This is a genomic window from Catenibacterium sp. GCM10023432, from assembly GCF_042651925.1.
Lineage (GTDB): Bacteria > Bacillota_I > Bacilli_A > Erysipelotrichales > Coprobacillaceae > Catenibacterium > Catenibacterium mitsuoka.
Map to the genome: position 1 here is coordinate 1 of NZ_JBHSEB010000012.1, position 43908 is coordinate 43908.

Sequence of the window (43908 nt, forward strand, 5' to 3'; positions counted from 1 at the left end):
TTAGAGGTGCTGTTTCCAAGACCCCAAATATTTAGAGCGAAGCTCTGACCCCCACAAAAATTAAAGACCCTTAAATAATGGAAGATCCCTGTATAGGGATCTTTTCTTTTTGGTCAAGTTTCTACTCAAAACATCAATGTTATGATAAAATAATGAAACGAGGTGACTTGAACATGGAACTAAATAAAAGAAAGAAAAGTTTATTAATCAAATATATAGTGATAGGGGTGCTATGTTTAGCCCTTGGTTTTGGTAGTGGTTATATAGTATTCCATAATAGTAATGCAAATGCGAATGAGAAAACAAATCTCACATTAGTCGATGAAGTAGTAGATTTATTAAATAATAACTGGTTAGATACAACAGATTCTCAAACATCTATTCAAGATCGTATGATTCAAGGGTTAGTAAATGGTCTAGGAGACTCACATTCCTCTTTTATGTCTTCTCAGGAAAATAAAGAATTTAATAGTGATATAAATGGCAGCTATAGTGGTATTGGTGTTTATTTCTCTCCAGTTCATAGTGGTGCTTTATTGACTGGTATTATAGAAGGAAGCAGTGCTGAAAAGGCTGGACTTAAGGCAGGAGATATTATAACTGAAGCAGATAATAAATCACTCAATGGGTTGACAAGTACAGAAATGCAGGAACATATTAAAGGAAATGAAGGTACAGAAGTTTCTTTAAAGGTAAAAAGACTTAAACAGACTTTGAATGTGAAAGCAGTACGTAAGAACTTCAGTTCCGATGTCACTTATTATGTAGGAATTAAAAATAATAAAACATATGGTTATGTGAATATTTCTACTTTTGGAGATACAACTGCACAGCATGTAGAAAAAGCTTTAAAAGAGTTTAAGAAACAGAATGTCTCAGATATTATTCTAGACTTAAGAGGGAATGGTGGGGGTTATATTACTGCCGCTAGAGATCTACTTTCTTTATTTAATGAGAAGGGTGAAACACTTTTTACTGTTAAGAATAAAAAGGGTCAGACTGAAACATATAAGGATAATACAAAGACACATTATGCATTTTCTAATGGTTATATTTTAATGAATGGTGGAACAGCCAGTGCATCAGAATTATGTGCAGGTACATTTAAAGAAATACAGGGATATAAACTTATTGGGCAGCAATCTTATGGTAAAGGGACTATCCAGGCACAGACGAACTTAACTGATGGTTCTGTATTGAAATATACTTATGCAAAGTGGTATACACCTAAGGGTGTGAATATTAATAAGAAGGGATGGACTCCTGATGTGACAGTAGAGGATCAGTCTCTCTTATCAGCTTATTTCACTTATTATAGTGATAAGTATTATGTGGATAATGTGAATAATTCTATTATTGTTATGGAAAGATTATTAGAAGTACTTGGTTATAATCCAGGTCGTACAGATGGTTATTTCTCAAAGGGTGTAAGTGATGCACTTAAACGTTTTGAACAGGATCATGGTTTAACTGTAGATGGTGTATTAGAATATAGTGATCAGGAATGCATGGTTAGTGTACTTGCAGAAAGATTAAGTCATAAAGAATATGACAATACATTACAGAAAGTACTTACTTTAATATAGAAAGAAGGGATTATATGTCTTACAAGCTTGTATCAAAATTTGAACCAATGGGAGATCAGCCAGAAGCTATTAAAGAACTTGTGAAAGGAATTCGTGAAGGTAAAAAGACACAGGTCTTATTAGGTGGTACAGGGACTGGTAAGACATTTACCTTTGCGAATGTGATTGCACAGGTGAATAAACCTACTCTTGTACTATCACACAATAAAACATTAGCTGGACAGCTTTATAGCGAATTAAAGGAATTCTTTCCAGAAAATCGTGTAGAATACTTTATTTCAAACTTCGATTTCTATCAGCCAGAAGCCTATATTCCTAAGAGTGATACATATATTGATAAAGAATCACAAACAAATGAAGAAATAGAAATGTTAAGAGCTGCTGCTATGAATTCTTTATTAGAAAGAAAAGATACGATTGTTGTTGCATCTGTGGCCGCTATTTATGGTTTAGGTAATCCACAGAGTTATCAGGAAATGATTTTCTCTTTACGTGTGGGTCAGGAAATTGATCGACGTGAATTACTCACATTCTTAGTAGATAGACAATATACTAGAAATGATATGGACCAGGTCAAAGGTACTTTTAGAGTACGTGGTGATGTTATTGAAATAGTACCAGGTCATACTGAATCTTATATTATACGTATTGAATTATTTGGTGATGAAGTAGATCGTATTACAGAAGTTGATCCTTTGACTGGTCATGTTCAGGCTTCTTATAATACATATACGATTTATCCGGCTGAAGAATATATTACCAGCAGAGAAAAGATGCTTCATGCCTGTGATACGATTGAAGAAGAATTAAAAGACCGACTACAGTATTTCCAGGATGCCGCAAAACCACTTGAGTATGAAAGAATCGATAACCGTACAAGACATGATATTGAAATGTTGAGAGAAGTAGGTATCTGTCCAGGTATTGAAAACTATTCACGTCATATTGATGGAAGAAAGCCAGGAGAAAGACCTTATTGTTTAATAGATTATTTCCCAGATGATTTCTTGCTTATTGTCGATGAATCTCATGTTATGCTTCCGCAGATCAGAGGTATGTTTAATGGAGACAGAAGTCGTAAAGAAACATTAGTGGAATATGGTTTCCGTTTACCAAGTGCATTGGACAATAGACCGCTTCGTTTTGAAGAGTTTGAAAAACTTATTCCCCAGGCAATATTTGTGTCCGCTACACCAGGTGATTATGAGTTAGAAGGTGTACATGGTGAATATGTTGAACAGATTATTCGTCCTACAGGATTATTAGATCCTATTATTGAAGTACGTCCAATAGAAGATCAGATTGATGATATTATTAGTGAAATACAGTTACGTATAGAAAGAAATGAACGTGTACTTATTACGACTCTTACAAAGAGAATGGCTGAGGATTTAACTGATTATCTTAAGGAATTTGGTTTAAAGGTTGCTTATCTTCATTCAGAAACAAAAACATTAGAACGTACAGAAATATTAAGAGATTTACGTTTGGGTAAATATGATGTTTTGATTGGTATCAACTTATTAAGAGAAGGTTTAGACCTTCCAGAAGTTTCTCTTGTATGTATCTTAGATGCAGATAAGGAAGGTTTCTTGAGAAGTGAACGTTCGTTGATCCAGACAATTGGTCGTGCGGCAAGAAATGCGGATGGTCATGTTATTATGTATGCAGATCGTATCACTGATTCTATGCAGCGTGCCATTGATGAAACAAGTCGTCGTAGAGAAATACAGGAAGCTTATAATAAGGCTCATGGTATTACTCCAACAACAATTAAGAAAGAAATTAGAGAAGCTATCCATGGTCAGGAAGTCATTGATGAAGCACAGAAGCTTGTCAAGAAAGGCCGTAAAGCACCAAAGAAAGATAAGAAGGTTCTTCTTGAGGAATTAGAAAGACAGATGAAAGAAGCAGCGAAGGTGCTTGACTTTGAACGTGCTATGGAACTTCGAGATATGATAGAGGAGATTAAAGATGGAAAGTGAATTTAGTCTCACACCTCTCGCATTAGATGTCTTTGAGGCAATTAAACAGGCTGGAGGACATGTATATCTAGTAGGAGGATGTGTACGTGATTTTCTATTAAAAAGAAGATCTAAAGATATTGATGTAGAAGTACATCACCTCTCTTTTGCGGCTTTAAAGGAAGTATTGTCACCTTTTGGAACAGTACAGGTCATGGGTGCTGCATTTGCGGTGGTTCATTTGTCTACTCTTGAAGGCTATGAATTCGCCTTACCAAGAATAGAAGAAAAAACAGGACTCAAGCATCAGGACTTTAATGTTATTGTGGATCCTGATCTTCCTTTAGAAAAAGCCTGTGCAAGAAGAGATTTTACGATTAATAGTATGTTATATGATATAGAAACAGGAACAGTCATTGATTTCTATTCAGGGCAGAAGGATTTAAAGAATGGTATTCTTCGTGCAACGAATGTGGAGCATTTCTCAGAAGATCCATTACGAGTACTAAGAGGAGCGTCCTTCATGTCACGTTATGGCTTCAAGATGGATCCAGATACAAAAAATCTATGTCAATCTATCGTAGAAGAAGGGGGATTAGATACTCTCAGCATAGAACGTATTTATACAGAATACTGTAAGATATTGATGGGATTATATCCTTCACAGGGACTCAATTTCTTAAGAGACATTCATGGCCTTCCGTTCTACTTACAGGACTTAGATACAACCCATCAGAGAACAGACTATCATCCAGAAGGCAGTGTCTGGAATCATACAATGCTGGTAACTGATTTAGCAGCATTATGTAAACATCATACAAGTGAACCGTTATGGTTTATGTGGAGTGCCTTATTACATGATATAGGTAAACCACTTGTAACAACACCAGAAGGACATGCTTATGGTCATGCAGAAGAAGGTGCCGCCCTCTTTGATGAAAAGGTGAATCTGATTCTCTCTCATAAACAGAAAAGATATATTTATACCATGATTCAATATCATATGGTATTACCTACATTTTCTCGTAATCATGCAAGAAAGATTAAATTCTTACGCTTCTTAAAAGCAATAGATCAGAAGGCACCTTTAAAGGATCTTCTCTATCTTGCAAGATGTGATAAGTTAGGAAGAGGTATGGTTACAAGTGCTTCTATCAATGAATTGAATGCTTATGTAGAAGAAATGGTGTCTATGTGTGGAGACCATGCACCTGTTCCTATTGTGACAGGTAAAGATTTAATAAATGAAGGTTTTGAGAATCATCAGGATTATTCTAAAATACTTTCTCTAGCCTATGACTACCAATTACAGGGTTTAAATAAAGAAGTGATTATAAGGAGGTTGAAGAATGAAACAGGATGTCATTGCAGTGAGGGGTGCACGTGTCAATAACCTCAAAAATGTGAATATAGATATTCCTAAAAATAAACTTGTGATTATGACAGGTTTATCAGGAAGTGGGAAGACATCTCTTGCGTTTGATACAATCTATGCAGAAGGTCAAAGACGTTATGTAGAATCATTGAATTCTTATGCAAGACAGTTCTTAGGTGGAATGGAAAAACCTGATGTGGATTCAATAGAAGGGTTATCACCCGCTATTGCGATTGATCAGAAAACAACATCGAATAATCCACGTTCTACTGTTGGTACAGTAACAGAAATTTATGATTATTTACGTTTGTTATATGCTCGTGTAGGACATGCTTATTGTCCTCATCATGGGATTAAGATAGAAGCCCAGACATTAAAACAGATGGGTGATATTGTGGATACATATGATGATGGAGATAAGCTTCAGATTCTTGCACGTATGGCTATGAATCAAAAGGGAACACATAAAGACCTCTTTGATAAATTAAGAAAAGAAGGGTATGTCAGAGTCAAAGTAGATGGAAATATGTATACTCTTGATGAAGACATTACTCTAGAAAAAAATAAAAAGCATACCATCGATGTCATTGTCGATCGTATTAAGAAAAAAGAAGGCTATCGTACACGTCTCATTGAATCCTTAGAAACAGCTTTAAAATTAACAGATGGTGAAGCTATTGTAGAGAACCTTACACAGAGTACAGAAAAGCTTTTCTCTTCTAACTATGCCTGTCCTATTTGTGGTTTCTCTGTTCCTAAGCTAGAACCACGTTTATTCTCTTTTAATAACCCATTAGGTGCTTGTCCTGATTGTAAAGGTTTAGGTATTAAGGAAGAAGTGGATCTAGACTTATTAGTACCTGACTGGAACTTGAGTATTAATGAGGGTGGTATACGTTATTTCAAGACAGCAGTAGGGACTGATCGTATTGAATGGCAGCGTTTCTTAAAACTATGCGAATATTATCATATTGATTTAGATAAGCCTTTAAAGGACTTTGATGAAGAAGAAAGAGATATTATCTTTACTGGTTCTCATGAACCTATTACTTATACAATTGTTTCTTCTTCGGGTAATGTTTCTCGTACAACAAACTATATTGAAGGTGTCGTTACACTTATTCAAAGACGTTATGAAGAAACATCTTCTAAATGGTCTAAAGAATGGTATGCGTCATTTATGGCTGAACATACCTGTCCTACATGTCATGGTGCAAGACTGAATGAAATGGTTTTAAGTGTACAAGTTGGTGGGTTGAATATTATTGAATTCACTAATCTTTCTATTGAGAAAGCTTTAGAATTTGTGGAAAATCTTAAACTATCAGAAATGGAAGAAAAGATTGCCCATTTGATTTTAAAAGAAATTCATGACAGACTTACATTCTTGAATGAAGTAGGATTAGGCTATTTAACACTTTCTAGACGTGCAGGAGGCTTATCCGGTGGCGAAGCACAGCGCATTCGTCTAGCAACTCAAATTGGTTCACGCTTAACGGGAGTTCTTTATGTATTAGATGAACCTTCTATTGGACTTCATCAAAGAGACAATGAGAAACTCATTCATACACTACAGGAAATGCGTGATCTAGGAAATAGTGTGCTTGTCGTAGAACATGATGAAGACACAATGCGTGCTTCTGATTATATTGTGGATATTGGTCCTGGTGCAGGTATTCATGGTGGACAGGTGATTGCCTATGGCACACCTGAAGAAGTTGCCGCCAATGAAAACTCTATTACAGGTGATTATTTATCTGGCAGAAAGAAGATTGATGTACCAAAAACAAGACATAAAGGAAATGGTCTTTATTTAGAAGTACGCGGAGCCAAGGAACATAACCTAAAGAATATTAATGTGAAGTTTCCGCTTGGTAAGTTTATTGCGGTAACAGGTGTATCTGGTTCAGGTAAATCTACATTAGTGAATGATATTTTATGTAAAGCACTACGTGCTAAAATTTATTGTTCACGTGAATTACCAGGTAAACATAAAGAAATACGTGGTATAGAGAATATTGATAAAGTTATTGAAGTATCACAGGAACCAATTGGTCGTACACCACGTTCTAATCCTGTGACTTATACAGGTGTCTTTGATGATATTCGTGATTTATTTTCGAAAACACCAGAAGCTAAAATACGTGGATATGATAAAGGACGTTTCTCCTTTAATGTGAAGGGTGGACGTTGTGAAGCATGTCAAGGAGATGGGGTAAAACGTATCTCTATGAACTTCCTTCCAGATGTTTATGTACCTTGTGAAGAATGTCATGGACATCGTTATAATGAAGAAACATTACAGGTGACTTATAAGGATAAGAACATCTATGATGTATTAGAAATGACTGTAGAAGAATCACTTACTTTCTTTGAAAATCTTCCTCGTATTTATACTAAACTTAAAGCACTTTATGATGTGGGTCTTGGTTATATTAAACTTGGCCAAAGTGCGACAACACTTTCTGGTGGTGAAGCACAAAGAGTGAAGCTTGCATCTGAGTTACAAAAACGTTCAACAGGTAAAACACTCTATATTCTTGATGAACCAACAACAGGATTACATAGTGATGATGTGAATAGATTGATTGGTGTATTACAGAAGATTGTGGATAATGGTGATACAGTCTTAGTTATTGAACATAATTTAGATGTGATTAAGGTCGCAGATCACATCATCGATTTAGGATTGGAAGGTGGCGACAATGGTGGTACAATAGTTGTGGAAGGTACCCCTGAAAAGGTGGCAAAGTGTGAAAAGAGCCATACAGGACGCTTTCTTAAGAACCTATTGTAAGGAGGTATTTTATGGGAAAGTCCGTAAAACTAAAAGACTTGATGAATAATCCAGCCTATAAACGTGTATCTGGAGATGAAGAATCTTTAGAAAGAGAAGTATTTATCGCAGAAATCAACCGTCCTGGATTTGAGCTTGCAGGTTTCTTTAAACATAGTGATTTTAGAAGAATTATTCTATTAGGTGATAAAGAAAATATATTTATTAGAGAAATGACAAAAGAGAGTCAGCTAGCATGCTTCTCTAAACTTGTGAATGATGAAACACCTTGTATTATTATTGCAAAGGGATATGAAGCACCAGAGATTCTAAAAAATATTGCATGTAAGAGAAACTTCCCAATCTTTGAAACAGAAATGGCAACAGGAAGAGTATCTATTAACTTAATGGGTAAGTTAGACGAACTCTTAGCACCAGAAACACAGATCCATGGTGTATTCTTAAATATTTATGGTAAAGGTGTCATTATTAAAGGGGATAGTGGTATTGGTAAATCCGAAATCGCGCTTGAACTTATTAAGAGAGGACATCAGCTGATTGCGGATGATGCAGTAGAACTTTATCATATTGGTCAGTCTATTATTGGGAAAGCACCCACTGTCTTAAAGAATTTACTAGAAATCCGTGGTATTGGTGTTATTGATGCATCTAAGATGTTTGGGGCTGCCAGTGTTCTTCCAAAAGAAAAGGTAGACCTTATTATTCAGTTAGAAAGATGGTTACCATCTCGTGAATATAGACGTATTGGAGCAGAAGAAGATGATGTTACTGAAGATATTCTTTCAGTTCCTATTCCTAAGATTGTTGTACCAGTAACTGGCGGACGTTCTATGTCAGTTATTATTGAAGCAGCTGTTATGAATATGCAGCTTAAGGATTCTGGATTTGATTCAAGTAAAGAATTCGTGAATAGAATCCTTGAAAACATTAAAAGTAAGCAGGTGTAAGTTATGCAATTCTTTCCAGAATATAATATATTTCTTAAAATCGGTGCTCTGCAGATTCATATGTATGCAGTATGTATCATTATTGGTGCATTTATTGCCTATCTGCTAGGTCAGTATAATTTTAAGAAATTAGGCTATAGTTCTGAAATTTTATCAGATTACTTCTTTGGAGTACTCATGACAGGAATCATTGGTGCCCGTATCTGGTATGTTATCTTCATGTGGAAAGAACTCTATGCATCTCATCCTGAAGAAATTATTGCGATATGGCATGGTGGACTAGCAATACAGGGTGGAATCATAGCTGCACTCATTTATAGCTATTACTTCTTTAAAAAGAAGGATATTCCTTTCTTGGTGGCAGGAGATGCGATTATGCCAGGTGTACTCATTGCTCAGGCATGTGGTCGCTGGGGAAACTTCTTCAACCATGAAGCATTTGGTTCAGCTGTTTCATTAAATTTCCTCAAGTTATTACATCTTCCTCAATTTATCATCAACAATATGTATATTGAGGGAGCTTATCATCATCCTACATTCCTTTATGAATCAGTAGGGAACTTGATTGTCTTTCTTGTGATTATTCTTGTAGTTAAGAAGAAAGCACAATGTACAGGTGAACAGTTTTTCTCTTACTTTATCGGTTATGGTATTGTGAGAGTATTTGTGGAAGGATTACGTACGGACTCACTTATGTTAGGTCCTATCCGTATGGCCCAACTCACATCTATAGTATTTATTATTGTGGGTGTTGCTGGTATATATTACTTAAGAAACTATCAAAAGCGAAAGTCCTAAAGTGAAAAGTTAATAAGATAATTGTAATCAATAACGTCGGAATGGGATTTTGATATCCAGTTCTGGCGTTTTTTGATTTAATAGGGGGTTGTGAGTGCAGCATGTTTCAGCGTATTACATAAAAATGTGCATTTGCACAAAAAATAGGAATGAATATTGGACGATTATATACAGGCAGAAAAAATTAACTAATGAATATGTGTAAGACTAACCATCAAAAGCGAAAGAATTAATCTTTCGATTTTTCTTCACATTAAGTTAATGTATCATATGTATGATAGTTAAGAGGTGTAAAAGATGGATAAAAGAATTGAAAATCATATCATCCAACAATATTATGACAATCAGAGTCTCTATCGTTCATTAAAACATGATATTACAGATATTATTGAAAATATCATTACAAAGAATAATATAAAGATTTCTAATTTTGCGATACGTATTAAAACAGAAGATGCATTAAGACGTAAAATCTGTTTAAAACATAAGTACAAGGATGTTAATGATATTACAGATATCGTTGCATGCCGTATTATTACATTATTCGAATCAGATATTGATGTCATTTATAAGTTGATTAAACAGAACTTTGATATTGTGGAATACAATGATAAGAGAAAGAAGAACTACGATGACCGTATTGATTTCGGTTATAATTCTCTTCATTTATTAGTAAAATATAATGAAGCAAGACTGAATATGATAGAGTATTCAGATTATCGTCATATTGTCTTTGAAATACAGATTAGAACTATTCTCCAGCATTCTTGGGCTGAAGTAGAACATGGTCTAGGTTATAAGTCACAATATGAAATACCTAAGGATATTCGTAGAAGACTCACAAGACTCAGTGCGACTCTAGAAATACTAGATGAAGAATTTGTGAATATAAGAGATGATATAGAAGAATACAATAAGGGTATTGATCATATAGAGAAGGTATTAAAGACAGACCTGAACTATAATTCTCTCATGACTTATTATCATGATTCTCCTATTATGAGTGAATTAACACAGATCATCTGTGAACAGTTCAATGTATCAATTAAAGAAGAGCCTTATATTATATCTGAATTAAGAGTTGTAAAAAGATTCCATAATCTTGGCTATATGTATGTTCATGAACTCGATGAATTTATTATAGAAAATAGAGATAACATCGTAAACTTTGCGCAGTCAAAGCTCCGTTTTCTAGAAAAAAATAAGTATTTCAACCCTTATGATATCTTTGTCTGGGTATCACTGATCATGTTATTGAATCAAGGTGTGGATGATCCTGAAAATATCATCAGTAATGAAATGTTCAGCATTCCTAATAAGAATGAAGTAGACAAAGGAATTAATTAATAAATACCATATTCTTACACTTTTAAGATTTTATTATGTATAATTATTGTAATGCTTTTAAATTAAAAAGAAAGAAGGTAAATAATATGGGTTTTTAGAAGGTAAGACTGTCATTGTGACTGGTGGTTGACGTGCAGTACTTGGAGATGGTACATGTGGTTCAATTGGTTATGGTATCGTAACAGCATTTGCGAAAGAAGGCGCAAATATTGTGATTACTGGACGTAACTTAAAGAAACTAGAAGATGCAAAAGAAGAAATTGAAAGACTTTATAATATAGAAGTTCTTTCAGTGCAGGCTGATGTGAATGCAGATGCTGATAATGAAGCAGTAGTAAAACCAGTTGTAGAAAGGCAATTGAAAAGTTTGGTCATATTGATGCATTAGTCAATAGTGCACAGGCAAGTGCATCTGGTGTATCTCTTGTAAAACATACTACAGAACAGTTTGATTTAGCTATGTATTCAGGATTATATGCAGCATTCTATTATATGAAAGCATGTTATCCATACTTAAAAGAAACAAAAGGTTCAGTCATCAACTTCGCATCTGGTGCTGGATTATTCGGAAACAAAGGTCAGTGCTCTTACGCTGGTGCAAAAGAAGGTATCCGTGGTTTAACACGTGTTGCTGCAACTGAATGGGCTGCAGTTGCTATCAACGTAAATGTTGTATGTCCACTTGCTTGGACTGCACAGCTTGAAAAGTTTGAAAAAACCTATCCAGAAGCTTTCAAGGCGAATGTTCATACACCACCTATGGGACATTTTGGTGACAATGAAAAAGAAATCGGACGTGTTGTTGTACAATTAACTTCTCCAGACTTCAAATATATGACTGGTGAAACAATCACTCTTGAAGGTGGATTAGGAATGAGACCATAAGGAAACGCAATGCGTTTCCTCTTTTAAAAGGAGTAATACAATGATTTATTATTTTAGTGGAACAGGAAATAGTCGCTATGTAGCAGAAGTACTTTCAAAGTCCTTACAGGATACTATGCAATCTATTGAATCAGCTCAAAGCATTAAACAGGATGAAATGATTGGTATAGTCACACCTGTTTATTTCTTTGGTTTACCTTATATAGTGAAGGATTTCTTAGAAAGATTGTCTGTCTCTTCTAAGTCTTATTTTTATCTTGTCGTGACTTATGGTGGTAAACCAGGGAATATAGGTAAAGAAGCGAATAGTATTATGCAGAAGAAAGGCACAGGCTTTTATGCTATGTATGGTGTGAAAATGGTGGATACGTATATTCCTATGTATGATGCATCTAAAAATGAAAAGGTAGAATCTCAAATAGATCCTCAAATAGAAGAAATCATTACTACAATCAAAGAAAGAAGAATAGGGGACTACTTGAAAGGAACAGTACCAGTTCTTATTAATAAGGCCTGTTCGTTTCAATATAAACAGGTAAGAAAAACAGATAACTTAACCATTGATGAATCTTGTATTCATTGTGGCTTATGTGTGAAAGAATGTCCTGAACAGGCGATAGAAATCAAAGACCATGTGACATTTAGAAAAGAACAGTGTATGATGTGTTTAAGATGTTTACATCATTGTCCTGTGAATGCAATCAGATTTAAAAATAAGGACAAAGGACAATACAGGGGGTTACTATGGTCAAAGAAGATATTTTAATCAAGAATACAACAAGAGAACAAAGAGAACAAATTGTGAATGATGCATTAGGTATAGTAGATGGTTTATGTGATGGTTGTTCACAGGGAATCATTTCTATGTATGATGCGTATATTGATGGTTTAAAAGAATTAGATGAAATCAACAGAGAATTCAATGCCCACTATGAAGTAGATGATAAACGTGGTGGCAATAGAGGCGGCTGTTCAATGATGTAAGAAGTAAGAGTGATCTTACTTCTTTTTTTACACTAAAAAAGAACTTCTTTCGAAGTTCTTATCCCCATACCTCTTCTGCAATTTCTCTGACTAATTTTAATTTAGCCCACTGCTGTTCTTCAGTGAGTTTATTACCAATCGCACATGATGCGAATCCACATTGTGGACTTAAATAGAGTCTATCTAGTGGAATAAACTTAGCTGCTTCATGAATTCTCTTAATCACTGTTTCTTTATCTTCTAATTCAGGTGTTTTAGTTGTAATCAAACCTAATACAACCTTCTTATCTTCTGATACTTTTGTAAGAGGTGCAAATCCTCCAGATCTTTCATCATCATATTCTAGATATAAAGCATCGACATTTTCTTTCGCAAATACATAATCAGCGACAGAATTATATGGACCTTTCGCAAAGAATGTAGAATGGTAATTACCACGGCATATATGTGATGTAATCACCATGTCTTCTGGTTTATTTTCTAATGCAAGGTTATTGACTGCAAGTAATTCAGCTTTTACTTCTTCTAAATCAAGTCCTAAAGATTCATATCTCTGTTTTGCAGCATCTCCTACAATCGCACCCCAAGTACAGTCATCTAACTGTAGATTACGGCATCCTGCATCATAGAACTGTTTAATGATGTCCTGATAAGCCACACCAATATCATGAATCAATTCTTCATTTGTAGCATAGAACTTTCTTGTGGTTTCAAAGTTAGCAGGTACAATCATCTGCTGGAAAGTCTGTGCAGGGGCTGGAATAGTATACTTAGCCACTGTATTCTCATCTTCGAACTGTTTTAAGAACTTAAAGTATTCCACAAAAGGATGTGCTTTTGCCTTAATCTTACCTACAAGATAAGTATCATCCAATACTGCAAGTTCTGTATTAAATCTCACACCATTACCGGTATTCTTATGTTCAACACCCTCAAATCCCCACATGAAATCTAAATGCCAGAATGTTCTTCTGAATTCTCCATCAGTGATCACATGGTATCCTAATTCCTTCTGTTTCTTAACTACTTTTACAACTTCTTCATCTACAATATGATCATAATCTTCCTGAGATAACTTTCCGTTATCCAATGCTTCCTTAGCATCCTTGAGTGCCTGTGGTCTTAAAAAACTTCCTACAAAATCATATCTAAAAGGTACATTTCCCATTTCTTATTCCTCCTTGGTTAGTGATTGTATTATAACAACCACTCTCATCATTGAGAAATACATATAATATGCAGTTATATATAGTCTAAAACTATATTAATCTTCGTACTCCACTATCAGCTTATCTTTATTATTCTTAATAGTCTTATATAAGTCAGAAGGAATCTTCCATATTCCATTATAAGGTTCTTCTATATAAGTCTTTCCATTTCTTTCATAGACATAATATGTTTTTGTATCCATCTTTACCTTGATATAATCAACATTATTAGGGTTATCGTTTACTGACTCTTTTGAATAAGATGACTTTTCTTCTATATCTTTAATCAAAGAAGAAATCGTAGTTTGATTTAATTTATAGACAGTAGTCATAGCGCCTCCATGTACATGTGCAAATTCTACCTTAGATGCATCAGGCAGATCTAATGTCTTTTTATTTGAATTAAAACAATACAGACCAAATAATATCAATATAATAACTAATACACCCATCTTTTTCATGATATCCACCATGTATCGTTATGCCTCTGTAGACATCCTTTTTCTTCTGATATTTTATGTCCTTTAAAATCTCTTACAACAACCTTTTCATAATATTCATAGTTTTCTGATGCACAGTCATTGAAATCATCCCATCCATTCTCTATCCACTTAGATAGGTACACCTTATTGTCATCAATAGTGAGTACATTCTCCTGTGGATCCATCTTAAAATGAAACCTTCTAGGATAATAACAAACCAACTCTTCATCCTGACTTATAATATGCACATTTTCACCTATGATACATAAGTTATATGTGTTTATTTTCTTTATATTAAGCTCTGTGACAGTTTCTAATAATTTATCTGGTAAATACTTATAGAGAGTCATGATTCCTTTGTTGTAGTCTCCTTGTAAGAAATAGAAGTAGTTGTTTAGGAATACAGGCTTTCCATATAATACATTCTTCTGGCATTTAAAAGGCTGAATAACCTTACCGTTCTCATAATCATAGAAAGATATCATAGAACCCTTATGGCTCTTATGGAATTCATAGAATTCAACATAATCACTTATTGCATATCCAAAACGCGTTTGTCCTTCTATTTTATTGATAGTTGTACCATTAACTTGATTAAATTGAATAATATTCATAGGGTACCTTCTACCTCAATTATGACAAAAAGAACTCGTACTTGATTTAGTTATTATAGATCTCTCATAATTTTGATGGATATAGGAAATCATTTGTTTCTCTTGGTTATAAGTAACAGAGATTTCTAATTAATGATCATATAATAAAAAAGAGGGAGAGTAATATAAACTCTCCCCCGCCTGTAGGCTTCGCAAGTTTCTACAGAACGATCACTAGAATTAATATATGTTATTCTGATTGTGTTTTCAATAATCTAAAACGATTTTGTCTTTCTATGATTGATTTGCTCTTACTATGTCCATTTCTCAGCTAAAAGGAAATCACGAATATTTTGATGTTTAATACCATTTCGGCTCATATCAAATTCATCAAGAGAAACTACATACTTAGGGAAATTGTCTCGGATATTATCATATGCACCAAATTCACGTTTAATTGTATCTTCTGATGCTAAGAGATATGTTACCTGAACATACAACTTTTCACCATGTTTATCACATACAAAATCAATTTCTTTTTCTCCTGTTTTACCAACAGTCACTTTATAGCCTCGACGTAATAATTCAAGATAGACAATATTTTCTAGAATGAGATTTATATCTCGCATATTGCCTCCAAAAATAGTTTCACGGATACCATGATCTGCAATATAATACTTTTCATTTGAAGAAAGTATCTGTTTGCCTTGTAGATCAACTCGTTTCACTTGATAGAACAGATAAGCATCGCAACAATATTTGATATAGTTTAGGATTGTTTCTGGCGCAACAGTACGTTGTTCACTTTTGAGAAACTTCGCAAGAGAATTTGCAGAGAAAGTTGTACCTACATTCGCAATCACATATGCAATAATACGTTCTAGTAAATCTACATCACGTATTTTATTGCGTTTCACAATATCTTTAAGCTGGACGGAGTTAAATAAGTCGTGAAGATATTGTTTAGAAGGTTTATCCACATAACGAATATTCGCAAGATAGGGCATACCTCCAGTAATGAGATACTTTTGAAAACATTGTTGGATTGAATTATTAGGGTAAATTGGACGATATAATTCGATGAATTCTCCAAAAGAAAATGGATAGATGACAAACTCTACATATCTTCCGCCTAAATAAGTGGCAAGTTCACCAGATAATAGTTTTGCGTTTGATCCAGTGATATAGATGTCACAGTCCAATGAAACACGAAAAGAATTAATACACTTCTCCCAATCTTTCACTTCTTGAATTTCATCGAAAAAAAGATAAACTTTACCACCGATTTCCTTGGCACGATTGGTAATTTCATCATGAAGAGATTTGGCTGTCTGTAAATGAGAATAGCTTAAGTCTTCAAAGTTGATGGAGATAAACTGTGTTGGATTAACACCTGATTCTATAAGTTCCTGTTTAATCAACTCTAACATAACAGATTTCCCACAACGATGAATTCCGGTTATTACCTTAATAAGGTCTAATCCAATGAACGGACGGATGCGTTTCATATAGAGTTCACGTTTAATCATTCATCTCAGCCCCTTCCTTATAACTATTTATGTTATATCACATATATAACTGAAAAGATGATGGCTCGTGTCGAGTCATCATCTTTTCTTACTTTTCATCAACCACCTGGAAGATATAGAACTTTAAGTAATAGCTATTCTCATCACCATTCCACAAAATAGGATGATCTGCAGCTTGTGTTCTAAATTCTACCTGTCTTAATCTCTTATGTACAAGCTTTGCAGCCTGTCCAATAGTTTTAGTAAATGTATCATAGTCCATAAAATGAGAACATGAACATGTAGCCAGATATCCACCATCTTTTACTAATTTCATACCTCTCATATTAATCTCACGATAGCCTTTAATCGCATTCTTAATAGATGCACGAGACTTTGTGAAAGCAGGGGGATCTAATATCACCATATCAAATAACTCTCCTTGAGCCTCTAATTCTGGTAAGAAATCAAATACATCATGACACTCAAACTTAACAGTATCTTCTAAACCATTAAACTTAGAATTCTCATTCGCAAGATTTACCGCAAACTGAGATGCATCCACACCTAAAACACTTTGAGCTCCTGCAATACCTGCATTCAATGCAAAAGTACCAATATAAGTAAAACAGTCTAATACTTTTGCATCTTTACATAATTTCTGTATTGCAAGTCTATTATATTTCTGATCAAGGAAGAAACCAGTCTTCTGTCCTTCTGCAACATCTATATGATACTTAACACCATTCTCTACAATATCAATATGAGGATCAAAAGGTTCACCAATAAACCCTTTGACTCTTTCCATACCTTCCTTAGTACGTTCCTTGGCATCACTACGTTCATAGACACCTCTAATAGTAATGCCATCCTGTAGTAGAATATCCTTCATAAGTTCTACAATCTCTTCCTTAAAGGCATCAATACCTAATGCGAGAGACTGTACAACTAATATATCCTCAAACTTATCAATCACTAGACCTGGTAAGAAATCAGCATCTCCAAACACAATACGACAGCTAGAAGTATCCACTGTCTTCTTACGATAATCCCAGGCATTCTGTAATCTCATACGTAAGAAATCAGAATCAATCTCCTGATCAATATTTCTAGTCATTAAACGAATTCTAATCTTAGAATTCTGGTTAATATAACCTCTACCTAATGGATACTCATTATGGGCATATACATCTACAATATCACCATTCTTGAAATGTCCATGTATCTCTTTTATTTCATTGTCATAAATCCATAAACCGCCTGCATTAATAGTACGGCCTTCACCCTTTTTTAAAAGTACTTTTGTTTTCATATTCGAACCTCTCTTGGTCATTATTATACATTTGATAGGACAGTTGTGCTACAATATTAACGATTCAAGGAGGAAAAAATAATATGAGTTTTAAGGATTCTAAAGTAGTTATTGTTGGTTTAGGTAATGTAGGTGCTACAACTGCCTACTCAATTATTAACCAGGGACTTTGTGAAGAAATTGTATTAATTGATATTAATAAAGAAAAAGCATATGGTGAAGCATTAGATATGCAGCAGTCAGTTTACTTCATGAATAGAAATATTAAAGTAAAAGCAGGGGACTATTCTGATTGTAAGGATGCAGATGTAGTCATCATTACAGCATCAGCACCAATGCCTAAAGATTCTCATGACCGCTTACAGATGTTAGCACCAAGTGTTAAGATTATTAAGTCTATTGTAAATTCTACAATGGCGTCTGGCTTTAATGGTATCTTTATTGTCGTATCTAACCCAGTAGATATTATGAGTTATATTACTTGGAAGGAATCAGGCTTACCAAAGAACCAGGTTATTGGTAGTGGTACAACTCTTGATAGTGCAAGATTATCTTGTCGTTTAGCTGATATGTATCATTTAGATGCAAAGAGTGTATCAGCATATGTATGTGGTGAACATGGTGATTCAGAAATGGTGACATGGTCTAGTGCAACTATTGGTGGTAAGAGTGTAGAAGATGTATTAAAAGATAATGCGGAACGTACTAAGGATGCCACTAAGGAAACATTAAGACATGCTGTTATTGAAGATGGATGGCAGATCTTTAACCGTAAAGGTAATACATGTTATGGTATTGCGGCAGCAACTACCGCAATTTTGAAATCTATTCTCTTTAATGAAAATAGAATTTATCCAGTATCTGTTCATTTAGATGGTCAGTATGGTATGAATGATATCTTCTTAAGTGTTCCTACTATTATTGATAAGACAGGAGCTAAAGAAATAGTAGAAATAAATATGAAAGAAGATGAGCAGAAAGCACTCGAGGAATCATATAAAGTTCTGAAAGATTTCTGTCAACAGTTAGACTAAGAGAGGGTAAACCTCTCTTTTTATGTTAGAATGGATACATGGAGGATTTGGTATGATTAAGATTGCATTTTTTGATATTGATGGAACTTTAAGCAATATGGAAACACGCAGTGTTTCTGATATTACTATAGAAACATTACAGAGATTACAGGCTAATAATATAAAGGTATGTATTGCGACAGGAAGACATCCTTTAAGTGTACCTGCTTTTGAAGGAGTGACTTTTGATGCCATACTTTCTTTTAATGGGTCTTATTGTTTTGATAAGGAAGGACACGTTTTATATAGTCATCCGATTCCACATGAGGATGTATTAAGAATTATAGAGAATGCTTCTTCTATTAATAGATTTGTTTCACTTGCAAGTAAAGATGATAGTAAAGCCAATGGAACAGATCAAGACTTAGATGATTATTATGCATTCTCTAAACAGAAAGTGAATGTAGCAGAAGACTTTGATAGTTTTGTGAATGAAGATATTTATCAAATCATGTGTGGTGGATATGAGAATGAATATGATGCATTAATGAAGGATGTAGAAGGAGCACAAATTACAGCATGGTGGAATAGGGCGGTAGATATTATTCCAGCAGGTGGTGGAAAGGGTAATGGTATACATAAGGTATTAGAGTATTATCATTTTACACCAGAGGAAGCTATCGCTTTTGGAGATGGTACAAATGATATTGAAATGTTGGAAGCAGTGGGTACAGGAGTCGCAATGGGTAATGCGACTGATAATGTGAAGGCTATTGCGGATGATATCTGCTTATCTGTATCAGAAGATGGGGTCTATCACTACTGTTTAGATCATAAGCTTATTTAAAGATGGGAGACCATCTTTTTTTAGTATAAAAAAACACAGAACGGATGTTCTGTGTTGAAAGTCTTATGAGTGGTTGCTTGAGTTACCAGTTGACTGAATAACTCCCTGATGATGTTGATTCAGTTGTCCAATAAATCACCTCACCAGCTACAAAACCAATATTAGTAGCTTTGGTTTCGTATGTGCCATCTGTATACATAGTACAATTTAAATCATTACTTCCAACTTGGTTGTTGATTTCTTTCATTCCAATTACTTCACCATTCTGTACAATAAGTGCGTTATTAGTAGCAGTCCCACATCCTTTTTCACTATGGAATACGTATCCTTCAAAGTTATTGTTGTAACCACCATTTTCACCCCATAGACCTATACTTTTTTCATAATCATTGGCTGCATCTATTTTACATGCGATTGCAATACAAGGACCATTTCTAACACTCTGATTTACTAAATAATTTTCTGCAGCTGGTGCAGGTCTAATCCATGAGTATTTATGCTTGAAAATGTCTTTTTGTGAAAATTCATAAATAAACTCTGAGTAAACACATGAATATTATGTATTTACTTTAAATGTATATTTGTGTATACCTAATTAAAAGTATATATGTAATGAATTGCAAGCTCATAAAAAAACACAGGACAAATTGTTCTGTGTTGAGAGCCATTATGAATGGTTAGGTCTGTTTGTATCAATCTGAGTGATTTTTAATCTACCTTTATGAATATATTCGATTCCTTTACTTAGATCCTTACTCTTCCAGGTAACATAGTAATAAGTTCCTACTGCGGGAGTATATCCTGAAATACTATAAATAGGACGGCTTGTATCAGTTATGCCATTATTTTGTTCATAACCTGAACCTGTTGCACCAGCAAATGAAATATCTGCATCATTACCACAAATACCATGTTTTTCACCTTCACTGTCTGTATACCATTCAGATTGTTCTCCATTATAATCATCAAATACATCTTGACCATTTGTCGAACCATTACCAGGATATTGACATTGAATCTTACCTACAATGCAGGCACTCACTGCTACATTTTGATTTTAAGCTAAGTTTTCTTCATAAACTGAAGGTTTTACCCATTTTCTCATAATAAATTTCTCCTTCGGACATAATAACTAATATCTATAATGCGATTATGCTAAATATAGATTCAAAATATAACTTTATGTCCTTTGGTCGATTTATATTCTGTATTTGAATTATCCGTAACCACTTTAATCATAAATATAGTAAATCTTTTAAAAAGGTTGTATAATAATGCATAACATGAATTGTAAAGGAGAAATGAAACATGCCATATTTAGCATTACGTACAAACAAGACATTGACTCTTTCTCAGGAAGTTGAATTAAAAACTACTGTAGGAAAGTTAATTACAATGTTTCCTGGTGAATCAGTAGATACATTCATGATTCATATTGAAGATAATCAGCTCATTTATTTTAAAGGCCAGGAAACAAATTGTATGATGATCACATTATACTTAAAAGGTCATTATACAGATGAACAGAAGGAACAGTTTGTAGCTGAACTTACTAAAGCATTAGTAAAAATCACTAAGATTCCAGCTTCTAATCAGTATGTTACTATATCTGAATTTGAAAAATGGGGTCATGGTGGTGTATACGAATAAGATTTTGCATTGCAAAATCTTATTTTTTTTGTTTGAAAACAGGTGGTTAGAATAAGAAATACGAAAAAATGCATTTTTTTCAAAAAAAGGGTTGCAAAAGGTGTATCTGCATGGTAATATAAACAAGCATTCTGAAGTGCTTGAATAGCTCAGCGGTAGAGCAATCGGCTGTTAACCGATCGGTCGGGGGTTCAAATCCCTCTTCAAGCGCCAGTGGCCGGTTGGAGAAACGGTTAACTCACATGCCTTTCACGCATGCATTCACGGGTTCGAATCCCGTACCGGTCACCATATACGGAGGTTTAGCTCAGTTGGGAGAGCATCTGCCTTACAAGCAGAGGGTCAGCGGTTCGAGCCCGTTAACCTCCACCATTTTTTTGCCGACTTAGCTCAATTGGTAGAGCAACTGACTTGTAATCAGTAGGTTGGGGGTTCAATTCCTCTAGTCGGCACCATTAGTGACTCGCTAGCTCAGATGGCAGAGCATCTGACTTTTAATCAGAGGGTCAGGGGTTCAAATCCCCTGCGAGTCACCATCTTGATGCGGGTGTGGTGAAATTGGCAGACACGCTAGACTTAGGATCTAGTGCTTCGGCGTGCAGGTTCAAGTCCTGTCACCCGCACCATTCTGAATGCAGACACCGATATATTCGGTGTTTTTTTTATGCCTTAAAATAAAAAAATCTACCATTACTGGTAGATTGCATCCTGTTATAGAAGAGATGTTTAATGAGGGGAAGCTCATTAATAGAGATATCTCAGATATTTGGGAAGCTATAACAGAATGCGTAATCTATTATAATACTATAATAAGATATACACAATACGTAAACATATAATGTCACAAAGATGATACACTATGTTATCCTCAATTATGAAATCACTTGTATTTTGTAACTGATTGTTTTACCATATTATTATAATTGAAATGGGAGCTAATTTGCTGAGAGTAGACATAAGTCTTGACCATGAAACCTGATTTGGATAATGCCAACGTAGGAATTTATGAGCACCCTCTTTCAGCGTGCTCTTTTTTATGGAGGAAAAGAATATGAATTACATTAAGAAGTTAAGAAAAGTAAAACCATTAGTACACAACATTACAAACTATGTAACAGTGAATGATGTTGCCAATGCGATTTTAGCTATTGGTGGCAGTCCTATTATGTCAGATGAGATTACAGAAGTGGCTCAGATGACTTCTATCAGTAATGCATTAAATATTAATATTGGTACTCTCAATCAGGTTAAGATTGCTTCTATGTTTGAAGCAGGTAAAGCATCTAATGCATGTCAGCATATTACTGTATTAGATCCAGTAGGTGCAGGAGCTACTGATTTACGTACTAATACATGTAAGGATCTACTCGCTCAGATTCATTTTGATGCCATCAAAGGGAATATTTCAGAAATCAAGACTTTAATGGCTGGTTCAGGTCATACTAAAGGTGTTGATGCATCTGCAGAAGATCAGAAGAACTCACATGATCTCATTGATGATATCAAAGCATTCGCAAAAGAATTGAATACTATTATTATTGTGACTGGTCCTGTAGATTATGTCACTGATGGTAATAAGTGCTATATGATCAATAATGGATGTAAGGAAATGAGTGCTATTACTGGTACTGGATGTATGTTATCAGGTATCTTAGGCTGTTTCTTAACAGTAGAAAATAGTGTAGATAGTGCAGCGGCTGCTGTTATGGCCATGGGTATTGCAGGTGAAATTGGTGCATCTAAATTAAAAGAAGGTGAAGGTAATGCAACACTTCGTACTTATTTAATTGATGCATTATTCAATATGACTGATGAAGAATTAGAAAAGAGTGGTAAATATGAAGTTCAATAATGACATGTTAAGACTCTATGCTGTCACTGATCGCCATTGGACAGGAGAACAGACTCTCTATGAGCAAGTAAGAGATGTTTTAATGGGTGGTGCTACTTGTCTTCAGCTAAGAGAAAAAGACCTGGATGAAGCCTCTTTCTATGAAGAAGCAAAGAATATTAAAGAACTATGTCGTTTATTTGATGTACCATTTATTATTAATGATAATGTCATGCTTGCTAAGGAAATAGATGCAGATGGTGTTCATGTAGGTCAGGATGATATGGCGTGCATAAAGGCAAGAGAAATACTTGGTCCAGATAAGATCATTGGTGTAAGTGCACATACTATAGAAGAAGCAAGAATTGCGAAAGAACAAGGTGCAGACTATTTAGGTGTAGGGGCTATTTTCCCTACATCTTCTAAAGATGATGCAGAAGTATTAGGTATCAAGCGTTTAAAAGAAATGACTGAAACAGTGGATCTACCAATGGTTGCGATTGGTGGAATCAGTTATGATAATTGCTTATTACTTAAAGATACAGGTATTGATGGTATTGCGGTTATTAGTGCTTTATTTGGTCAGAAGCATATCAAACAGGCAACTATTGATTTGAAGAAGCGTGTAGATGCACTTTATGAAACAATGCATACATGTTTAACTATTGCCGGTAGTGACTCAAGTGGCGGTGCAGGAATACAAGCAGACTTAAAGACAATGCTTGCCAATAAAGTATTTGGTATGAGCGCTATTACAGCCCTCACAGCCCAGAATACAACGGGTGTGACAGATATTATGGATGTGACTCCTAAGTTCTTAGAAAGCCAGATTAGAGCTGTATTTGATGATATCTATCCAGAAGCTGTTAAGATTGGTATGGTGTCTTCTAAAGCACTGATTCATACTATTGTAGAAATGTTGAAACATTATGATGCAAAGCATATTGTAGTAGATCCAGTCATGGTGGCTACAAGTGGTGCAAAGCTTATTAGTGATGAAGCTATCTCTACATTAAAAGAAGAACTACTTCCTATCGCAGAAGTCATTACACCTAATATTCCAGAAACAGAAGTACTCACTGATATGGAAGTGAAGACTGTAGAAGATATGGAAATAGCGGCTAAGAAGATCTATGACACATATCATTGTGCTGTATTAGTCAAAGGTGGACATCAATTAAATGACGCCAATGACTACTTATACAATGGTGAAAAAGGTACTTGGTTTAAAGGACATAGAATATACAACAGTAATACACATGGTACGGGATGTACTTTATCAAGTGCGATTGCATCTAACTTAGCGAAGGGCTATACACTAGAAGAATCAGTCAGACTTGCTAAAACATATCTTTCTGGTGCAATAGGTGCTATGTTAGATTTAGGTCAGGGAAGTGGGCCTATGGATCATGGCTACAATATTTAAAAATACTGATAAATACACAACAATTCCATAACTGCCTGGTATAATCTTCTTTAAGAGGTTAAGGGCATGAAAGAATTCAAAGCGTGGTTTATACTTATTTTATTTATTTTGCTTCTTCGAGTAATATATCTATTACTTGAAGGTGGGCACATCTTATGAATATCCTCTAGATATATCATCTGGAGGATATTTTTATTTAACACGCCGTGAGCAAGAATTTCCCCACCTAATAGGTGGTGGGATGAATTGCGGTAAACACGGCGTTTCGTTTTGCTTTTATTGTCAGGTAGTAGTATAATATATATGTAATCAGGAATAAATAGAAAAAAGGTCATAAATACTATGAAATTAGATAATAATAACCATTCAGTGTTCTTGCTGAATTATCAGCTTATAATGTGCACTAAACATCGTAATAAGGTGATAGATGATGTGATTTCAAATCGTCTCAGGGAGATGTTTGAGAATCTATCTATCAAATATAATATCTCATTGGATGAATGGAATCACGATGCCGATCATGTTCATATTCTCTTTCGAGGACAGCCTAATTCAGAGATAAGCAAGTTCATCAATGCTTATAAATCTGCAAGCAGCAGGCTCATCAAAAAAGAGTTTCCAGAGATTCGCAAATCCCTCTGGAAGGAGATGTTCTGGTCACCAAGCTTTTGTCTACTGACTACAGGTAATGCAACAGTAGAAATCATCCAGCAGTTCATACAATCCCAGGGAGGTAAGGATGGCAAACAAAGCAATAAGGTACAGACTGTATCCAAACGCTGATCAGAGAATTATGTTTGCAAAGACCTTCGGCTGTTGCCGTAAGGTCTATAATCTCATGCTTAATGACAAGATTGAAAGCTACAAGAAGACTGGCAAGTTTGTCGCTGTGACACCTGCCATGTATAAGAAAGATTATCCCTTTCTTAAGGAAGTGGATAGTCTTGCACTTGCCAATGTTCAATTGAATCTGCAGGCTGCATTTAGAAATCATTTTGATAAGCTGCGTAAGAAGCAGACTGGATTCCCAAAATTCAAGTCTGCAAAGCGCAGTAGAAAATCATATACTACAAATAATCAGAAGGGTACTGTCGCTATCATTGGTAAAAGTATAAAACTTCCTAAGATAGGAAGAGTGAAGGCAGTCATCCATAGACAGCCTGAGGCTGACTGGGTTATCAAGTCTGTTACGATATCCCAGGAAGGTGATGGCACATACTATGCTTCTGTATTATTCGAGTATGAGAAGAATGTTGTAAAGGTTAGGAAGTCTGATAATGCCATTGGTCTTGACTATGCCTCTAACGGACTCTATGTAGACGATAAAGGCAATATCGGCAATAACCATAATTATTATCGTGAAAGCCAGAAGAAGCTTGCAAAGGCGCAGAGAAAACTTTCACGTATGCAGGGTGCTAAGAAAGGTGAGAAGAAATCCAACAACTATCTTAAGCAGCTCCGCAAGGTGAACAAGATTCATAGACATATAGCCAACCAGAGACTTGACAAGCTACACAAGTTATCTACTGAGATCGCCAATCAGTATGATGTCGTATGTGTTGAAAGTCTTGATATGAAGGCTATGTCTAACAGGGGCTTTGGAAATGGCAAGGCTACTATGGACAATGGCTATGGATTATTCATAAACATGCTGGCCTATAAGCTTGATGATAGAGGGAAATATCTTGTCAATGTAGATAAGTGGTTTCCATCAAGTCAGATCTGTCACTGCTGTGGCAAAGTCCACAGAGAGATGAAGAATCTGCGCATCAGAACGATGAGCTGTGATTGTGGTCTTACAATGAGCAGAGACCAGAATGCAGCCATCAACATAAAGCTTGAAGGCTTACGTATACTGAAATCAGTATAAAACATATAGGCTAGGAATTAGCCGAATATAACGCTTGTGGACATCATGTAGTTCTGACAGTACCGTAAGGTTACCAGCCAGGCAGTGGTGGTTGAAGCAAGAAGCCCTGACTTCTAAGCGAAGCGTAAGTCGGGGTAGTTCACCTTAAAAACTCGCATATTAACATTCCTAAAGTTAAAATGAAATAAACTGAGTTAAAAGTATCTGACAAATTAATGGTCAATGGAATTGCTAAGTTTAAAGAGTACTTTAAAGCTATTGGTGTATAAGCAACAAATAAGGATGAATTAATTTCTCTTTTACATCAGTGCTATGGTTTAAGAAAATAAGTGTAAAAAACCCCTATAGAAGAATCACACCTTCTATAGGGGTTTATATTATTTATTAAGTTTTTTCTGGTATTCTTTTAAGTCTTCTATGACGTTCTCTATTGTATCATATACCCAGCCAATCATTTCATCAGGAATATGCTGACTATAAAGTTCAGATAAATCCCTATGAAACTGATTATGAACCTCTAATGCCTGATATCCTTTATCAGTAATACGTAGATATGTGACACGATGATCTGCCGAAGAACGTTCTCTTGTAAGAAAACCTTTATTCACAATAGTCTTTACATTAGTCGTTAATGTTCCTATAGTTACCTTCAATGTCTTTGCAACATTTGTCATAGTAGGAAACTGCTGCTTACTTACAGCCTCTATAATATGCATTTCATTCATTGATAACTCAGGAAAAGGACTATATTTAATATAATCTTCCTGTACTTTAATGGCGAGTTTAAAAACTGTATTAATAGAATCCATTAAATTATTCTTTTTTGCGTCCATAATTCCACTCCTTGACTCTATTCTACAATTTTATCACATATTTGAGAAGATTAATTATATACGACCTAATGATAATTCATTTAAGAGAATCGTATGTTTTTTCTTGTTTTCATCCTCTATCACAAGATGACAATTTTCATCTAGATATAAGAATTTCACTAAACCATATTCTTTATAGGGAATTGTCTTACCTCTTAAATAAGAATGACGATTCATGCCATCTAATAAAGATGTAAAAGGCATATGAAGCATATTCTTAAATGTATCAATAATATTCAACATCAGCTTTTCTTTATCAATAGGATGATCTATCACATCAGATAGAGAATAGTAAGAACCCTTACTTATATTTAAACCTATCCCAATGATAATACCCTGTAAAGTATTCTCATAAATCGTCTCTACAAGAATACCTGCAATCTTCTGATTATTTACATATATATCATTGGGCCACTTAATGAATGCATTGATCTGTTTCATTCTTAGAACTGTTACAATCGCATAAGCCATAATGGCAGATACCTTTAAAGGATCCACGTTCTGTTTCATATAATAACTAAAGAGAAGCTGTTCATTCTTATCTGCCTCCCAGATATGATTAGAACGTCCTCGGCCATGAGTTTGATAATGTGCACGGACAATTGTATCATCATCTAATTCTTGATAATGATCATGAATATACGTATTAGTAGAATCAATTTCTTCAAATTCTATATATTTCATTATTCACCAATCGCAAAAGTGAGTTCAGCCTGTACAACAGTTTTACCATTGACTGTTGCTTTTGCTTCACCAATACCAATCTTATCTCTCATTCTTGTGAGTGTGCATTCTAATTCCATCACATCTCCAGGAATGACCTGTCCTTTAAACTTACATTTATTGATTCCTGCAAAGAAGACAATCTTACCCTGATGTTCTTCCTGGCTTAATATCGCAATACATCCAGTCTGTGCTAAAGCTTCTACAATCAATACACCTGGCATCACATGATGCTCAGGGAAATGCCCCATAAACTGCATTTCATTCACACTCACACACTTAATACCCTTCGCATACTCTCCTGGCTTATAATCAGTAATACGATCTACAAGCGCAAATGGATAACGATGAGGATTAATCTTCGCAATTTCATTACTATTTAGTTCCATTGTCATACTCCTTGAATATAATACTTGCATTATGTCCACCAAAACCTAATGAATTACTCATCACATAATGAAGATCTTTCTTAACACCAATATTTGGTACTACATTTAAATCACATTCTTCATCCTTTACCTGATAATTCAAAGTAGGAGGAATAAAGTCATGCTTTAAGGCTAATACTGATAGTACTGCTTCAATACCCCCTGCAGCCCCTAAACAATGTCCTGTATGACCTTTAGTAGAACTTACTGCAAGTTTATATGCATGTTCCTTAAATACTGATTTAATCGCTTCAGTTTCACATAAATCATTTAAATGAGTAGAAGTACCATGCGCATTAATATAATCAATCACATCATAACTGATACCTGCATCATCTAATGCATTCTGCATGGCATAGGCACCACCTTCACCATTAGGAAGTGGAGCAGTAATATGATGGGCATCACAGCTTACACCATAACCAATCATTTCACCATAGATATGTGCGCCTCTCTTTAAGGCATGTTCTAATTCTTCAAGAATAAGAATACCTGCTCCTTCACCCATGACAAATCCATTTCTTTCTTTATCAAAAGGAATAGAAGCACGATCAGGATCAGTGGCATCACTTAAAGCCTTCATAGAAGTAAATCCACCAATACCTAAAGGAGTTACTGAAGCTTCACATCCACCCGCAATCATGATATCCTGATATCCATCACGAATATTTCTAAATGCATCACCAATCGCATTTGTACCACCTGCACAGGCAGTCACTGGACAGGTACATAACCCTTGTGCATGATAAGCAATCGCAATATGACCCGCTGCTAAGTTAGAAATAGTCATAGGAATAAAGAAAGGAGACACTCTATCAAAACCTCTCTTTTCTCCTGTCTGATAGTTCTTTTCAATAGAACCTAAACCACCAATACCACTTGATACAATCACTCCAAAACGATGAGAATCAATGTTGTTGATATCAAGACCACTATCAAGCATTGCTTCGTGAGATGCAATCATCCCCATCTGAATAAAGCGGTCCATCTTCTTTGCTTCTTTCTTATCAATATACTTTGTAACATCAAAGTCTTTGACTTCACCAGCAAGAGTGACCTTCATATCTTTTGTATCAAATAAAGAAATAGGCGCAATACCGCACTTACCTTCTTCAATAGATTTCCATGTTTCTTCTACATTATGTCCAATAGGATTAATAGTTCCTATACCTGTTACTACTACTCTACGTTTTGTCATAAGCTCCTCCTTACATAGCCATTCCACCATCTACATGAATGGTCTGTCCTGTAATATACTTTGCATCATCACTTGCTAAAAATGCGATTGTCTTTGCGACATCCTCTACATGTCCAAGTGTTCCTAAAGGAATAGATGCCTTTAAACCTTCTTTTACCTCATCACTTAATACTTCTGTCATATCAGTTTCAATAAATCCAGGAGCCACTGCATTCACAGTCACACCTTTAGGACCTAATTCTCTTGCAAGAGACATTGTCATGCCAATGACACCTGCTTTACTTGCTGCATAGTTGACCTGTCCGGCATTACCTATCACACCTACGACAGAAGATAAAGAAATAATATGACCAGACTTCTGCTTCATCATTAAACGGCTTGCCTGCTTCATACATAAGTAAGTTCCCTTAAGATTTGTATTAATAACGGCATCAAAATCTTCGGTCTTCATTCTTAAAATTAACTGGTCTCTCGTAATACCTGCATTATTCACAAGAATATCAAGATGTCCAAAATACTTCTTAATACTTTTGAAGATGTTTTCTACATCCTCTTCATGAGAAATATCACCTTCAACACATAATACATCTCTACCAAGATCTTTAAGTTCTTTCACTAATTCTTCAGCTAACACTTTATTCTTTTCACTTGCACGATAATTTAATGCAATATCTGCACCTTGAGTTGCAAGTTCCATCACTGTTGCACGTCCAATACCTTTTAAACCCCCAGTGACAAGGGCTACCTTATTACTTAGTTTCATTGAATGCCTCCACACACTTCTGTAAAGAAGCCATATCTTCTACCTGATATGTCTTGATTTTTCTATCAATCTTACGGACAAAACCGCTTAATACCTTACCAGGTCCAATCTCTATAATTGTATCCACACCATTATTGATCATCGTACGAATACTATCTTCAAAATAGACAGGACTCATGACCTGTTTCTCTAACATCTCCTGCACGCTGCAATCTTCTAATTCCTTACCAGTACAATTGAAAATAACAGGGACATTCATTTCATGGAATGTAACATCTTTAAATACTTCATGAAGTCTTGTACTTGCATCCTTTAATAATTTTGTATGGAAAGGACCACTTGTATTTAAAGGTACAGCTCTTCTTGCACCATGATCCAATGCCTTCTGACCTGCTTCTTCTACTGCTTTCTTTTCTCCTGCAATAACTAACTGTCCAGGACAGTTATAGTTCGCAATAGAAACATACCCATCACAGCCAGCACATATATCAAGTAATGGCTCACGTTCAAGTCCAAGAATAGCCATCATGGCACTCTCAACACCTTCAGCGGCCTTTTCCATTGCGAGACCTCTTTCTCTTACAACCTGAATTGCGGTTTCAGGATCAAATACACCAGAAGCACTTAAGGCACTGTATTCACCTAAAGATAAACCACATACATAATCAGGTGTAATCCCATTCTTCTTTAAAAGAAGAGTAGCCATATTCGCAACGGCTACCATCGCTGGCTGAGTAAAACGTGTAGTACTAATAGTCTTTTCTTCACTATTAAACATGATATCCTTTAAATCAAAATCTAATTTCACATTATCTAATAGGTTCTTACAGTCTTCATCATTTTCATAAAAAGACTGTCCCATACCTACATATTGTGTTCCTTGTCCTGCATAGATAAAACCGAGTTTCATACAATACCCTCCATTAATTCATCAATCAGATCACTTACATGTACAAGCTTGTTAATGCGATATCCATTCGTACCAGTAAATACAAGACCATTCTCACAATCACCATTCACCGCATTAATTAGAGCCTGAGTAATACAATAAGGAATAGACTTCATATTACAGCTCGCAATACATCTAAAACATTTCTTAATAGGATGTGTCTTTTCCATAAAAGGTGTCATAAAAGCACGTCCTGGCATACCTACAGGAGACTGTACAATCTTGATATCTTCCTTCTTGCCATTAATAAAATAATTCTTATACTCCATTGAAGCATCACATTCATAAGTACCAATAAAACGTGTACCCATCTGAACACCATCCGCACCTGCTTCTAACATCTCTTTAATGTCATCATTGGTATAAATACCACCTGCGACAAACACAGGAATCGCATGATTAAATAACTCTTCAAAGCCTTTCACAACTTCTTTAACATCTTTTAGAATATCCTTTAAAGAAGCACATGTATTCTCTAATAGTTCATTCTTCTTAAATCCAAGATGTCCACCAGCTTTATATCCTTCAATCACAATAAAGTCAGCTGTACGATCATACTGACGTTTCCACTTGTTTAATATCAAACGTGCTGCCTTACCAGAAGATACAATAGGCGCAATCGCTGTCTTTTCATCCACATATTCAGGAAGTTTTAAAGGAAGACCAGCCCCAGAAATGATTGCATCTACACCACTTTTTACAGCTTGTCTCACATGCTGTTCATAATCACTTAAGGCAACCATGACATTGACTGCTACCATACCGTTATTATTTGAAATCTCTTTAGCACGTTTGATTTCTTCATCAATCGCTTCTAGATTCGCTTTCTTTGTATCTTTAAGAAAAGTAGGCTTTTTAAAACCAATCTGGGCTGTTGAAATAACACCCATTGCCCCTTTCTTAGCCACATTTCCCGCTAAAGAACTTAGAGAAACACCAACACCCATTCCTCCCTGAATTAAAGGGAGGGATAAAGTATGTGATCCTATTTTCATAGATGAACCTCCATCACGCGCTTCTTTTCTTCTTCATATTCTTTAAATAAACCTTCGATGATTTCTTTAAGACTTCTTTCTTCATGCACCATACCAGCAACCTGACCACTCATTAAAGAACCAGTCTCTACATCACCTTCAAATACAGCACGCTTTAAAGACCCTAATGTATACTTTTCTAGTTCCATCATTTCGGCCCCTTCTTTTTCTTTCTTAATATAAGTACGTGCCATCTTATTCTTTAAGATACGTACAGGAGTTCCGGCAATACGTCCAGTCACTGTTGTATCAGTATCCTTTGCCTTAATAATCGCATTCTTATAGTTCTGGTGAATAGGACATTCTGTACTTGCAAGAAGAATAGTACCAACCTGTACACCATCAGCACCAAGTGCCACTGCCGCAAGAAGCTGTTTACCACTCGCAATCCCACCTGCAACAATCACAGGAATATTCACTGCAGCCTTTACCTGTGGTACTAAAGCCATAGTAGTCAATTCTCCCACATGACCACCAGATTCCGTACCTTCCGCAATAACGGCATCCACACCTGCTTTTTCCATACGTCTTGCAAGGGCAACACTAGGGACTACAGGCATCACAATAATACCTGCTTCCTTCCATTTCTTAATATAAATCCCAGGATTACCAGCACCTGTTGTGACAACAGGGACCTTTTCTTCCACCACAATATCAGCCATTTCTCCTGCTTGTGGATGTAATAACATCAAATTAACACCAAAAGGTTTATCCGTAAGTTTTTTTGCCTCACGGATATTTTCTCTTAACATCTCAGGAGACATACCACCTCCTGCAATAAGTCCTAAACCACCTGCATTAGACACAGCTGCTGCAAAAGCACCTGTCGCAATATTAGCCATACCACCCTGAATAAGAGGGTATTTAATCTTTAATGTTTCATTTAACCACATAGTCTTCTCCTTACCACTCTATCAGATTGGCACCATAAGTCAGTCCTGCACCAAAACCAACACAGAGTATCTTCATACCTCTTTTTAATAACTTCTTTTCATTCATCTCTCCAAGTACAAGAGGAATACTTGCAGCAGATGTATTGCCATATTCATCGACATTCAGATAAAACTTATCGGATGTTACTTTCATTTTCTTATAAACATGACGAATAATTCTTTCATTCGCCTGATGCACCACAAAGTAATCAATATCATCTTTAGTAAGTGATGCTTTCTCTAATACTTTCTCTATACACATAGGAAGAACCCTTGTCGCAAACTTAAAGACTTCTTTACCTTCCATATGTAAATAATCATTTTTTAAACCATAAAGCACTTCTTCATTGCCTTCTGATCCTTGATAATCACAAAATAATTTATTTTCTTTCTCTACGACAACAGCACCAGCCCCATCACCAAACAAGATGCATGTTGTGCGATCTTTCCAATCAATGAGATTTGAAAGCTGTTCAGCACCAATAATTAAGGCATAACGCTTATCACTTGTATAAAGTAATGAACGTGCTACTGATAATGCATAGACAAACCCACTACATGCCCCGTTTAAATCAAACGCAAAAACATTATTATTTAAACCTAAACGTTCCTGTAAGAGACAGGCAATAGAAGGGGTATTATAGGGAGAAGACATTGTTGCCACAATAATGATTCCAATATCTTCTTTGTTGATGTTGTTTAATCCCTTTAAAGATGCCTTATATGCCATATCTATAAGTGTTTCATCTTTACATATATGACGTTTCTTGATACCAGTGCGGGGATAAATCCATTCATCACTCGTATCAACTAGCTTTGATAGATCATCATTAGTCAGTACATTCTCAGGTACATAATATCCTGTATCGATGATAGAAATACCTTTATCCATTCTTCCATTCTCCAATCTTACGATATCTGTTATATCTCTTACGTATTAAAGTATTGACATCCATTGGGACGAGAATATCTAACTGCTCTCTAATCACCTTACGTATATTTCTATATACACCTACAGGATTTGTAGTCATACCACCTAGAGGTTCCTTGATGATTTCATCAATAATCCCATAATGATATAAATCTTCTGCTGTCATCTTCATCACTTCACATGCTTCCTCAATACGTTCTCCTTTCACATCCTTCCAAAGAATAGAGGCAAAACCTTCAGGAGACAAAACAGAATAAACCGCATTCTCTAACATAGCTAAATGATCACCGATACTTAGGGCTAAAGCACCACCGCTTCCCCCTTCACCAGTAATAATCACAATAATAGGAACCTTTAAATCACTCATTATCATCAGACTCTGACCAATCGCTTCACCAATACCATTCTCTTCAGAACTAATACCAGGATAAGCACCCGGAGTATCAATAAAAGTAATAATAGGACGATGGAACTTCTCTGCCTGTTTCATTAAACGCATTCCTTTGCGATACCCTTCAGGACTTGCCATACCAAACTGGCACTTTAAATTTTCATCAATACTTCTCCCTTTTTGATGTCCAATAATTGTGACGGGCATGTTATTAAACATCCCAATACCACCGACTATTGCCTGATCATCCTTGAAATAGCGATCACCACGCATTTCTACAAACTCATCAAACACATGATCAATAAACTCATGTATATGAGAACGTTCAGGCTTTCTTGCAAGATAAACACGATCATATGCACAAAGATGTGAATATGTCTCTTTCTTATAATCGTTGATTGTTTCTTCAATCTTACTGGAATCTATTTCTCTATCATTCTTAATGACTGCAAGTTTCTTTTCTAGCTCCGCAATCTTTTCTTCCTTTTCCTTTAAAGACATAATTCCTCCTTATGCATGCATACGTAATAATAAAGCCAATGTGTCACGCATCTTCTCACGTTCCACAATCATATCTACAAAGCCATGATCCTCTAAGAATTCAGCACGCTGGAATCCAGCAGGTAGCTTTGTCTTCATAGTACTTTCAATAACTCTAGGTCCTGCAAAACCGACTAAAGCTTCTGGTTCTGCAATATTAATATCACCAAGCATTGCGAATGATGCAGTGACACCACCTGTTGTAGGGTGTGTTAAATAAGAAATATAAAGAAGTCCAGCATCTAAATGACGTTTTAATGCAGCACATGTCTTACCCATCTGCATTAAAGAGAAGATGCCTTCCTGCATTCTTGCACCACCACTTGATGTAAAAATAATTAAAGGTAATTTCTTTCTTGTTGCCATTTCAATTGCACGTGTAATCTTTTCACCAGCTACACTACCCATAGAAGCCATCATAAAACGATGATCCATCACAACTATAATTGTACGCATATGATCAATACGACCACCTGCGACAACAACACCATCATGTAACCCTGTCTTATATTCATACTTCTCTAACTTTTCTTCATAACCAGGGAATCCTAATGGATTTCCTGATTTCATAGACGTGTAGTATTCCTTATACTTACCATGATCAAATAATGCATCTAGACGTGCATACGCATCAATAAAGAGGTGATGACCACATTGTGGACATACCTGTAAATGATTCTTTAAATCAAGTGTACGAATTGTACTATTACAATTAGGACACGCCTGATATAACCCATCAGGCACTTCCTGTTTCTTGACTTTGTTGTCTTTGTTTAAATAACGACGAAAGTCCTGTAATTGTTGTTTTCTTTTCTTCCAGATACTATCCATTTTCACTCACCATCTCATCTAAATGTGTTTCAATAAAGCTTGTATTAAAATGTCCTTTAATATAATCAGGCTGATGTAGGATATAGAACTGTAGTGTCTGGTTAGTCGTAATACCTTCAATCACAAGTTCACTTAAAGCACGTCTCATACGCTTGATTGCTTCTAATCGAGTAGGGGCATGGACAATCACTTTTGCGACCATTGAATCATATTGAGTAGGGAGCGTATAACCTGTATATAACATCGTATCCACTCTTACACCTGGTCCTCCAGGTAAATGCATGAAGTTCACCTGACCAGGACATGGTCTAAAGTTATGGAAGGGATCTTCCGCATTAATACGACATTCAATAGAATGACCCTGTAAAGTAATATCTTCCTGTTTAAAGCTTAAAGGTAAACCTGATGCAATACGAATCTGCTGCTTAATGAGATCAATACCAGTGACCATTTCAGTAATAGGATGTTCAACCTGAATACGCGTATTCATCTCAATAAAGTAATAGTTGTTGTGTTCATCTAAAACAAACTCAACAGTCCCGGCATTGGTATAACCAGCACCCTGTGCAGCTTTAACTGCAGATTCACCCATTTTTAAACGTAGAGATGCATCAAGTGCCTTACATGGTGCTTCTTCTATCATTTTCTGATTACGTCTTTGAATAGAACAGTCTCTCTCACCTAAATGAATCACATTGCCATGCTCATCCGCTAAAATCTGGAACTCAATATGCTTAGGATTCAATACAAGCTTTTCTACATACATATCATCATCCCCAAAGCATGCTTTGGCTTCTGCCTTGGCAGTCATAAAGGCATTCTCTAGTTCATCTTCACTAAAGGCCTTACGCATACCACGTCCTCCACCACCAGCACTCGCTTTAATAAGCACAGGATAACCAATCTCATTGACAACTTCTTTTAATTCTTCATATGTATTGACTGAACCATTAGAGCCTGGAACGACAGGAACCCCCGCTTCAATCATCATTTCTCTTGCCTTGGACTTATTACCTAATGCATCAATAACATCACCCTTAGGACCAATAAACTTCAGTCCACATGTTTCTACAAGTTTTGCAAAATCACTATTTTCAGATAAAAAACCAAAACCTGGATGAATCGCCTGGCATCCTGTCTCAACAGCTGCAGTAATAATCGCTTCCTTATTTAAATAACTATCAGCACTCTTGGGACCACCCACACATACTGCTTCATCCGCTAACTGTACATGTAATGCATTCTGATCAGCCGTAGAATAAATGGCTACCGTTAAAATATCCATCTCTTTACATGCACGAATAATACGAACAGCGATTTCTCCACGATTCGCAATTAAAATCTTCTTAAACATACTATTCCTCGATGATCATTAAAGTCTGATCAAAGCTGACTAAATCTTCATCCTTCACTAATAGAGAACGGACAGTACCATCTACAGGTGCTTTGATTTCATTCATGACCTTCATGGCTTCAATAATACATAATGTCTGTCCCTTAGTGACTTTTGACCCTTCCTTGACAAAAGGCTGATCATCTGGGGAAGGAGAAGAATAATAAACTCCTACTAGAGGGGCCTTTACTTCTATACCACTAATAACTGGTTTTTCTTCCTTTACTTCTTGTACAACAACAGGCGCACTTTCACTAGATACAGTGACAGGTGCAGTTACCTGCACCTGTTGACTCTTTTCAAGTTCAAGTTTCACGCCTTCCATTTCAATTTTCATCTTATCGATATCAGCTTTTTCAAAAGCTTCCATCAACTCTCTGACTAAATCCATAGAAAACCTTCTTTCTTTGAAATTCAAACTATTTATTTAAAAAATTAAGCATTTACTTCTAAGTAATCAACAATGTCCTTTACGGTAGCCATTTTGTTGGCTTCTTCATCAGGAATCTGTACATCGAATTCATCTTCTACAGCCATAATTAATTCAACGGCATCTAATGAATCAGCATCAAGATCATCCTTTAAAGATGCTTCTAATGTCACCTGTTCTTCATCACAGCTAAGTGAATCTACAATAATATCTTTTACCTTATCAAATGTTGTCATGTTTATATCCTCCTTATGACAATACTGTCTTTTTTAATACAATCTTTTCTAATTTAAATGCGATCATGCAGCTCACTGCAATCTTTAATGCATCACCAAGTAAGAATGGTAATACACAAGTCATTAATGTACTTAGAAGTGCTGCTTTCATTGTATACATGAAGTAAATACTTCCAAGTCCATAAGTAATAGCTGTTCCAATAATCATGGCAAGAATATGGCCCTTAGCTGAACGGTCATGAGTAATAATAGTACTCATCACTAATGCCATAATAGGAAAACTGAATAAGAAGCCTCCTGTTGGACCTATAAGAGCACCCATACCACTACTAAAATGACTAAATATTGGAAGACCAATCGCTCCCATAATCAAATAACAAAGCACTGTATAGAATGCATGGTTTGGTGTCATAAGACACGCAATGAGATAGATGGCCAGGGTCTGCAATGTGATAGGAACTGCTGTAGGCAATGCCACAGAAATCTGTGATAAACAGATCAGTACTCCTAACATCAATGCGTCTCTGACTAGATTTGAAACATTAGATTTCATATCATTCTCCTTTCCACTACTTGGAATATCAAACTATTCCTTGACTTGCATTATAGACCCTTGTTGAAAAAAATCAAATATATCGGCAATAAATATGACAAAAAAGCCATAATTGTATAACAAATATACTAGTTTGAAATTAAAACTAATAGAACAAGCACTTACATTTAAATCAAATATGTTGATAAATGGCATAAAAAAGAGAATAATAGAGATAAGAAAGTGAGGGATATATATGAAAAAGATCACAATGTTTTATTTAGAAGAATGTCCATTTTGTCAGAAGGCAAAAAAAGCGATGGATGAACTTATGACAGAAAATAAAGCATATCAATCATTGGATATAGAAAAAATTGAAGAAAGTGAAAATGTCGCTTTAGCTGAAAATTATGATTATTATGCAGTTCCTTCTTTATTTATTGGAAAAGAGAAGTACTTTGAATGTACAATCCAGGATGATTATGATTCAATCAAGGCAAACTTCAAACGTGTATTTGATGAGGCTTTAAAATAATGGGGCATTTCTATTTTACACGCCATGGTCAGACAATCTGGAATGTAGAAAATAAGATATGTGGGGCAACGGACATTGCCTTAACAGATTTAGGACATAAGCAGGCTATAGAGCTTGGACATTATATTAAGGAACATCATATCCATATAGATCAAATTCTCTATTCACCCCTAAGCCGTGCAAAGGATACTGCCTTACATATATCTGAAGTAACAGGTATACCAGCAAGAGAAGAGCTAAGACTTAAGGAACAGAACTTTGGAAAATATGAATCGACACCTAGAGATGGAGAAGAATTCAAACAGGCAAAGAAATGTTTTGTGAACTCTTTTGAAGGAGGAGAAACAATGTTGCATCTTGCGCATCGTATCTATAGCTTATTAGATGATGTGAAGAAGGATGATGAATATGTTTATCTCTTAGTTGCCCATAATGGTATTTCACGTATTATTGAATCTTATTTTCATGATATGACTAATGATGAATTTTCTGCCTTTGGTATAAAAAACTGCGAATTAAAGAAGTATAATTACTGAGAAGTACATCGTGTACTTCTTTTTATGATTGAATATGTGACCGATATCAGTATAATGAATAGTGAGATGGAGGAATACAATAATGAGACCAGAATTACACTTTACAGCACCTAGAAACTGGATCAATGATCCAAATGGCCTGACTTATTTTAATGGAGAATATCATATCTTCTACCAGCATTTTCCATATGATACATCATGGGGCACAATGCATTGGGGGCATGCAGTCACTAAGGATTTCCAGACATTTAAGCATCTTCCAATCGCTTTATATCCTTCTAAGGATTATGACAGAAACGGAATCTTCTCAGGTTCCGCATTAAACTACAATGGCAAGATGTACCTTTATTACACAGCTATCAAGTATCGTATTGAAAACCCTGAATATATCCATAAGCCACTTATTAAGGATGACTTAATTGCATCACAGGCATTACTTATTAGTGATGATGGATATCACTTCAATAATAAAGACGCAAAATATAAGGTTGTCGATGTAATTACTGATCCTTCTTTAGGACATGATCAGCATACAAGAGATCCAAAAGTCTGGTTAGGTAAGAATGGTCATGTTTATATGATCCTAGGAAGTAAGGTTCCAAATGGGGATGATTTTGATGGAGAAGTATTATTCTATGAAAGTGAAGATGGAATGACATTTACTTATAAGAATAGATTCATCGATTCTTCAATTGGTAATATGTGGGAATGTCCAGATTTATTTGAATTAGATGGACAGTACTTCTTAGTCTTCTCACCTGAAAATTTAGATGGTTATCCACGTCCTAATAGTAATGCAGCTATTATGCCAGTTAACTTTGATGAAGAAACATGTACAATGTCTAAGGTAGGAGACCTTATGTTTATTGACTATGGCTTTGATTTCTATGCCCCTCAGACATTCTTAGATGAAAACAATAAACGTACTATTCTCGGATGGATGAGAATGAAGGAAGTCTTAGAAGGTGAAGAATGGATTGGTTTATTCACAATGCCACGTCATCTTTCTTATAAAGACGGACATGTCTATCAGGATGTACATCCATTAATTAAGAATACATTTGTGCATACAACAGAGACTATTGACTTTGATGCACCTTTCTTGATGAAAACAACTCTTGAAGATAATGAAACAATCACATTAGGTGGTGTTAAGATTTCTTATGTTGATGATCAGCTAGTCGTAGATCGTACAGCTGTATCTGTGAATAATGATGAACTATACAATATTCATAAAACACCTGTATTAAATGGTCAGTGTGATTTAGAAATCTATTATGATGAAGGTATCATCGAAATCTTTGTGAATAATGGTTATTATGTAGTGAGTCAGATTATCTATCATTTAAAAGAAGAAGAGACACATATCTCAGACTGCACAATCTATACAAGATAAATCATTTGCATATTTCTCTTAAATTGTATATAGTTAGTATGTACTAACTAGGAGGTATACATATGATGAGAGATATACTTGTGACTTTGTGTTCACTTGGATTTGTATGTATCAGTCATAAAGTGAAGACACAATTAAAATATTATGCATATAGAAATCAGAAGGGACATTAATCTCTTCTGATTTTTTTGATAGAATAGATACAAGGGAGGACTATATGATGAGAAAAGTATTATTTTTTGATATCGATGGTACATTGGCTATTCATGGACATATTCCAGAATCTAATAAGAAAGCGTTAGAAGCATTGAAAGAGAAGGGGTATGATACATTTATCTGCACAGGACGTGCACCTTATTATGCAGAGAATCTTTTTGGAAAACTGGTTTCAGGTATTATTTCATGTAACGGGCGTTATATCAGTTATAGGGGTGAAAAACTTCATGGTGTGCCTTTTATACCTGTTGAAGTAGAAGAACTAAAAAAGAAACTAGATAATCTAGGCTGTGGAGGACTCTTTGTCTCTGATACATTCTCTAGTCCTTATCATCTAGAAGGAGATGTACTCACACATGTAAAGAAAGAATATGGTGAAGAACATATTAAAAATGAAGAAGGAACTTATTATACATGTGACTTCTTCTATGATACGTTAGAAAAGAGAGATGCGATGATAGAAGCCTTTAAAGGAGAATGTGTGATTAATGATCATGGTGGTAGTGGTTCATGTGATACTTCTACTCTTGTTTTTGATAAAGGACATGCAATCAAGCATATTATTGATTATTTCTCACTCACTAAAGAGGATGCCTATGCATTTGGTGATGGCTATAATGATCAAGCCATGTTTAGAGAAGTAGGACAACGCATAGCGATGGGAAATGGTGTAGATGTCTTAAAAGAAAAAGCAACTTATATCACTGATACAGTAGATAATGAAGGAATCTATAAAGCTTTGAAACATTATGAGTTACTTTAATCTTGAAATATGGCATAATAATCCGAGGGAGGATCACTATGAAACAAAAAACGGATTTTCAAACATTTATATCTTACTTTAAACCACATCGTCGTCTATTCTTTTTAGACCTTGCATGTGCGTTAATGATTTCTTTAATTGATCTCGCTTTTCCATTTGTCTCTAGATGGTGTATGTATACATTACTACCAAATAGTATCTATAAGACATTCTGGATGGTTATGATCATCTTCTTATTTGCTTATTTAGTTCGTTCATTCTTTACTTATATAATTTGTTATTATGGGCATACGTTTGGTATTCTTGTAGAAGCAGATATGCGTAAAGACTTATTTGAACATATGCAGTCATTAAGCTATGGTTATTTTGATAATAATCGTATTGGACAATTAATGAGCCGTTTAACGACTGATTTATTTGATATCACTGAACTAGCTCATCATGGACCAGAAGACTTATTTATCTCTACTGTGACTATTATTGGTTCTATTATTATCATGTTCACAATTGAATGGCGTTTAGCTTTGGTTATTGCGATTATGATACCTGTTTTCATACTTGTTGTATGGAAATCACGTCATTCTATGAGTGAAGCTTCAATTCGTGTTAAACAGAAGGTTGCAGTCATCAATACTGATATCGAATCAGGACTCACTGGTATGAAAACAGCCAAGGCCTTTGCGAATGAAACAATTGAACAACAGAAGTTCAATACATCCAATGATACATATAAAACATCTAAGAAACAGTTCCATAAAGCTATGGGTCGCTTTAATGCGATTATGGAATTCTTTATGTGTACATTATCACTGATCGTTATTGCGGTAGGTGGAGCTCTTATTATGCAGGGGAAGATGGATACAATTGATCTCATTACCTTTAGCTTATATGTATCCACATTTGTGAATCCAGTGCGTAAATTATCTAACTTTGCGGAATTATTTGCGAATGGAACTGCAGGTCTCCATCGTTTTGTAGAACTACTTAATACAAAACCTCAATTAGAAGATCGTTCGGATGCAAAAGAACTCACACATGTATCTGGACAGATTGATATTGATCATGTCAGCTTTGCGTATGAAGAAGATAGAAATATCTTAACAGATATTGATTTACATATTCATCCAGGTGAAACACTTGCGTTAGTAGGGTCTTCAGGAGGAGGTAAAACAACTTTATCTCAGTTGATTCCTAGATTCTATGATGTCACAAAAGGGGCTATCTTAGTAGATGGTCAGGATGTCAGAGATGTGACTCAAACATCATTGCACAACAATATTGGTGTCGTTTCTCAGGATGTCTTCTTATTTGCGGATAGTATTGCGGAAAATATCCGTTATGGTAAATTAGATGCGACAATGGAAGATATTATTGAAGCAGCTAAACTAGCGGAAATCTATGATGATATCATGGAAATGCCTGATGGCTTTGAAACTAATGTAGGAGAACGCGGTGTCTTATTATCAGGTGGACAGAAACAACGTATTTCTATCGCAAGAATATTCTTAAAGAATCCACCAGTACTTATTCTAGATGAAGCCACAAGTGCATTAGATAGTGTCACTGAAGCAAAGATTCAGGAAACATTTGATAAGTTATCACAGGGACGTACTACTATTGTGATTGCGCATCGTTTATCTACAGTCAAGAATGCAGATCGTATTGCGGTTATTGATGAAGGAAGAATCATTGAACTAGGAACGCATCATGAATTATTAGAAAATAATGGTGCTTATGCACAATTAGTACATACACAGGAATTGATGAAATAAGAAAACGACCTCGCGGCAATGTCATTAAGTTAAGAATTGACAGCTATCAAGGCATACAAACAAAATGTATGCCTTTTTTATTTT

45 protein-coding genes, 6 tRNA genes, 1 pseudogene and 1 riboswitch are annotated in these 43908 nt (G+C 35.3%); of the genes and pseudogenes, 30 read left to right on the top strand and 22 right to left on the bottom strand.

Annotated features, from left to right (window positions below):
- Positions 1-173: 173 nt before the first annotated feature.
- The 11 genes from ACFOZZ_RS02855 (at position 174) to ACFOZZ_RS02905 (ending at position 12683) form a co-directional block, all read left to right on the top strand.
- A complete protein-coding gene (locus ACFOZZ_RS02855) occupies positions 174-1586 on the top strand; it encodes a S41 family peptidase (protein WP_376814663.1) in 1413 nt (470 codons plus the stop codon).
- 14 nt (positions 1587-1600) lie between these two features.
- Entirely contained in the window at positions 1601-3571 is a 1971-nt protein-coding gene (gene uvrB / locus ACFOZZ_RS02860) for an excinuclease ABC subunit UvrB (protein ID WP_278780653.1), read from the top strand.
- On the top strand, positions 3561-4943 hold the full coding sequence (locus ACFOZZ_RS02865; protein ID WP_376814664.1) for a CCA tRNA nucleotidyltransferase: 1383 nt from the start codon (positions 3561-3563) through the stop codon (positions 4941-4943). The genes uvrB and ACFOZZ_RS02865 overlap by 11 nt, the downstream gene beginning before the upstream one ends.
- Complete coding sequence (uvrA, locus tag ACFOZZ_RS02870) at positions 4900-7722, top strand: excinuclease ABC subunit UvrA (protein WP_376814665.1); 2823 nt, start codon at positions 4900-4902, stop codon at positions 7720-7722. Before ACFOZZ_RS02865 ends, uvrA begins: the two co-directional genes overlap by 44 nt.
- Positions 7723-7733: 11 nt before the next feature.
- Positions 7734-8669, top strand: a complete 936-nt coding sequence (gene hprK / locus ACFOZZ_RS02875) for an HPr(Ser) kinase/phosphatase (protein ID WP_055234346.1) — start codon at positions 7734-7736, stop codon at positions 8667-8669.
- Between the two features lie 3 nt (positions 8670-8672).
- Positions 8673-9467: a prolipoprotein diacylglyceryl transferase gene (lgt, locus tag ACFOZZ_RS02880; protein WP_278860362.1), complete on the top strand. Its 795-nt coding sequence runs from the start codon at positions 8673-8675 to the stop codon at positions 9465-9467.
- Between the two features lie 297 nt (positions 9468-9764).
- Positions 9765-10814: a GTP pyrophosphokinase gene (locus tag ACFOZZ_RS02885; RefSeq protein WP_055234350.1), complete on the top strand. Its 1050-nt coding sequence runs from the start codon at positions 9765-9767 to the stop codon at positions 10812-10814.
- 175 nt (positions 10815-10989) lie between these two features.
- Positions 10990-11202, top strand: coding sequence for an SDR family NAD(P)-dependent oxidoreductase (locus ACFOZZ_RS02890; protein ID WP_376814680.1), 213 nt, complete (start codon positions 10990-10992; stop codon positions 11200-11202).
- Positions 11190-11699 (top strand): SDR family NAD(P)-dependent oxidoreductase, encoded by a 510-nt coding sequence (locus tag ACFOZZ_RS02895; protein WP_376814681.1) that lies wholly within the window; start codon positions 11190-11192, stop codon positions 11697-11699. The genes ACFOZZ_RS02890 and ACFOZZ_RS02895 overlap by 13 nt, the downstream gene beginning before the upstream one ends.
- Before the next feature lie 40 nt (positions 11700-11739).
- Complete coding sequence (locus ACFOZZ_RS02900) at positions 11740-12465, top strand: EFR1 family ferrodoxin (protein ID WP_279068160.1); 726 nt, start codon at positions 11740-11742, stop codon at positions 12463-12465.
- Positions 12444-12683 carry a hypothetical protein gene (locus ACFOZZ_RS02905; protein WP_055234811.1) on the top strand — a complete coding sequence of 80 codons (240 nt, stop codon included), beginning with the start codon at positions 12444-12446 and terminating at the stop codon, positions 12681-12683. The genes ACFOZZ_RS02900 and ACFOZZ_RS02905 overlap by 22 nt, the downstream gene beginning before the upstream one ends.
- A 58-nt stretch (positions 12684-12741) precedes the next feature.
- Here ACFOZZ_RS02905 and ACFOZZ_RS02910 read toward each other — a convergent pair whose 3' ends face one another.
- From ACFOZZ_RS02910 to ACFOZZ_RS02930, 5 genes are all read right to left on the bottom strand, one after another.
- On the bottom strand, positions 12742-13851 hold the full coding sequence (locus ACFOZZ_RS02910) for a 5-methyltetrahydropteroyltriglutamate--homocysteine S-methyltransferase (protein ID WP_376814666.1): 1110 nt from the start codon (positions 13849-13851) through the stop codon (positions 12742-12744).
- A 96-nt stretch (positions 13852-13947) separates the two neighbouring features.
- Positions 13948-14352: a DUF5301 domain-containing protein gene (locus ACFOZZ_RS02915; protein WP_278861246.1), complete on the bottom strand. Its 405-nt coding sequence runs from the start codon at positions 14350-14352 to the stop codon at positions 13948-13950.
- Positions 14349-14987: a hypothetical protein gene (locus tag ACFOZZ_RS02920; RefSeq protein ID WP_376814667.1), complete on the bottom strand. Its 639-nt coding sequence runs from the start codon at positions 14985-14987 to the stop codon at positions 14349-14351. Before ACFOZZ_RS02920 ends, ACFOZZ_RS02915 begins: the two co-directional genes overlap by 4 nt.
- A 293-nt stretch (positions 14988-15280) precedes the next feature.
- Entirely contained in the window at positions 15281-16495 is a 1215-nt protein-coding gene (locus ACFOZZ_RS02925; protein WP_376814668.1) for an ATP-binding protein, read from the bottom strand.
- A gap of 88 nt (positions 16496-16583) precedes the next feature.
- Positions 16584-17786 (bottom strand): class I SAM-dependent rRNA methyltransferase, encoded by a 1203-nt coding sequence (locus ACFOZZ_RS02930; protein WP_286696937.1) that lies wholly within the window; start codon positions 17784-17786, stop codon positions 16584-16586.
- Between the two features lie 83 nt (positions 17787-17869).
- On the opposite strand from ACFOZZ_RS02930, the gene ACFOZZ_RS02935 reads away from it, so the two are divergent.
- Positions 17870-18820 (top strand): L-lactate dehydrogenase, encoded by a 951-nt coding sequence (locus tag ACFOZZ_RS02935; protein ID WP_055233233.1) that lies wholly within the window; start codon positions 17870-17872, stop codon positions 18818-18820.
- 52 nt (positions 18821-18872) lie between these two features.
- Positions 18873-19646, top strand: coding sequence for an HAD family hydrolase (locus ACFOZZ_RS02940; RefSeq protein ID WP_278780728.1), 774 nt, complete (start codon positions 18873-18875; stop codon positions 19644-19646).
- 82 nt (positions 19647-19728) lie between these two features.
- Here the strand turns inward: ACFOZZ_RS02940 and ACFOZZ_RS02945 are convergent, their stop codons facing one another.
- Both ACFOZZ_RS02945 and ACFOZZ_RS02950 read right to left on the bottom strand, forming a co-directional pair.
- A complete protein-coding gene (locus tag ACFOZZ_RS02945; protein ID WP_278780729.1) occupies positions 19729-19893 on the bottom strand; it encodes a hypothetical protein in 165 nt (54 codons plus the stop codon).
- Positions 19894-20313: 420 nt separating this feature from the next.
- A complete protein-coding gene (locus ACFOZZ_RS02950; RefSeq protein ID WP_376814669.1) occupies positions 20314-20688 on the bottom strand; it encodes a hypothetical protein in 375 nt (124 codons plus the stop codon).
- Between the two features lie 266 nt (positions 20689-20954).
- Between ACFOZZ_RS02950 and ACFOZZ_RS02955 the strand changes: the two genes are divergently transcribed.
- From ACFOZZ_RS02955 to ACFOZZ_RS03010, 12 genes and pseudogenes are all read left to right on the top strand, one after another.
- On the top strand, positions 20955-21296 hold the full coding sequence (locus tag ACFOZZ_RS02955; protein ID WP_278780731.1) for a tautomerase family protein: 342 nt from the start codon (positions 20955-20957) through the stop codon (positions 21294-21296).
- Between the two features lie 138 nt (positions 21297-21434).
- Positions 21435-21509: transfer RNA gene (locus tag ACFOZZ_RS02960), tRNA-Asn, on the top strand.
- A gap of 2 nt (positions 21510-21511) precedes the next feature.
- Positions 21512-21587: transfer RNA gene (locus ACFOZZ_RS02965), tRNA-Glu, on the top strand.
- A gap of 5 nt (positions 21588-21592) precedes the next feature.
- A tRNA-Val gene (locus tag ACFOZZ_RS02970) sits at positions 21593-21668 on the top strand.
- Positions 21669-21675: 7 nt separating this feature from the next.
- Positions 21676-21751, top strand: a tRNA-Thr gene (locus ACFOZZ_RS02975).
- A gap of 5 nt (positions 21752-21756) precedes the next feature.
- Positions 21757-21832 (top strand) — tRNA-Lys (locus ACFOZZ_RS02980).
- Positions 21833-21839: 7 nt separating this feature from the next.
- Positions 21840-21922, top strand: a tRNA-Leu gene (locus ACFOZZ_RS02985).
- Between the two features lie 292 nt (positions 21923-22214).
- A riboswitch (TPP riboswitch) is annotated at positions 22215-22315 on the top strand.
- A gap of 32 nt (positions 22316-22347) precedes the next feature.
- Positions 22348-23148, top strand: a complete 801-nt coding sequence (gene thiM / locus ACFOZZ_RS02990) for a hydroxyethylthiazole kinase (RefSeq protein WP_338122067.1) — start codon at positions 22348-22350, stop codon at positions 23146-23148.
- A 4-nt stretch (positions 23149-23152) separates the two neighbouring features.
- Positions 23153-23722, top strand: a pseudogene (gene thiE / locus ACFOZZ_RS02995) (thiamine phosphate synthase); the annotation flags it as partial.
- 51 nt (positions 23723-23773) lie between these two features.
- Positions 23774-24553 carry a bifunctional hydroxymethylpyrimidine kinase/phosphomethylpyrimidine kinase gene (gene thiD, locus ACFOZZ_RS03000; RefSeq protein WP_376814682.1) on the top strand — a complete coding sequence of 260 codons (780 nt, stop codon included), beginning with the start codon at positions 23774-23776 and terminating at the stop codon, positions 24551-24553.
- A 342-nt stretch (positions 24554-24895) separates the two neighbouring features.
- Positions 24896-25336: an IS200/IS605 family transposase gene (tnpA, locus tag ACFOZZ_RS03005; RefSeq protein WP_055233189.1), complete on the top strand. Its 441-nt coding sequence runs from the start codon at positions 24896-24898 to the stop codon at positions 25334-25336.
- Positions 25293-26423: an RNA-guided endonuclease TnpB family protein gene (locus ACFOZZ_RS03010; protein WP_055233190.1), complete on the top strand. Its 1131-nt coding sequence runs from the start codon at positions 25293-25295 to the stop codon at positions 26421-26423. Before tnpA ends, ACFOZZ_RS03010 begins: the two co-directional genes overlap by 44 nt.
- A 377-nt stretch (positions 26424-26800) precedes the next feature.
- On the opposite strand, the gene ACFOZZ_RS03015 is transcribed toward ACFOZZ_RS03010, so the two are convergent.
- Genes ACFOZZ_RS03015 through ACFOZZ_RS03085 form a run of 15 tightly spaced genes read right to left on the bottom strand, consistent with a single transcriptional unit; the run spans position 26801 to position 38627 of the window.
- Positions 26801-27256, bottom strand: coding sequence for a MarR family winged helix-turn-helix transcriptional regulator (locus tag ACFOZZ_RS03015; protein ID WP_055233191.1), 456 nt, complete (start codon positions 27254-27256; stop codon positions 26801-26803).
- A gap of 54 nt (positions 27257-27310) precedes the next feature.
- Positions 27311-27979: a biotin--[acetyl-CoA-carboxylase] ligase gene (locus ACFOZZ_RS03020; protein ID WP_279067816.1), complete on the bottom strand. Its 669-nt coding sequence runs from the start codon at positions 27977-27979 to the stop codon at positions 27311-27313.
- Positions 27979-28407 (bottom strand): 3-hydroxyacyl-ACP dehydratase FabZ, encoded by a 429-nt coding sequence (gene fabZ, locus ACFOZZ_RS03025; RefSeq protein ID WP_055233193.1) that lies wholly within the window; start codon positions 28405-28407, stop codon positions 27979-27981. Before fabZ ends, ACFOZZ_RS03020 begins: the two co-directional genes overlap by 1 nt.
- Complete coding sequence (gene fabF / locus ACFOZZ_RS03030; RefSeq protein WP_376814670.1) at positions 28394-29644, bottom strand: beta-ketoacyl-ACP synthase II; 1251 nt, start codon at positions 29642-29644, stop codon at positions 28394-28396. The genes fabZ and fabF overlap by 14 nt, the downstream gene beginning before the upstream one ends.
- Before the next feature lie 10 nt (positions 29645-29654).
- Complete coding sequence (gene fabG, locus ACFOZZ_RS03035) at positions 29655-30407, bottom strand: 3-oxoacyl-[acyl-carrier-protein] reductase (protein WP_376814671.1); 753 nt, start codon at positions 30405-30407, stop codon at positions 29655-29657.
- Positions 30394-31317 carry an ACP S-malonyltransferase gene (gene fabD, locus ACFOZZ_RS03040; RefSeq protein ID WP_055233196.1) on the bottom strand — a complete coding sequence of 308 codons (924 nt, stop codon included), beginning with the start codon at positions 31315-31317 and terminating at the stop codon, positions 30394-30396. The genes fabG and fabD overlap by 14 nt, the downstream gene beginning before the upstream one ends.
- Positions 31314-32351 carry an NAD(P)H-dependent flavin oxidoreductase gene (locus tag ACFOZZ_RS03045; protein ID WP_376814672.1) on the bottom strand — a complete coding sequence of 346 codons (1038 nt, stop codon included), beginning with the start codon at positions 32349-32351 and terminating at the stop codon, positions 31314-31316. The genes fabD and ACFOZZ_RS03045 overlap by 4 nt, the downstream gene beginning before the upstream one ends.
- Entirely contained in the window at positions 32348-33283 is a 936-nt protein-coding gene (locus tag ACFOZZ_RS03050; protein ID WP_376814673.1) for a nitronate monooxygenase, read from the bottom strand. Before ACFOZZ_RS03050 ends, ACFOZZ_RS03045 begins: the two co-directional genes overlap by 4 nt.
- A 10-nt stretch (positions 33284-33293) precedes the next feature.
- Complete coding sequence (locus ACFOZZ_RS03055; protein WP_376814674.1) at positions 33294-34214, bottom strand: beta-ketoacyl-ACP synthase III; 921 nt, start codon at positions 34212-34214, stop codon at positions 33294-33296.
- A complete protein-coding gene (locus ACFOZZ_RS03060; RefSeq protein WP_376814675.1) occupies positions 34207-35145 on the bottom strand; it encodes an acetyl-CoA carboxylase carboxyltransferase subunit alpha in 939 nt (312 codons plus the stop codon). Before ACFOZZ_RS03060 ends, ACFOZZ_RS03055 begins: the two co-directional genes overlap by 8 nt.
- Before the next feature lie 9 nt (positions 35146-35154).
- Positions 35155-36015: an acetyl-CoA carboxylase, carboxyltransferase subunit beta gene (gene accD, locus ACFOZZ_RS03065; protein WP_376814676.1), complete on the bottom strand. Its 861-nt coding sequence runs from the start codon at positions 36013-36015 to the stop codon at positions 35155-35157.
- Complete coding sequence (locus tag ACFOZZ_RS03070; protein ID WP_117458889.1) at positions 36008-37369, bottom strand: acetyl-CoA carboxylase biotin carboxylase subunit; 1362 nt, start codon at positions 37367-37369, stop codon at positions 36008-36010. The genes accD and ACFOZZ_RS03070 overlap by 8 nt, the downstream gene beginning before the upstream one ends.
- Before the next feature lies 1 nt (position 37370).
- Entirely contained in the window at positions 37371-37799 is a 429-nt protein-coding gene (locus tag ACFOZZ_RS03075) for an acetyl-CoA carboxylase biotin carboxyl carrier protein (RefSeq protein ID WP_329966797.1), read from the bottom strand.
- Positions 37800-37843: 44 nt separating this feature from the next.
- Positions 37844-38074, bottom strand: a complete 231-nt coding sequence (acpP, locus tag ACFOZZ_RS03080; protein ID WP_278780685.1) for an acyl carrier protein — start codon at positions 38072-38074, stop codon at positions 37844-37846.
- Positions 38075-38087: 13 nt separating this feature from the next.
- Complete coding sequence (locus ACFOZZ_RS03085; RefSeq protein WP_376814677.1) at positions 38088-38627, bottom strand: biotin transporter BioY; 540 nt, start codon at positions 38625-38627, stop codon at positions 38088-38090.
- A 235-nt stretch (positions 38628-38862) separates the two neighbouring features.
- On the opposite strand from ACFOZZ_RS03085, the gene ACFOZZ_RS03090 reads away from it, so the two are divergent.
- The 5 genes from ACFOZZ_RS03090 to ACFOZZ_RS03110 all read left to right on the top strand — a co-directional run bounded on the left by ACFOZZ_RS03090 (position 38863) and on the right by ACFOZZ_RS03110 (position 43824).
- On the top strand, positions 38863-39141 hold the full coding sequence (locus ACFOZZ_RS03090; RefSeq protein WP_055233204.1) for a glutaredoxin family protein: 279 nt from the start codon (positions 38863-38865) through the stop codon (positions 39139-39141).
- Complete coding sequence (locus ACFOZZ_RS03095; RefSeq protein ID WP_376814678.1) at positions 39141-39677, top strand: histidine phosphatase family protein; 537 nt, start codon at positions 39141-39143, stop codon at positions 39675-39677. Before ACFOZZ_RS03090 ends, ACFOZZ_RS03095 begins: the two co-directional genes overlap by 1 nt.
- Positions 39678-39759: 82 nt before the next feature.
- On the top strand, positions 39760-41073 hold the full coding sequence (locus tag ACFOZZ_RS03100) for a glycoside hydrolase family 32 protein (RefSeq protein WP_376814679.1): 1314 nt from the start codon (positions 39760-39762) through the stop codon (positions 41071-41073).
- Positions 41074-41290: 217 nt separating this feature from the next.
- Positions 41291-42052, top strand: coding sequence for an HAD-IIB family hydrolase (locus ACFOZZ_RS03105; RefSeq protein WP_279068506.1), 762 nt, complete (start codon positions 41291-41293; stop codon positions 42050-42052).
- Positions 42053-42090: 38 nt separating this feature from the next.
- Positions 42091-43824: an ABC transporter ATP-binding protein gene (locus ACFOZZ_RS03110; RefSeq protein WP_278861126.1), complete on the top strand. Its 1734-nt coding sequence runs from the start codon at positions 42091-42093 to the stop codon at positions 43822-43824.
- The last annotated feature ends 84 nt before the right edge of the window (positions 43825-43908 follow it).

Coding starts and splice junctions, on each gene's coding strand:
- ACFOZZ_RS02855 (WP_376814663.1), top strand. CDS start 174: ATGGAACTAAATAAAAGAAAGAAAAGTTTATTAATCAAATATATAGTG.
- uvrB (WP_278780653.1), top strand. CDS start 1,601: ATGTCTTACAAGCTTGTATCAAAATTTGAACCAATGGGAGATCAGCCA.
- ACFOZZ_RS02865 (WP_376814664.1), top strand. CDS start 3,561: ATGGAAAGTGAATTTAGTCTCACACCTCTCGCATTAGATGTCTTTGAG.
- uvrA (WP_376814665.1), top strand. CDS start 4,900: ATGAAACAGGATGTCATTGCAGTGAGGGGTGCACGTGTCAATAACCTC.
- hprK (WP_055234346.1), top strand. CDS start 7,734: ATGGGAAAGTCCGTAAAACTAAAAGACTTGATGAATAATCCAGCCTAT.
- lgt (WP_278860362.1), top strand. CDS start 8,673: ATGCAATTCTTTCCAGAATATAATATATTTCTTAAAATCGGTGCTCTG.
- ACFOZZ_RS02885 (WP_055234350.1), top strand. CDS start 9,765: ATGGATAAAAGAATTGAAAATCATATCATCCAACAATATTATGACAAT.
- ACFOZZ_RS02900 (WP_279068160.1), top strand. CDS start 11,740: ATGATTTATTATTTTAGTGGAACAGGAAATAGTCGCTATGTAGCAGAA.
- ACFOZZ_RS02905 (WP_055234811.1), top strand. CDS start 12,444: ATGGTCAAAGAAGATATTTTAATCAAGAATACAACAAGAGAACAAAGA.
- ACFOZZ_RS02910 (WP_376814666.1), bottom strand. CDS start 13,851: ATGGGAAATGTACCTTTTAGATATGATTTTGTAGGAAGTTTTTTAAGA.
- ACFOZZ_RS02915 (WP_278861246.1), bottom strand. CDS start 14,352: ATGAAAAAGATGGGTGTATTAGTTATTATATTGATATTATTTGGTCTG.
- ACFOZZ_RS02920 (WP_376814667.1), bottom strand. CDS start 14,987: ATGAATATTATTCAATTTAATCAAGTTAATGGTACAACTATCAATAAA.
- ACFOZZ_RS02925 (WP_376814668.1), bottom strand. CDS start 16,495: ATGATTAAACGTGAACTCTATATGAAACGCATCCGTCCGTTCATTGGA.
- ACFOZZ_RS02930 (WP_286696937.1), bottom strand. CDS start 17,786: ATGAAAACAAAAGTACTTTTAAAAAAGGGTGAAGGCCGTACTATTAAT.
- ACFOZZ_RS02935 (WP_055233233.1), top strand. CDS start 17,870: ATGAGTTTTAAGGATTCTAAAGTAGTTATTGTTGGTTTAGGTAATGTA.
- ACFOZZ_RS02940 (WP_278780728.1), top strand. CDS start 18,873: ATGATTAAGATTGCATTTTTTGATATTGATGGAACTTTAAGCAATATG.
- ACFOZZ_RS02945 (WP_278780729.1), bottom strand. CDS start 19,893: ATGAAAGAAATCAACAACCAAGTTGGAAGTAATGATTTAAATTGTACT.
- ACFOZZ_RS02955 (WP_278780731.1), top strand. CDS start 20,955: ATGCCATATTTAGCATTACGTACAAACAAGACATTGACTCTTTCTCAG.
- thiM (WP_338122067.1), top strand. CDS start 22,348: ATGAATTACATTAAGAAGTTAAGAAAAGTAAAACCATTAGTACACAAC.
- thiD (WP_376814682.1), top strand. CDS start 23,774: ATGCATACATGTTTAACTATTGCCGGTAGTGACTCAAGTGGCGGTGCA.
- tnpA (WP_055233189.1), top strand. CDS start 24,896: ATGAAATTAGATAATAATAACCATTCAGTGTTCTTGCTGAATTATCAG.
- ACFOZZ_RS03010 (WP_055233190.1), top strand. CDS start 25,293: ATGGCAAACAAAGCAATAAGGTACAGACTGTATCCAAACGCTGATCAG.
- ACFOZZ_RS03015 (WP_055233191.1), bottom strand. CDS start 27,256: ATGGACGCAAAAAAGAATAATTTAATGGATTCTATTAATACAGTTTTT.
- ACFOZZ_RS03020 (WP_279067816.1), bottom strand. CDS start 27,979: ATGAAATATATAGAATTTGAAGAAATTGATTCTACTAATACGTATATT.
- fabZ (WP_055233193.1), bottom strand. CDS start 28,407: ATGGAACTAAATAGTAATGAAATTGCGAAGATTAATCCTCATCGTTAT.
- fabF (WP_376814670.1), bottom strand. CDS start 29,644: ATGACAAAACGTAGAGTAGTAGTAACAGGTATAGGAACTATTAATCCT.
- fabG (WP_376814671.1), bottom strand. CDS start 30,407: ATGAAACTAAGTAATAAGGTAGCCCTTGTCACTGGGGGTTTAAAAGGT.
- fabD (WP_055233196.1), bottom strand. CDS start 31,317: ATGAAACTCGGTTTTATCTATGCAGGACAAGGAACACAATATGTAGGT.
- ACFOZZ_RS03045 (WP_376814672.1), bottom strand. CDS start 32,351: ATGAAAATAGGATCACATACTTTATCCCTCCCTTTAATTCAGGGAGGA.
- ACFOZZ_RS03050 (WP_376814673.1), bottom strand. CDS start 33,283: ATGTGGTTAAATGAAACATTAAAGATTAAATACCCTCTTATTCAGGGT.
- ACFOZZ_RS03055 (WP_376814674.1), bottom strand. CDS start 34,214: ATGGATAAAGGTATTTCTATCATCGATACAGGATATTATGTACCTGAG.
- ACFOZZ_RS03060 (WP_376814675.1), bottom strand. CDS start 35,145: ATGTCTTTAAAGGAAAAGGAAGAAAAGATTGCGGAGCTAGAAAAGAAA.
- accD (WP_376814676.1), bottom strand. CDS start 36,015: ATGGATAGTATCTGGAAGAAAAGAAAACAACAATTACAGGACTTTCGT.
- ACFOZZ_RS03070 (WP_117458889.1), bottom strand. CDS start 37,369: ATGTTTAAGAAGATTTTAATTGCGAATCGTGGAGAAATCGCTGTTCGT.
- ACFOZZ_RS03075 (WP_329966797.1), bottom strand. CDS start 37,799: ATGGATTTAGTCAGAGAGTTGATGGAAGCTTTTGAAAAAGCTGATATC.
- acpP (WP_278780685.1), bottom strand. CDS start 38,074: ATGACAACATTTGATAAGGTAAAAGATATTATTGTAGATTCACTTAGC.
- ACFOZZ_RS03085 (WP_376814677.1), bottom strand. CDS start 38,627: ATGAAATCTAATGTTTCAAATCTAGTCAGAGACGCATTGATGTTAGGA.
- ACFOZZ_RS03090 (WP_055233204.1), top strand. CDS start 38,863: ATGAAAAAGATCACAATGTTTTATTTAGAAGAATGTCCATTTTGTCAG.
- ACFOZZ_RS03095 (WP_376814678.1), top strand. CDS start 39,141: ATGGGGCATTTCTATTTTACACGCCATGGTCAGACAATCTGGAATGTA.
- ACFOZZ_RS03100 (WP_376814679.1), top strand. CDS start 39,760: ATGAGACCAGAATTACACTTTACAGCACCTAGAAACTGGATCAATGAT.
- ACFOZZ_RS03105 (WP_279068506.1), top strand. CDS start 41,291: ATGATGAGAAAAGTATTATTTTTTGATATCGATGGTACATTGGCTATT.
- ACFOZZ_RS03110 (WP_278861126.1), top strand. CDS start 42,091: ATGAAACAAAAAACGGATTTTCAAACATTTATATCTTACTTTAAACCA.